This window comes from Vibrio sp. 9-16B-A1 (genome assembly GCF_056726165.1).
The window spans coordinates 1-56,877 of record NZ_JBSDZD010000015.1 but is presented as its reverse complement, the minus strand read 5'-3'; the positions used below and the strand labels follow the sequence as shown (position 1 = coordinate 56,877).

Annotated in this window: 54 protein-coding genes (1 of these 54 only partly in view); 25 read left to right on the top strand and 29 right to left on the bottom strand. The window is 51.9% G+C overall.

The features are described from left to right. Both mepM and ACVB80_RS20320 read right to left on the bottom strand, forming a co-directional pair. Window positions 1-1,139, bottom strand: partial view of a murein DD-endopeptidase MepM gene (mepM, locus tag ACVB80_RS20325; RefSeq protein ID WP_481083114.1) — the 5' portion only. Its footprint begins 193 nt before the window's first position; 1,139 of the gene's 1,332 nt are visible here — the first part of the coding sequence; the start codon lies at window positions 1,137-1,139; its stop codon lies off the left edge, out of view. Beyond that, window positions 1,136-2,152 carry a zinc ABC transporter substrate-binding protein gene (locus ACVB80_RS20320; RefSeq protein ID WP_481083113.1) on the bottom strand — a complete coding sequence of 339 codons (1,017 nt, stop codon included), beginning with the start codon at window positions 2,150-2,152 and terminating at the stop codon, window positions 1,136-1,138. Before ACVB80_RS20320 ends, mepM begins: the two co-directional genes overlap by 4 nt. A gap of 88 nt (window positions 2,153-2,240) precedes the next feature. Between ACVB80_RS20320 and znuC the strand changes: the two genes are divergently transcribed. After that, the gene (gene znuC, locus ACVB80_RS20315; RefSeq protein WP_481083112.1) at window positions 2,241-3,026 is read left to right on the top strand and encodes a zinc ABC transporter ATP-binding protein ZnuC; all 786 of its coding nucleotides are present in this window, start codon (window positions 2,241-2,243) and stop codon (window positions 3,024-3,026) included. Then, complete coding sequence (znuB, locus tag ACVB80_RS20310) at window positions 3,019-3,804, top strand: zinc ABC transporter permease subunit ZnuB (RefSeq protein ID WP_481083111.1); 786 nt, start codon at window positions 3,019-3,021, stop codon at window positions 3,802-3,804. Before znuC ends, znuB begins: the two co-directional genes overlap by 8 nt. A gap of 124 nt (window positions 3,805-3,928) precedes the next feature. Here the strand turns inward: znuB and sucD are convergent, their stop codons facing one another. The 8 genes from sucD to sdhC all read right to left on the bottom strand — a co-directional run bounded on the left by sucD (window position 3,929) and on the right by sdhC (window position 13,555). After that, window positions 3,929-4,801: a succinate--CoA ligase subunit alpha gene (gene sucD, locus ACVB80_RS20305; RefSeq protein ID WP_481083110.1), complete on the bottom strand. Its 873-nt coding sequence runs from the start codon at window positions 4,799-4,801 to the stop codon at window positions 3,929-3,931. After that, window positions 4,801-5,967 (bottom strand): ADP-forming succinate--CoA ligase subunit beta, encoded by a 1,167-nt coding sequence (sucC, locus tag ACVB80_RS20300; RefSeq protein WP_481083109.1) that lies wholly within the window; start codon window positions 5,965-5,967, stop codon window positions 4,801-4,803. The genes sucD and sucC overlap by 1 nt, the downstream gene beginning before the upstream one ends. A gap of 201 nt (window positions 5,968-6,168) precedes the next feature. After that, the gene (gene odhB, locus ACVB80_RS20295) at window positions 6,169-7,395 is read right to left on the bottom strand and encodes a 2-oxoglutarate dehydrogenase complex dihydrolipoyllysine-residue succinyltransferase (protein ID WP_481083108.1); all 1,227 of its coding nucleotides are present in this window, start codon (window positions 7,393-7,395) and stop codon (window positions 6,169-6,171) included. Window positions 7,396-7,423: 28 nt separating this feature from the next. Continuing rightward, the gene (gene sucA / locus ACVB80_RS20290; protein WP_481083107.1) at window positions 7,424-10,234 is read right to left on the bottom strand and encodes a 2-oxoglutarate dehydrogenase E1 component; all 2,811 of its coding nucleotides are present in this window, start codon (window positions 10,232-10,234) and stop codon (window positions 7,424-7,426) included. A 94-nt stretch (window positions 10,235-10,328) separates the two neighbouring features. After that, a complete protein-coding gene (locus ACVB80_RS20285) occupies window positions 10,329-11,042 on the bottom strand; it encodes a succinate dehydrogenase iron-sulfur subunit (RefSeq protein WP_481083106.1) in 714 nt (237 codons plus the stop codon). Window positions 11,043-11,057: 15 nt separating this feature from the next. After that, window positions 11,058-12,824: a succinate dehydrogenase flavoprotein subunit gene (gene sdhA, locus ACVB80_RS20280; RefSeq protein WP_481083105.1), complete on the bottom strand. Its 1,767-nt coding sequence runs from the start codon at window positions 12,822-12,824 to the stop codon at window positions 11,058-11,060. After that, window positions 12,825-13,169, bottom strand: coding sequence for a succinate dehydrogenase, hydrophobic membrane anchor protein (gene sdhD, locus ACVB80_RS20275; protein WP_481083104.1), 345 nt, complete (start codon window positions 13,167-13,169; stop codon window positions 12,825-12,827). Next, complete coding sequence (sdhC, locus tag ACVB80_RS20270; RefSeq protein ID WP_481083103.1) at window positions 13,163-13,555, bottom strand: succinate dehydrogenase cytochrome b556 subunit; 393 nt, start codon at window positions 13,553-13,555, stop codon at window positions 13,163-13,165. The genes sdhD and sdhC overlap by 7 nt, the downstream gene beginning before the upstream one ends. Before the next feature lie 395 nt (window positions 13,556-13,950). On the opposite strand from sdhC, the gene ACVB80_RS20265 reads away from it, so the two are divergent. After that, window positions 13,951-15,240 (top strand): citrate synthase, encoded by a 1,290-nt coding sequence (locus tag ACVB80_RS20265; protein ID WP_481083102.1) that lies wholly within the window; start codon window positions 13,951-13,953, stop codon window positions 15,238-15,240. A gap of 83 nt (window positions 15,241-15,323) precedes the next feature. Here the strand turns inward: ACVB80_RS20265 and ACVB80_RS20260 are convergent, their stop codons facing one another. Further along, window positions 15,324-16,079, bottom strand: a complete 756-nt coding sequence (locus ACVB80_RS20260; protein ID WP_481083101.1) for a Nif3-like dinuclear metal center hexameric protein — start codon at window positions 16,077-16,079, stop codon at window positions 15,324-15,326. Between the two features lie 47 nt (window positions 16,080-16,126). Between ACVB80_RS20260 and ACVB80_RS20255 the strand changes: the two genes are divergently transcribed. Further along, window positions 16,127-16,879: a DUF1853 family protein gene (locus ACVB80_RS20255; RefSeq protein ID WP_481083100.1), complete on the top strand. Its 753-nt coding sequence runs from the start codon at window positions 16,127-16,129 to the stop codon at window positions 16,877-16,879. A gap of 58 nt (window positions 16,880-16,937) precedes the next feature. On the opposite strand, the gene pgm is transcribed toward ACVB80_RS20255, so the two are convergent. Together pgm and seqA are read right to left on the bottom strand one after the other, a co-directional pair. Continuing rightward, on the bottom strand, window positions 16,938-18,584 hold the full coding sequence (gene pgm / locus ACVB80_RS20250) for a phosphoglucomutase (alpha-D-glucose-1,6-bisphosphate-dependent) (RefSeq protein WP_481083099.1): 1,647 nt from the start codon (window positions 18,582-18,584) through the stop codon (window positions 16,938-16,940). A gap of 89 nt (window positions 18,585-18,673) precedes the next feature. Further along, window positions 18,674-19,219, bottom strand: a complete 546-nt coding sequence (gene seqA / locus ACVB80_RS20245; protein WP_481083098.1) for a replication initiation negative regulator SeqA — start codon at window positions 19,217-19,219, stop codon at window positions 18,674-18,676. A 253-nt stretch (window positions 19,220-19,472) separates the two neighbouring features. Between seqA and ACVB80_RS20240 the strand changes: the two genes are divergently transcribed. From ACVB80_RS20240 to fldA, 3 genes are all read left to right on the top strand, one after another. Next, window positions 19,473-20,237 (top strand): alpha/beta fold hydrolase, encoded by a 765-nt coding sequence (locus ACVB80_RS20240; protein WP_481083097.1) that lies wholly within the window; start codon window positions 19,473-19,475, stop codon window positions 20,235-20,237. A 92-nt stretch (window positions 20,238-20,329) separates the two neighbouring features. Further along, entirely contained in the window at window positions 20,330-20,551 is a 222-nt protein-coding gene (locus ACVB80_RS20235) for a DUF2788 domain-containing protein (RefSeq protein WP_481083096.1), read from the top strand. A gap of 83 nt (window positions 20,552-20,634) precedes the next feature. Beyond that, window positions 20,635-21,168 carry a flavodoxin FldA gene (gene fldA / locus ACVB80_RS20230; protein WP_481083095.1) on the top strand — a complete coding sequence of 178 codons (534 nt, stop codon included), beginning with the start codon at window positions 20,635-20,637 and terminating at the stop codon, window positions 21,166-21,168. A gap of 203 nt (window positions 21,169-21,371) precedes the next feature. On the opposite strand, the gene ACVB80_RS20225 is transcribed toward fldA, so the two are convergent. Continuing rightward, complete coding sequence (locus ACVB80_RS20225; RefSeq protein WP_481083094.1) at window positions 21,372-21,872, bottom strand: DUF4442 domain-containing protein; 501 nt, start codon at window positions 21,870-21,872, stop codon at window positions 21,372-21,374. A 179-nt stretch (window positions 21,873-22,051) separates the two neighbouring features. Here ACVB80_RS20225 and fcrX point away from each other — a divergent pair, with 179 nt between their 5' ends. Further along, window positions 22,052-22,498, top strand: a complete 447-nt coding sequence (fcrX, locus tag ACVB80_RS20220) for a ferric iron uptake transcriptional regulator FcrX (RefSeq protein ID WP_481083093.1) — start codon at window positions 22,052-22,054, stop codon at window positions 22,496-22,498. 89 nt (window positions 22,499-22,587) lie between these two features. On the opposite strand, the gene glnS is transcribed toward fcrX, so the two are convergent. Next, complete coding sequence (glnS, locus tag ACVB80_RS20215) at window positions 22,588-24,252, bottom strand: glutamine--tRNA ligase (protein WP_481083092.1); 1,665 nt, start codon at window positions 24,250-24,252, stop codon at window positions 22,588-22,590. Window positions 24,253-24,425: 173 nt separating this feature from the next. Next, window positions 24,426-25,985, bottom strand: coding sequence for an N-acetylglucosamine-specific PTS transporter subunit IIBC (nagE, locus tag ACVB80_RS20210; protein ID WP_481083091.1), 1,560 nt, complete (start codon window positions 25,983-25,985; stop codon window positions 24,426-24,428). Between the two features lie 257 nt (window positions 25,986-26,242). On the opposite strand from nagE, the gene nagB reads away from it, so the two are divergent. The 5 genes from nagB to asnB all read left to right on the top strand — a co-directional run bounded on the left by nagB (window position 26,243) and on the right by asnB (window position 32,970). Further along, window positions 26,243-27,046, top strand: coding sequence for a glucosamine-6-phosphate deaminase (gene nagB / locus ACVB80_RS20205; protein ID WP_481083090.1), 804 nt, complete (start codon window positions 26,243-26,245; stop codon window positions 27,044-27,046). Between the two features lie 12 nt (window positions 27,047-27,058). Further along, window positions 27,059-28,195 (top strand): N-acetylglucosamine-6-phosphate deacetylase, encoded by a 1,137-nt coding sequence (nagA, locus tag ACVB80_RS20200; RefSeq protein WP_481083089.1) that lies wholly within the window; start codon window positions 27,059-27,061, stop codon window positions 28,193-28,195. 2 nt (window positions 28,196-28,197) lie between these two features. Then, window positions 28,198-29,412, top strand: a complete 1,215-nt coding sequence (gene nagC / locus ACVB80_RS20195) for a DNA-binding transcriptional regulator NagC (RefSeq protein ID WP_481083088.1) — start codon at window positions 28,198-28,200, stop codon at window positions 29,410-29,412. A gap of 69 nt (window positions 29,413-29,481) precedes the next feature. After that, window positions 29,482-31,071 carry a cation:proton antiporter domain-containing protein gene (locus ACVB80_RS20190; RefSeq protein WP_481083087.1) on the top strand — a complete coding sequence of 530 codons (1,590 nt, stop codon included), beginning with the start codon at window positions 29,482-29,484 and terminating at the stop codon, window positions 31,069-31,071. A gap of 228 nt (window positions 31,072-31,299) precedes the next feature. Further along, window positions 31,300-32,970: an asparagine synthase B gene (gene asnB / locus ACVB80_RS20185; RefSeq protein WP_481083086.1), complete on the top strand. Its 1,671-nt coding sequence runs from the start codon at window positions 31,300-31,302 to the stop codon at window positions 32,968-32,970. Window positions 32,971-33,029: 59 nt separating this feature from the next. Here asnB and rfaH read toward each other — a convergent pair whose 3' ends face one another. Beyond that, complete coding sequence (rfaH, locus tag ACVB80_RS20180) at window positions 33,030-33,530, bottom strand: transcription/translation regulatory transformer protein RfaH (RefSeq protein WP_481083085.1); 501 nt, start codon at window positions 33,528-33,530, stop codon at window positions 33,030-33,032. Between the two features lie 288 nt (window positions 33,531-33,818). Between rfaH and ACVB80_RS20175 the strand changes: the two genes are divergently transcribed. Continuing rightward, entirely contained in the window at window positions 33,819-35,201 is a 1,383-nt protein-coding gene (locus tag ACVB80_RS20175; protein WP_481083084.1) for a peptide MFS transporter, read from the top strand. A 67-nt stretch (window positions 35,202-35,268) separates the two neighbouring features. Here the strand turns inward: ACVB80_RS20175 and hemH are convergent, their stop codons facing one another. The 3 genes from hemH to htpG form a co-directional block, all read right to left on the bottom strand. Further along, a complete protein-coding gene (gene hemH / locus ACVB80_RS20170; RefSeq protein WP_481083083.1) occupies window positions 35,269-36,231 on the bottom strand; it encodes a ferrochelatase in 963 nt (320 codons plus the stop codon). A 73-nt stretch (window positions 36,232-36,304) separates the two neighbouring features. Then, window positions 36,305-36,949: an adenylate kinase gene (adk, locus tag ACVB80_RS20165; RefSeq protein ID WP_481083082.1), complete on the bottom strand. Its 645-nt coding sequence runs from the start codon at window positions 36,947-36,949 to the stop codon at window positions 36,305-36,307. A gap of 243 nt (window positions 36,950-37,192) precedes the next feature. After that, window positions 37,193-39,091: a molecular chaperone HtpG gene (htpG, locus tag ACVB80_RS20160; protein WP_481083081.1), complete on the bottom strand. Its 1,899-nt coding sequence runs from the start codon at window positions 39,089-39,091 to the stop codon at window positions 37,193-37,195. 274 nt (window positions 39,092-39,365) lie between these two features. Here htpG and ACVB80_RS20155 point away from each other — a divergent pair, with 274 nt between their 5' ends. The 4 genes from ACVB80_RS20155 to ACVB80_RS20140 all read left to right on the top strand — a co-directional run bounded on the left by ACVB80_RS20155 (window position 39,366) and on the right by ACVB80_RS20140 (window position 41,882). Further along, window positions 39,366-40,238: a winged helix-turn-helix domain-containing protein gene (locus tag ACVB80_RS20155; RefSeq protein ID WP_481083080.1), complete on the top strand. Its 873-nt coding sequence runs from the start codon at window positions 39,366-39,368 to the stop codon at window positions 40,236-40,238. A gap of 8 nt (window positions 40,239-40,246) precedes the next feature. Next, window positions 40,247-40,777, top strand: a complete 531-nt coding sequence (locus ACVB80_RS20150) for a regulatory protein ToxS (RefSeq protein ID WP_481083079.1) — start codon at window positions 40,247-40,249, stop codon at window positions 40,775-40,777. A gap of 62 nt (window positions 40,778-40,839) precedes the next feature. Beyond that, the gene (locus tag ACVB80_RS20145; protein WP_481083078.1) at window positions 40,840-41,604 is read left to right on the top strand and encodes a sulfite exporter TauE/SafE family protein; all 765 of its coding nucleotides are present in this window, start codon (window positions 40,840-40,842) and stop codon (window positions 41,602-41,604) included. After that, window positions 41,604-41,882 carry an Rdx family protein gene (locus tag ACVB80_RS20140; protein ID WP_481083077.1) on the top strand — a complete coding sequence of 93 codons (279 nt, stop codon included), beginning with the start codon at window positions 41,604-41,606 and terminating at the stop codon, window positions 41,880-41,882. The genes ACVB80_RS20145 and ACVB80_RS20140 overlap by 1 nt, the downstream gene beginning before the upstream one ends. A 62-nt stretch (window positions 41,883-41,944) precedes the next feature. Here ACVB80_RS20140 and yfcE read toward each other — a convergent pair whose 3' ends face one another. The 5 genes from yfcE to ACVB80_RS20115 form a co-directional block, all read right to left on the bottom strand. After that, window positions 41,945-42,499: a phosphodiesterase gene (yfcE, locus tag ACVB80_RS20135; protein ID WP_481083076.1), complete on the bottom strand. Its 555-nt coding sequence runs from the start codon at window positions 42,497-42,499 to the stop codon at window positions 41,945-41,947. A 90-nt stretch (window positions 42,500-42,589) separates the two neighbouring features. Beyond that, window positions 42,590-42,994 (bottom strand): CBS domain-containing protein, encoded by a 405-nt coding sequence (locus ACVB80_RS20130; protein ID WP_481083075.1) that lies wholly within the window; start codon window positions 42,992-42,994, stop codon window positions 42,590-42,592. Then, a complete protein-coding gene (locus ACVB80_RS20125) occupies window positions 42,991-43,341 on the bottom strand; it encodes a P-II family nitrogen regulator (RefSeq protein WP_481083074.1) in 351 nt (116 codons plus the stop codon). The genes ACVB80_RS20130 and ACVB80_RS20125 overlap by 4 nt, the downstream gene beginning before the upstream one ends. Beyond that, window positions 43,331-44,125, bottom strand: a complete 795-nt coding sequence (locus ACVB80_RS20120) for a DUF1538 domain-containing protein (RefSeq protein WP_481083073.1) — start codon at window positions 44,123-44,125, stop codon at window positions 43,331-43,333. The genes ACVB80_RS20125 and ACVB80_RS20120 overlap by 11 nt, the downstream gene beginning before the upstream one ends. Further along, the gene (locus ACVB80_RS20115) at window positions 44,122-44,856 is read right to left on the bottom strand and encodes a DUF1538 family protein (protein WP_481083072.1); all 735 of its coding nucleotides are present in this window, start codon (window positions 44,854-44,856) and stop codon (window positions 44,122-44,124) included. Before ACVB80_RS20115 ends, ACVB80_RS20120 begins: the two co-directional genes overlap by 4 nt. A 235-nt stretch (window positions 44,857-45,091) precedes the next feature. On the opposite strand from ACVB80_RS20115, the gene ACVB80_RS20110 reads away from it, so the two are divergent. The 5 genes from ACVB80_RS20110 (at window position 45,092) to ACVB80_RS20090 (ending at window position 49,549) form a co-directional block, all read left to right on the top strand. Next, complete coding sequence (locus ACVB80_RS20110; RefSeq protein ID WP_481083071.1) at window positions 45,092-46,000, top strand: TIGR01777 family oxidoreductase; 909 nt, start codon at window positions 45,092-45,094, stop codon at window positions 45,998-46,000. Between the two features lie 59 nt (window positions 46,001-46,059). After that, complete coding sequence (locus tag ACVB80_RS20105) at window positions 46,060-46,887, top strand: SDR family oxidoreductase (RefSeq protein WP_481083070.1); 828 nt, start codon at window positions 46,060-46,062, stop codon at window positions 46,885-46,887. Window positions 46,888-47,179: 292 nt separating this feature from the next. Further along, a complete protein-coding gene (locus ACVB80_RS20100) occupies window positions 47,180-48,034 on the top strand; it encodes a co-chaperone YbbN (protein ID WP_481083069.1) in 855 nt (284 codons plus the stop codon). A gap of 148 nt (window positions 48,035-48,182) precedes the next feature. Continuing rightward, on the top strand, window positions 48,183-49,100 hold the full coding sequence (locus ACVB80_RS20095) for an SPFH domain-containing protein (RefSeq protein WP_481083068.1): 918 nt from the start codon (window positions 48,183-48,185) through the stop codon (window positions 49,098-49,100). Further along, window positions 49,097-49,549: an NfeD family protein gene (locus ACVB80_RS20090; RefSeq protein ID WP_481083067.1), complete on the top strand. Its 453-nt coding sequence runs from the start codon at window positions 49,097-49,099 to the stop codon at window positions 49,547-49,549. The genes ACVB80_RS20095 and ACVB80_RS20090 overlap by 4 nt, the downstream gene beginning before the upstream one ends. Window positions 49,550-49,575: 26 nt before the next feature. Here the strand turns inward: ACVB80_RS20090 and cueR are convergent, their stop codons facing one another. Beyond that, entirely contained in the window at window positions 49,576-49,977 is a 402-nt protein-coding gene (gene cueR, locus ACVB80_RS20085) for a Cu(I)-responsive transcriptional regulator (RefSeq protein ID WP_481083066.1), read from the bottom strand. Window positions 49,978-50,142: 165 nt separating this feature from the next. Between cueR and ACVB80_RS20080 the strand changes: the two genes are divergently transcribed. Continuing rightward, window positions 50,143-50,799: a YccT family protein gene (locus ACVB80_RS20080; RefSeq protein ID WP_481083065.1), complete on the top strand. Its 657-nt coding sequence runs from the start codon at window positions 50,143-50,145 to the stop codon at window positions 50,797-50,799. Between the two features lie 168 nt (window positions 50,800-50,967). On the opposite strand, the gene ACVB80_RS20075 is transcribed toward ACVB80_RS20080, so the two are convergent. The 3 genes from ACVB80_RS20075 to zipA form a co-directional block, all read right to left on the bottom strand. After that, on the bottom strand, window positions 50,968-52,110 hold the full coding sequence (locus ACVB80_RS20075) for a porin (protein WP_481083064.1): 1,143 nt from the start codon (window positions 52,108-52,110) through the stop codon (window positions 50,968-50,970). Window positions 52,111-52,806: 696 nt separating this feature from the next. Beyond that, the gene (ligA, locus tag ACVB80_RS20070; protein WP_481083063.1) at window positions 52,807-54,819 is read right to left on the bottom strand and encodes an NAD-dependent DNA ligase LigA; all 2,013 of its coding nucleotides are present in this window, start codon (window positions 54,817-54,819) and stop codon (window positions 52,807-52,809) included. A 102-nt stretch (window positions 54,820-54,921) separates the two neighbouring features. Next, window positions 54,922-55,785 carry a cell division protein ZipA gene (gene zipA / locus ACVB80_RS20065; RefSeq protein ID WP_481083062.1) on the bottom strand — a complete coding sequence of 288 codons (864 nt, stop codon included), beginning with the start codon at window positions 55,783-55,785 and terminating at the stop codon, window positions 54,922-54,924. A gap of 197 nt (window positions 55,786-55,982) precedes the next feature. On the opposite strand from zipA, the gene cysZ reads away from it, so the two are divergent. Beyond that, on the top strand, window positions 55,983-56,741 hold the full coding sequence (gene cysZ / locus ACVB80_RS20060) for a sulfate transporter CysZ (protein WP_481083061.1): 759 nt from the start codon (window positions 55,983-55,985) through the stop codon (window positions 56,739-56,741). The last annotated feature ends 136 nt before the right edge of the window (window positions 56,742-56,877 follow it).

Sequence of the window (56,877 nt, the reverse complement as noted above, 5' to 3'; positions counted from 1 at the left end):
TGACCACGGGTAATACGCTGGCCTTTTTTCACCAGAATTTTATGCAGGTGAAGATAGCGGGTCATGTACTCCCGGCCGTGCTTAATGACGATGTAATTACCCGCCAGTGAGTGCTTTTGCGCTTTCACGACCACGCCATCACCGGTAGCAAAGATTGGCGTACCAATCGGGGTGGCAAAGTCGGTACCGTTGTGCGGCGCAATGCGACCAGTAACCGGATGGCGACGATGAGGATTAAACGGCGAGCTGATGCGGTAACGTTTCGACGTCGGCAGGCGATCAAACGCCCGGGCAAGGCTGCGCCCTTCTGCGTCATAAAAGCGATTATCGTCAAATTTTACTGCGGTGTATTCTGTACCACCACTGCGGTAAAGCATGGCGACCACATCACCACTGCCCACGGATTTCCCGTCAATAAATTCACGTTCCAGCTGAACTGCAAAGCGGTCGCCTTTGCGCGACTGGCGGCCAAAGTCAAACTTCCACTGCATCGCTCTGGTCAGGGTATGGATCTGACCCGGTGTCAGCCCGGCAGCGCGCGCTGAGTTATAGAAACTGTCTGAGATACGCCCGCTGATCATCACCGGACGGGTTACCCCTTCCGTCTCCACCTCTTCAAAGGTGTAAGCGCCGTTTTGCCAGCGGTAAACATCGGACTGTTTTACGTTGCGCTCAAGGCTCAGAACAATCACCTTTCCGCTCTTATCCACTTCCCATTCCAGCTTCATTCCCGGACGGATACGTTCAATAGAGCGGTCAGCAGAGATCATAGCGTACATATCGCCCTGACTCAGACCGTACTGGGAGAAAATGGTACTCAGCAGCTCGTCTTTCTCGATCACATGCGTGTGGGTGTTTTTCTCGCTCTCCAGCTCCTGATCGAGCTCATCCTGGGGGGCGGAAAACTCCGGGGCATCCGAGTCAATCTGTTCACCCAGCGGTTCGCTGTTGAGATCTGACAAAACAGTTTTCTGCTCTGTGCTTACGGGGATGGTTTTGCGGGAATCAGGTCTGATTTCGATAGCAGAAGGCCGCCACAAAAGGGCGACCAGAGTCAGCATCGTCAGACCAAGAATTGAAATGCGGTGTTTTTTGGGTAAACGCTGCCAGGCGATGGCAGCGTTCTGGAAATTTCTCATTCAGACAAACAGCTTGAAAATTGGGAACCGAGTGACTTCAAAAAGTCAAAATACGCCCCCCGCTGTACCTGAATATTCACGCCCAGTGGATCCAGCACGCCTTTATTCACGCTGGTGCCACGGGTAACCGAACTTACAACCGCAGGGGTAAACTGAGGCTCAGAGAATACGCAATGTGCCCCCTCCGATTCAAGTTTTTTGCGAATTTTGTTCAGCGTTTTGGCGCCGGGTTTGCGTTCCGGGTTAACCGTGAAGTGACCCAGGTTGTTCAGACCAAAGAATTTCTCGTAATAGCCATAGGCATCATGGAAAACAAAATAGCCCTTCTCTTTTACCGGTGCCAGCTGAGTTTTAATGTCACTGACAGTGGTATCCAGGCCCTTTTCAAAGCGTTGCAGGTTCGCCTGATACGCTGCGGCGTTAGCCGGGTCAATTTCTGCCAGTTTGGCAGCGATGATCTGCGCAACTTCGCCGGCCTGCTGAGGACCCAGCCAGATATGCGCGTCATAGACACCATGGCTGTGGCCGTGATCATCGGCTTCATGGTCATGGTCATGGTCATGGTCAGCATGATGATCATCGTGGCCGTGTTCATCATGCTTATGCCCGGCATGGCTATGCTCAGCGTGATCGTGGTCATGATGATCGTGTCCGTCATCATGCTTGTGCTGACCACAGCTGCAGCCACCGTACTTACGCAGGGTCAGGCCTTCCTGATCCATCAGCGCCAGCGACCCCGGATGGTCCGCCAGTACGCCCTGCATAAAGGTTTCCATGTCTTTGCCTGCCCAGATAACCAGATCGGCGTTGCGAACCTTTTTCACATCGGAAGGTTTTAAGGCATAATCATGCGGCGATGTATTGCTGCCTAACAACAAGTCAGACTCTGCAACACCATGCGTAATTTCATTGGTGATAAGCTGAATCGGCTTCACCGAACTCAGTACGGTTGTCGCGTGCGACAGCGCAGATACAGAGCTCAGCGCAACAAATAAAAGGCCTGGACGTAACATGTTTTCCTCTTCTTCCGGTACGGCTGTTTGGTAAACGATAGAATTAATGTTACTTTATAACATATCAACAATGCAACACGGGTTATCAATGCAACCTTTGGTTTCTTTACAATCAGTCGGGGTTCGTTTTAACGACAATCAGGTATTGTCGGACATCAGCCTCGATCTGTTCCGCGGTCAGATCACGACCCTGATTGGCCCTAACGGGGCCGGAAAATCCACCCTGGTCAAAGTGATCCTTGGTATCAACAAACAGTTCAGTGGCAAACGCGAAATCCACGGTAAGCCAGTGATTGGCTATGTGCCGCAAAAGCTGCGCCTCAACGATACTCTGCCGCTGTCAGTTAACCGCTTCCTCAAACTGGCGGGAAAATTCAGTGACCATGAGAGAGCGGAAGCCCTGCGCCTGGTTGGTGCCAGCCATCTCGCAGAGCGCAATATGCACAAGCTTTCCGGCGGGGAAAACCAGCGAATCCTGCTGGCCCGTGCCCTGCTGCGCCGCCCGGACCTGCTGGTACTTGACGAGCCAGCTCAGGGTGTCGATGTTCAGGGACAAATCGACCTGTATGAACTGATCGACCACCTGCGTCACCGTTTTGACTGCGCAGTACTTATGGTATCGCACGACCTGCACCTGGTGATGGCCAAAACCGACCATGTGGTCTGCCTGCAGCATCATATCTGCTGTTCTGGCTCACCTCAGACCGTTGCTCAGCACCCGAGCTATCTGGCGATGTTTGGCCATCAGGTCAACGGCGCACTGGCGATCTATCAGCACGATCACCATCACCACCATGACCTGGCCGGACAACCGGTAAAAGGCGAGGCAGGCTGCTGTCAGAACCATCAACACGGACACCATAAACATGATTGAGTTTCTTCTGCCTTCCATTCTGGCCGGTACGGCGATTGCCCTGCTGACCGGCCCGCTCGGCTCGTTTGTGGTTTGGCGCAAAATGGCCTACTTCGGTGATACCCTCGCCCACGCGTCACTGCTGGGTCTGTCACTCGGCTTTCTGCTCGACATTAATCTCTATCTGGCACTGGTGATCTGCTGCGCCGGACTGGCAGTGCTGCTGGTCACCATGCAAAAACAGCAACTGGTGGCGACCGATACCCTGCTGGGGATCCTGGCGCACAGCTCACTGTCGCTCGGGCTGGTGGCGATCAGCTTCTTTGACCACGTGCGCATCGACCTGATGGGCTACCTGTTTGGCGACCTGCTGGCCGTCTCTCCAGACGACCTGACCTTTATTTTTATTGGCTGTGTGTTTGTACTCGGCGCGTTGTTTCTTTTCTGGCAGCCACTTCTGTCGAGCAGCGTGAATGAAGAACTGGCCAACATTGAAGGCACCAACACCGACCTGATGCGTCTGGTACTGATGCTGCTGGTTGGCGTGGTGATTGCGGTAGGGATGAAGTTTGTCGGCGCCCTGCTGATCACCTCACTGATGCTTATCCCGGCTGCCGCCGCACGCCGCTTTGCCCGTTCACCGGAACAGATGGCGCTGCTGGCCGCCGTGATCGGTGTGCTGGCGGTATGGGGCGGCCTGTGGGCGTCCTGGACACTGGATACCCCGGCGGGCCCGTCTGTGGTACTGAGCGCCGCGATCATCTTTATGCTGGCTCAACTGAAACCTGCCCAAAGCTGAGCCACAGCAACACAGCAACACAGCAACACAGCAACACAGCAACACAGCAACACAGCAACACAGCCATAAAAAAACCGATGCCTGAATGCATCGGTTTTTATTATTTGTGGTTTGTTTCCAGACCTTACCAGCCGGTTATTTCACGCAAGCCAGCACCGATTTCCGCCAGGGATTTCACGGTTTTCACACCCGCCGCTTCAAGAGCAGCAAACTTGTCTTCTGCCGTGCCTTTACCACCGGAGATGATCGCACCGGCATGGCCCATGCGTTTACCCGGAGGCGCAGTAACCCCCGCAATGTAAGAAACAACCGGCTTGCTGACGTGCTCTTTGATGTAAGCCGCCGCTTCTTCTTCGGCGGTGCCGCCGATCTCACCGATCATTACAATCGCTTCGGTCTCAGGATCATTTTCAAACAGCTCCAGAATATCGATAAAGTTTGAGCCCGGGATAGGGTCACCACCGATACCGACACAACTTGACTGGCCAAAGCCTTCATCTGTGGTCTGTTTGACCGCTTCATAAGTCAGGGTACCGGAGCGCGAAACAATACCGACTTTACCTTTCTTGTGAATATGGCCTGGCATGATACCAATTTTGCACTCATCCGGAGTGATCACACCCGGACAGTTAGGACCGATCATGCGAACGCCGGTTTCTTCCAGCTTCACTTTCACGTCGATCATGTCCATGGTCGGAATGCCTTCGGTGATGGTCACGATAAGTTCGATACCCGCATCAATGGCTTCCAGAATCGCGTCTTTACAGAACGGTGCCGGAACGTAAATCACTGTCGCGGTCGCGCCGGTCACTTCAACAGCTTCGCGTACAGTGTTAAATACCGGCAGGCCTAGATGAGTCTGACCGCCTTTGCCCGGCGAAACACCACCGACCATCTGTGTGCCGTACGCAATCGCCTGCTCGGAGTGGAAAGTGCCCTGACCACCGGTGAAACCCTGGCAGATCACCTTAGTGTTTTTGTCGATTAATACTGACATTATTTGCCCTCCGCAGCCGCGACGACTTTCTGCGCTGCATCGCTCAGCGACTCGGCAGCAATGATATCCAGACCGGAACCAGCCAGAACCTGACGGCCCAGATCCGCGTTGGTACCTTCAAGACGAACCACAACAGGAACGGTCACACCCACTTCCTTCACCGCACCGATGATCCCTTCTGCGATCATGTCACAGCGCACGATACCGCCGAAGATATTCACCAGTACCGCTTTTACGTTGTCATCCGACAGGATGATCTTAAAGGCTTCTGCCACGCGTTCTTTGGTCGCGCCGCCGCCCACATCAAGGAAGTTAGCCGGTTTGCCGCCGTGGAGGTTAACGATATCCATGGTGCCCATCGCAAGGCCCGCACCATTAACCATACAGCCAACGTTACCATCGAGCGCCACGTAGTTCAGTTCCCACTGCGCCGCGTGCGCTTCACGCTCGTCTTCCTGAGACGGATCATGCATTTCACGCAGTTTTGGCTGACGATACAGGGCATTGGAATCGATGTTGATCTTACCGTCCAGACAGAGCAGATTTCCGTCGCCGGTAATAACCAGCGGGTTGATCTCCAGCAGCGCCAGATCGTACCGGATAAACATGGTGGCAAGGCCATGGAAGATCTTCACAAACTGTTTGATTTGATCACCTTCAAGACCCAGTTTGAACGCCAGCTCACGGCCCTGATAAGCCTGAGGGCCCGCCAGCGGATCAATCGCCGCTTTGTGGATCAGTTCCGGGGTCTCTTCAGCCACCTTTTCAATTTCCACACCGCCTTCGGTCGAGGCCATAAACACAACCCGGCGGGTTGCACGGTCGACCACCGCGCCCAGATAGAGCTCATTGGCGATGTCTGAAGCTTCTTCTACAAGAATTTTGGATACCGGCTGACCATTAGCATCCGTTTGATATGTCACAAGGTTTTTGCCCAGCCATTTCTGAGCGAAGGCTTTCACACCCTCTTTGGTATCGTGCAGCTCTACGCCACCGGCCTTACCACGGCCACCGGCATGTACCTGACACTTTACGACTTTCTTTTCGGTTGCAATCTGACCGGCGGCTTCAAACGCCTGCTGCGGGGTGTCGCAGGCATAGCCTTCCGGTACCGGCAAACCGAACTCAGCAAACAGCTGTTTGGCTTGATATTCATGCAAATTCATTGTGCGATTCCATTTGTTTATCCCTTGAGGGATTTATTATTTCCATTAAGCATACCAGTTATATAACAAACACTTCTGTAATTGAAGCAGATGTGAATTATTATCACTCCGGTTTACTCTGGTTTGTAAGGTTGTTGAGCGTAAGATGGGCCAGTGGCCCGGTTTAATTTCGGCGCCAAAAGGCGCCGAAATGAATGCACATTAAACGTCCAGAAGCAGACGAGCCGGATCTTCGAGCAACTCCTTGATGGTCACCAGGAAGCCGACCGATTCACGGCCGTCTATCAGACGGTGATCATAAGAGAGAGCCAGATACATCATCGGCAGGATTTCGACTTTACCGTCGACCGCCATAGGGCGTTCCTGAATTTTGTGCATACCCAGAATTGCTGCCTGCGGCGGGTTGATGATAGGGGTGGACATCAGCGAGCCAAAGACGCCGCCATTGGTAATGGTGAAGTTACCACCGGTCAGCTCTTCCACGGTCAGTTTGCCGTCACGGCCTTTGATCGCCAGCTCTTTGATGCCTTTTTCGATCTCAGCCAGGCTGAGGGTATCGCAGTCTTTCAGGACCGGAGTCACCAGACCACGCGGGGTAGAAACCGCCATGCTGATATCGAAGTAGTTGTGATACACGATGTCATCGCCATCGATGGAGGCGTTCACTTCCGGGTAACGCTTAAGCGCTTCGGTGACCGCTTTCACGTAGAAAGACATAAAGCCCAGACGGATACCGTGTTTCTCTTCAAACAGGTCTTTGTACTGCTTACGCAGATCCATGATTGGCTTCATGTTGACTTCGTTGAAGGTCGTCAGCATAGCGGTGCTGTTTTTCGCTTCCAGCAGACGTTCTGCAACACGCTTGCGCAGACGGGTCATAGGTACGCGCTTCTGACTGCGGCCGGCAACCGGGGCCTGTACTTCCGGCTCTGCAGCCGGGGCTGCTGCCGGGGCAGGAGCCGGAGCCTGCTTCGCTGACTCAAGGTAAGCCTGAACGTCTTCTTTGGTAATACGACCACCGACACCGGTGCCTTTCACCTGTGAAGGAGACAGGTCGTGCTCACCCAGCAGACGGCGAACCGCCGGGCTCAGCGCTTCATTGCTTTCTTCTTCCAGAGAAGCCTTATGGCGTTTATCAGGCGAGGCTTCGGTCGACTCGGTAGTATCAGTGGTTGGTTCACCGGCAACCGCGCCTGGCTTAAGCTTACCAATCAGCTGGCGGCCCAGTACGGTTGCGCCTTCTTCTTCAACGATGGCTTCCAGTACGCCGTCTTCCGGCGCCGGAACTTCCAGTACTACTTTGTCCGTTTCGATATCTACAATCACCTCATCGCGGGCAACTGCTTCGCCTGGCTGCTTGTGCCAGGTTGCCACCGTTGCATCGGCAACAGATTCAGGTAAATCCGGAACCAGAATTTCAATTGTCATATTCATTTCGTCCTTATTCTTCCAGTTCTTAATCCAGGTTCAGAGCGTCATTCACCAACGCTTTCTGTTGTTTCATGTGCACAGACATATAGCCAACCGCCGGGGAAGCAGAGGCCGGTCTTCCGGCATAACTCAGGCTGGCACCAGCAGGGATAGCCGCACGGAAATTGTGCTGGCTTGAATACCAGGCTCCCTGGTTCTGAGGCTCTTCCTGACACCAGACAAAGTCCTGTGCATTGGTAAATGGCGCAATCGCCGCTTTCACTTCTTCCAGCGGGAACGGATACAATTGCTCGATCCGCACGATAGCCACATCATTCTTTTCGCTGTTACGACGCTGCTCCAGCAGGTCGTAGTACACCTTGCCCGAACAGAATACCACGCGGGTAACTCCGGCCGGATCCAACTGGTCCACTTCAGGGATAGCCGGCTGGAACGTGCCGTCAGACAACTCTTCCAGGGTGGAAGTACACAGCGGGTGACGCAGCAGGGATTTTGGCGACATCACGATCAGAGGACGACGCATCGGACGTACCACCTGACGGCGCAGCATGTGATAAACCTGAGCCGGGGTGGAAGGCACCACCACCTGAATATTCTGCTCAGCGCACAGCTGAAGGTAACGCTCAAGACGGGCGGAGGAGTGCTCCGGCCCCTGACCTTCATAGCCGTGAGGCAACAGCATGGTGATGCCACACAAACGGGCCCACTTCTGCTCACCTGACGAGATGAACTGATCAATCACTACCTGGGCACCGTTGGCAAAATCACCAAACTGCGCTTCCCAGATAGTCAGGCCGCCAGGCTCTGCCGTCGCGTAACCGTATTCAAACGCCAGTACCGCCTCTTCTGACAGCACGGAGTCAAACACTTCAAACGGGCCCTGCTTGTCATGAATATTGGCAAGCGGCACATAAACGCTGGCATCGTCCTGATTGTGCAGGACCGAATGACGATGGAAGAAGGTACCGCGACCGGAGTCCTGGCCCGAAATCCGGATGCGTTTACCGTCATCAAGAAGGGTGGCGTACGCCAGGGTTTCTGCCATACCCCAGTCGATGGCTTTCTCACCGCTGATCATGGCGGTGCGGTCATTATAGAGCTTGTTCACCCGGCTCTGGAGCTTATGACTCTCCGGATACTGACAAACCTTATTACCGAGCTGGGTCAGGCGCTCTTTGTCATACTGAGCATTCCAGCCACAATCCCAGTCATGACCGAGGAACGGCGACCAGTCTACCGAATGCATCGCCATCGGACGCCACTCTTTAACCACCACTTCGCCGTGGTCAAGCGCATCACGGTACTCATTAACCAGCTGAGTGGCGGTCTCGATATCGAACTCGCCGCGGTCGATCAGCACATCAGCGTACAGCTTACGCGGTGTCGGATGTTTTTTGATCTTCTGATACATCAGCGGCTGAGTCGCGTTTGGTTCATCCGCTTCGTTGTGACCGTGGCGGCGGTAACACACCAGGTCAATCACCACATCACGCTTAAATTCGTTACGGTAATCGAGGGCGATACGGGTAACAAACGCGACCGCTTCCGGGTCATCAGCATTAACGTGGAAAATCGGTGCCTGTACCATCTTGGCGATGTCGGTACAGTACATAGTCGAACGGGTGTCACGCGGGTTAGAGGTAGTGAAACCAATCTGGTTGTTCACCACGATTCGCACGGTACCACCTACATGGAAGCCACGCGCCTGAGACATGTTAAAGGTCTCCTGCACCACGCCCTGACCTGCAATCGCCGAATCGCCGTGAATGGTAATTGGCAAGACCAGGCTGCCGTCATTATCTTCAAGACGATCCTGACGGGCACGAACCGAGCCCATCACCACAGGGTTAACGATTTCCAGGTGAGACGGGTTAAACGCCAGCACCAGATGAACATCACCACCCGGGGTAGCAAAGTCTGCCGAGAAGCCCTGGTGATATTTCACGTCACCGGTACCCCAGGTTTCGTCATGTTTGCCGGCAAACTCGTCAAACAGATCCTGAGGGCGTTTACCCAGCACGTTAACCAGCATGTTCAGACGGCCGCGGTGAGCCATACCGATCACCACCTCGCGCATACCGCTTCGGCCAGCGTGACGGACCAGCTCCTTGGTCATCGGGATCATGGCATCGCCACCTTCAAGGGAGAAGCGTTTGGCACCCGGGAACTTGGCTCCAAGGTAACGCTCCAGACCTTCTGCGGCGGTCAGTTCATCGAGGAAAGTGCGCTTTTCATCTGCATCGAAGTCCGGCTGGCCTACCACAGATTCCAGACGCTGCTGAATCCAGCGCTTCTGCTCTGTGTTGGTCATGTGCATGTACTCAGCACCAACAGAGCCGCAGTAGGTTTGCTTCAGCGCTTTGTGGAGGTCTCTCAGTACCATGGTCTCCTGACCAATAGCAAAAGAACCCACGTTGAAGGATTCGTCGAAATCATCTTCGGTAAGATTGTGGAAAGCCGGATCCAGCTCTTCCACAGGTTTGCGTTTCCATAAACCCAGCGGGTCCAGGTTCGCGGCCTGATGGCCACGGAATCGGTACGCATTTATAAGCTGCAGAACTTTTACTTGTTTTGCATCGACATCAGGGTCACTTACTTGGACATTGTAATGCTTCGTCTCTTTCGCGAGTCGACGGAAGTAATCACGAACACGGGAATGAGGCTGTTCCACCACCTGCTCCGGTTGGGCAGGCAAATCCTCAAATACCCGTTTCCACTCCTCACTTACCTGATCGGGGTCACTAAGATACAGTTCGTAGAGTTCTTCTACATACGTTGCATTGGCACCAGCCAAGTGTGAAGACTCGAGCCATGCCTTCATCACGCCGTTGTGCATATTTTCCCTTAACCAGTTGTTTTCATTCAATACCCGGTCTTTCGCCGGGCCTTTAAGTATGCTGACCGGGGGCGATCAGCAAATCGTTGAATATCTATACCGAACGATTTAACAGCATCGTCTTGATATGACCTATCGCTTTCGTTGGATTTAATCCTTTAGGACAAACACTTACACAATTCATGATGCCATGGCAACGAAAAACGCTAAATGCGTCGTCCAGATCAGATAATCGCTCATCTGTTGCGCTGTCACGGCTGTCAATCAGCCAGCGGTATGCAGCAAGCAATCCGGCGGGGCCGATAAACTTATCCGGATTCCACCAGAATGACGGACACGACGTGGTACAGCAGGCACACATGATGCACTCATATAAACCGTCGAGATGCGCCCTGTCATCCGGGGACTGCAGGTTCTCCCGCGACGGGGGCAAATTACCGTCACTGATAAGATACGGTTTAACTTTAGCGTAGTTATCATAGAACTGGGTCATGTCCACGATCAGGTCGCGTATTACCGGCAGGCCAGGCAGCGGACGGATCACAATCGTGTCCTGGCTGATCAGCGCCGACAGCGGCGTGATACACGCAAGACCGTTTTTACCGTTCATGTTCAGACCGTCAGAGCCACAGACCCCTTCCCGGCAAGAACGGCGGAACGAGATCGACGGATCCTGCTCTTTCAAAAGAATCAGCGCGTCGAGCACCATCATGTCCGATCCTTCATCCACTTCCAGCACGTACTCTTTCATATACGGCTTGTCGTCAGTGTCCGGATTGTAGCGGTAAAGAGAGAAATTAAGTTTCATCTGGTTGTCCTCCCTTTAGTAAGTACGCACTTTCGGCGGGAACGCTTCACGGTGCACCGGGGTCATATTGACCTCGCGTTTACTCATCAGCTCGTTCTCCGGGTTGTAGATTGAATGGCACAGCCAGTTCTCATCATCACGTTCAGGATAGTCAAAGCGGGCGTGAGCGCCACGGCTCTCGGTACGGTAGTTGGCCGCCACTGCCGTAGCAAATGCGGTTTCCATCAGGTTATCCAGCTCCAGACACTCAACACGCTGAGTGTTGAACTCAGAAGATTTGTCTGCCAGATGGGCGTCTTTAAGGCGCTCGCGGATAACTTTTAGCTCTTCCAGGCCGGTCGCCATCGCATCCCCTTCACGAAACACCGAGAAGCTGTTCTGCATGCAGGTCTGAAGGTCTTTACGGATCTGAACCGGGTCTTCGCCACCGGTGCTGTTTTCCCAGCGCATGGTACGGGCCAGCGACTCTTCAATGTCCGATTCGGTTGCCGGGCGCGCTTCCGCCTGAGCCGCCAGGGTTTCGCCCAGATGCAAACCGGTTGCACGGCCAAACACCACCAGGTCAAGCAGAGAGTTACCACCCAGACGGTTAGCACCGTGTACCGATACCGAAGCGATCTCACCGCAGGCAAACAGCCCCTGTACTTCCACATCCGCGCCAGAAGCCCTCTGTTTCAGCGCCTGGCCCGATACCTGAGTCGGCACGCCACCCATCATATAGTGGCAGGTCGGGATAACCGGGATCGGCTCTTTAACCGGATCTACGTGAGCAAAGGTACGTGACAGTTCACAGATACCCGGCAGACGCGATTCCAGCACCTCTTTGCCAAGGTGGTCGAGTTTGAGCTTGATATGCGGCCCCCACGGACCATCACAGCCACGGCCTTCGCGAATTTCAATCATCATAGAGCGGGCCACTACGTCTCGGCCGGCCAGGTCTTTGGCGTTTGGTGCGTAACGCTCCATAAAGCGCTCGCCATCTTTGTTGAGCAGGTAGCCACCTTCACCACGACAACCTTCGGTGACCAGTACCCCGGCACCGGCGATACCGGTTGGGTGGAACTGCCACATTTCCATATCCTGCATCGGTACGCCTGCGCGCAGCGCCATACCTACACCATCTCCGGTATTGATATGCGCGTTGGTGGTAGAAGCGTAAATACGCCCTGCCCCGCCGGTCGCTAAAATGGTTGCTTTGGATTTGAAGTAGCAGATCTCGCCGGTTTCCATACACAAAGCGGTACAGCCAAGAATCGCGCCGTCCTGGTTTTTCACCAGATCCAGAGCGTACCACTCCGAGAAGATGGTGGTTTTGTGTTTGATGTTTTGCTGGTACAGGGTGTGCAGGAGAGCATGGCCGGTCCGGTCAGCGGCCGCAGCCGTACGCGCCGCCTGCTCTCCGCCAAACTCTTTTGACTGGCCGCCAAACGGGCGCTGATAAATAGAGCCGTTATCGAAACGGGAAAACGGCAGGCCCATTTTCTCCAGCTCGATCACCGATTCCGGGCCGGTCTTACACATATACTCGATCGCATCCTGATCACCGATGTAGTCAGAACCTTTTACCGTGTCATACATGTGCCATTGCCAGTCGTCCTGATGGGAGTTCCCCAGCGCGACAGTAATACCGCCCTGCGCAGACACGGTATGTGAGCGGGTTGGAAACACTTTAGACAGCAGGGCGCAGCTCAGGCCCTGCTCAGAAATTTGAAGGGCAGCGCGCATACCCGCACCACCAGCGCCGATCACCACGGCATCGAATTCACGTACAGGAATAGTCACTTAAGCACCCCACAAAACAAACAGACCAGAGAAGAAATAGCCGAGCAGTATGGTCACCACCACCAGTTGCAGCGCCCCGCGCAGCATCGTGGGCTTAATGTAATCCGTCAGCACCTGCCACAGGCCAATCCAGCCGTGGATCAATACACAAACCAGCGCCAGCATGGTGAAGACTTTGGTAAAGGTGCTGTCGAAGAAGCCGGTCCAGGAGAGATAACTGATGTCATTCAGCGCGCAAAAACCAACCACATACAGGGTGTAAAGCGTCAGGATGACCGCGGTAGCGCGGATCAGGATGAAATCATGAACACCGTTACGGCCGAAAGAAGAGACATTTCTTACCATACCAGTACCCCCGCCAGCAGAGATAACACCGCAGTAATACCGAACGAGACTTTGGCGCTCATCGCGCCGCTTTCCAGCTCTTCAAAATAGCCCATGTCCATCGCAAGGTGTCTTAATCCACCAACGATGTGGTACGCAAGGGCGGTCAGTATTCCCCACAGAATAAAGGTCACAATGAAGCTGTCGGCAATATCAGCCGCTTCCTTAAAACCAACCGGGGATGAGAGGGACAGGGACAGCAGCCATAGCAGAATTCCCACCGCTACAAACGTGATCACACCGGCGACCCGGTGCAAAATCGACGCGATAGCTGTGACGGGAAAGCGAATGGTCTGCAAATCCAGATTTACTGGTCTTGACTTTCTTTCTTTCACGGGCTCGCTCACTCAGCTCCATTGAGCATTTATCGTTATTTACCAATTTTGCTGTCAACCGCTCAAAAATTAACACCATTTTAACCTTTGTGACGCTTTTTACGGGCCACAAGTGTAATCAGGCTGTTAACTTCAGGGCGTAATATTTTGTGCTAAACTTTCTTTTAAACCCTGAATTTACCGGGTCTTCAGCAAGATTTTCTGCGCCACTATACGGGCCGTAACATCTTAATACAATCAACGTAACAAATTATGATACATAGAACAGATTTTTAACTTTTCACTCGCAAAAAATTCAAACAAGTGCACACAAAACAGGAGAAAAATTGACTTTACTTACATAAGCCAGTACAAAAATGGCACACATATATCCTGGATGGATTAATAAAAAGACAAAGGAGAGTGTTATGGCAGATAAGAAAGCGACCCTTCATATAGAAGGACTAGCGCCTGTCGAACTTCCGATTCTGGGGGGCACTGCAGGCCCTGAAGTAATCGACGTTCGTAAGCTGGGAGCCAATGGATACTTCACATTTGACCCAGGTTTTCTTGCCACTGCATCTTGTGAATCTCAAATCACTTACATTGACGGCAATAAAGGTATCCTGCTTCACCGCGGCTACCCGATTGACCAGTTGGCCAACAATGCAGATTACCTGGAAGTCTGTTATATCCTGTTAAACGGAGAAGCTCCGAACCGCGAGCAATATCAGGAATTCAAACAAATCGTGACCCGCCATACCATGGTGCACGAGCAGATTGCGAGCTTTTTCCACGGCTTCCGTCGTGACGCCCACCCGATGGCGATCATGTGTGGTGTGGTCGGTGCCCTTGCGGCCTTCTACCACGATTCGCTGGACATCAACAATGACTCGCACCGCGAGATCGCGGCATACCGTCTGTTGTCCAAGATGCCAACCCTGGCCGCCATGTGTTACAAGTACTCTATTGGCCAGCCATTCATCTACCCGCGCAACGACCTCAGCTATGCAGAAAACTTCCTGCACATGATGTTTGCCAACCCGTGCGAAGAGTACGTGGTAAACCCTGTGGTTGCCCGTGCGATGGATAAGATCTTCACCCTGCACGCTGACCACGAGCAGAACGCTTCGACCTCTACCGTGCGTCTGGCGGGCTCCTCAGGTGCCAACCCATTCGCCTGTATTGCTGCAGGTATCGCTTCCCTGTGGGGACCGGCACACGGCGGTGCAAACGAAGCCTGTCTGCGTATGCTGGAAGAAATTGGCTCTGTGGACCACATCCCTGAGTACGTGACAAGAGCTAAAGACAAGGACGACCCGTTCCGTCTGATGGGCTTTGGTCACCGGGTATACAAGAACTACGACCCGCGTGCGACCGTTATGCGCGAAGCGTGTCATGAGGTGCTTAATGAACTGAACATCAAGGACCCACTGCTGGACGTGGCAATGGAGCTGGAGCGTATCGCCCTGTCTGATGAGTACTTTGTTGAGAAGAAACTCTACCCGAACGTGGACTTCTACTCAGGCATCATTCTGAAAGCGATCGGCATTCCGGTTTCCATGTTCACCGTAATCTTCGCCCTGTCCCGTACTGTGGGCTGGATTGCTCACTGGAACGAAATGCACCGCGACCCGGACAACCGTATCGGCCGTCCACGTCAGTTGTACACCGGCCAGACCATGCGCGACTTCCAGCCGCTGCATGAAAGGGATTAATTCCCGCACAGCAATACTGTAATGACAACTAAAAACGGCGCTGATTCAGCGCCGTTTTTTATACACCTGTCTGTATGCCTCACTTAAACAGGATTATGAATATCCACAAACTCCACGTCAAAGCCGTGCTCTTTCGCCAGCCATTCTCCCAGTGACTTCACCCCATCCCGCTCAGTCGCGTGGTGGCCGGCTGAGAAGTAGTGAATATCCAGCTCGCGGGCAGTGTAAGTAGTGCGCTCTGAGATCTCGCCGGAGATAAACGCATCCAGCCCGTGTGAAGCTGCCAGTTCGATAAAGTCCTGACCACCACCGGTACACCAGCCAATCGTCTTAATTTCTTTACCGCTCTCTGTCGCAATATGCAGAGGCTGACGCTGATAGGCATCCGCAATACGCTTCTCAAGCTCCTGAGCGCTCACAGGCGCGTCAAATGAACCGTACAGGGCCACAGACTGCTCGTGACCTTCCAGACCGCCTTCCAGGGTGATACCCAGCTTTTGTGCCAGCTTAACGTTATTGCCAAGTTCAGGATGAATATCCAGCGGCAGGTGATACGCGTACAGATTGATGTCGTTTTTGATCATGGTACGGATACGGCGGCCTTTCATCCCTTTAATCGGTTCAGGCTCCCCTTTCCAGAAGTAACCGTGGTGAACCAGGATGGCGTCTGCACCGCGCTCAACCGCCGCGTCAATCAGTGCCTGAGAGGCCGTCACGCCGGTAATGATTTTATTGACCTGCTCTGCGCCCTCAACCTGAAGGCCATTCGGACAGTAGTCTTTAATAAGGTGTGGCTGCAGGTATTGATTCAGTACCGCTTCCAGCTGTAAGTTATTCATTGTTTATTCCGTTTCACATCGCGATGGAGCCAAGTATATACCAGACTATGGAAACCGTTAATCCGCTCTGTGACTGGATTGTGCGCCGCCCGGCGCTGTTTACCGGCCAGGGAAACATTACCGCCAGAGCGCCGTTTTCATCTGCAACGGCGTGTGCCGGTGTGCCTGAAGCCACTCACCCCAGGCTCGGCTTTCTCTATCAGGAATGGTGTAAACAGCTGTTTATCGCCAGCCCGGACTATGAGCTGCTCGGTGATGAGATTCAGCTCTCCGAAAACGGCCGTACCCGGGGGGCGATCGATTTTATCGTGCGTAACCTTGCCACCGGCCAGATTGAGCACTGGGAAGTGGCGATCAAGTTCTATCTTCTTCATCACGGAAAATGGTATGGCCCCAACGCCAGAGACAGACTGGATATCAAGCTCGAAAGAATGCTCAGCCACCAGCTGGCTATGTCAGACTCAGCACCATTCCGGGCTCAGTATCCATGGAACGTGGACAAGCGCCGCCTGCTGATGCAGGGCAGGCTCTGTATCAATCCGTTTGAGAAGCAGGTGATTCCCACGGAGTGTCTCGGCTATAAACTCAATCCTGATTGCGTGGACGGATACTGGTGTTATTACTCCCAGTTGACTAAAGCACCTGCAGAGCTGTGGCCACTGGCCAAACCGGACTGGCCTGCCGGTCTCACGGCCTTTGATAACTGTATGCCGTTAAGCTGGCAGGATCGCCCGCTTCACTGCCAGGACAGGCTGGGCCGGTTCTGGTTTATCGTCCCGGATCGCTGGCCAGGGCAGTAATACCGGCACAAAAAAAACGGCGCCCGAATGGACGCCGCTTTTCATATCTTCCGGAGAATTACAGACCAGCGTCTGCAAATACCTGGTTTACGATCTGCTGAGCTTCCTGCTCGATTGCTTTCAGGTGCTCTTCACCTTTAAAGCTCTCACAGTAGATCTTGTAGATGTCTTCGGTTCCAGACGGACGGGCTGCAAACCAGCCGTTCTCTGTAGTCACTTTCAGGCCACCGATCGCCGCGCCGTTACCCGGAGCGTGCGTCAGGCGTGCTGTGATCTCATCACCTGCCAGAGTCTGAGCCGACACCATTTCAGGAGACAGCTTCTTCAGCACGTCTTTCTGCGCGCCATTCGCTACTGCCTGAATACGGTTGTAGCTTGAGTCGCCATGCTTCGCCGCCAGCTCATCGTAGTACTGCTGAGGGTTCTTACCGGTCACTGCGGTGATTTCTGCCGCCAGCAGACACAGAATGATACCGTCTTTATCGGTAGACCATGGCGTGCCGTCCAGACGCAGGAATGAAGCGCCCGCACTCTCTTCGCCACCAAAACCGAAACGGCCTTCGTACAGACCATCTACAAACCACTTAAAGCCAACCGGTACTTCACACAGCTCGCGGCCAAGGTCTGCTACCACGCGGTCGATCATCGCGCTTGATACCAGAGTCTTGCCTACTGCTACATCTTTGCCCCAGCCTTCACGGTGACGGTACAGGTAATCAATACATACCGCCAGGAAGTGGTTCGGGTTCATCAGACCTTTAGGGGTTACGATGCCGTGACGGTCATAGTCAGGGTCGTTACCAAACGCCAGGTCGTAGTCGTCTTTCAGTGCCAGCAGGCCAGCCATCGCGTAAGGCGATGAACAATCCATACGCACTACGCCGTCTTTATCCAGAGACATAAACTGGAAAGAAGGGTCTACCGCTTCGCTGACCAGGGTCAGGTCCAGGTTAAAGTGGTCACGGATCTGACGCCAGTAGTCGATACCACTGCCACCCAGTGGGTCAACACCCAGTTTAAGGCCCGCTTTCTGGATCGCTTCAATGTTAATAACGTTAGTCAGGTCTTCAACATATGGCTTAACAAGATCCATCTCAGTCAGCAGTGAAGAAGCTTTGGCTTCTGCCAGCGGCATACGCTTCACGCCCTGCAGGCCTTCAGCGATAAGCGCGTTGGCGCGGTCTTCAATTGCCTGGGTCAGCTCAGCTTCTGCCGGACCACCGTGAACCGGGTTGTACTTGATACCCCCGTCCTGCGGCGGGTTGTGAGACGGCGTGATAACAATGCCGTCCGCTTTCTTTTCGTTCGCCAGGTTGTAAGTCAGGATAGCGTGAGAGATACCCGGAGTCGGAGTAAAGCCGTTATCCTGCTGTACGATCACTTCAATGCCGTTAGCGATAAGTACCTCAACCACACTGGAGAAAGCCGGCTCCGAAAGTGCGTGAGTGTCTTTACCAACGAACAGCGGACCAGTGGTGCCTTTTTCTGCACGCACTTCTGCTACCGCCTGGGCAATTGCCAGAATGTGGTTTTCATTAAAAGTCGATTTGTCTGCCGTACCGCGGTGACCGGAAGTACCAAACTCAACTTTGTGAGCAGGGTTGCCGGCTTCAGGCTGAAGTAAGAAGTAGTTTGCTACCAACGCTGGAATATTATGTAGATCTTCTTGCTGAGCTTTCTGCCCGGCGCGAGGATGAATAGCCATTTTATATCCTTATTTGCTTTTTATAAGTCACATAAAACAAAACCTCATACTGACAATCGGGTCATTATGAGGTTTGGTTTGTGTGTAAGTTAAATCGAATTGCACACCTTTTCGATTAAGTCACCCTGGAATCCCATCCGGTTCATCAGTTGGTCCACCATCTGACGCTTGCGGTTGGTATTGTTATTGGTGATCACCCAAAACGGTGTATCCGGAATCTGTCTTGGTTTGGTGGTTTTGCCACTCGCCAGCAGGGTCTCTTTGTTATCGGCAAAGTAAACACGCGTGCGGCCTTTCACCAGAGTCGCTTCAGCGAAGCTGGCCTGATTGACCGAATGCAGAGTAGTCAGGACCAGCAGGAAACGGTCGATAGCTTTTTCTTTTGAAGCCATTTCATCAGAAATCAGCAGTGAACGCATCGCTTTCACGCTGTCGACAGGTTGATCGTTACCGGCATCTTTACTGACGACAATACCTGGTTTTGCAGGCTGCTTAGGCGCAGGCGCAACTGCCACTGGCTGGTTGCCATCCACGTTCAGCAGACGACGCAGTATGTCAGATGCACTTTCACCAATATGCTGGGTTTGACCGGCAATGTAGCGGTATAGATCCTCATCAACCTCAATTGTTTTCATTCGCTTTTCACAATCTCTGTTTTTAAACTTTAAGGAATTATACTGACTTTAAAACGGATGACCATTCCACTAGCCATTTTTCTTGCTGCTTTCCACCCGCTAATTGATCTTATGCGTTTAAATATCCGCCAGTATGGCGTTTTTTTATCCCCAAAGCCCGAAACGGACCACTCTGGGATCCGCAAAAAAGCCAGGATCCTGCGCTATGGTTTCGTGCTAAGCTGACGCACAAATCACAACAAACAATCAAACCATGTCTTCAATGCTCAACTACAAACTCGAAGGTCAGGGGCCATCTGTGGTACTGGTTCACGGCCTGTTCGGCAGCCTGGATAATCTTGGTCTGCTGGCGCGCGATCTGGCAAAAGATCATCAGGTGCTGAGCCTGGATCTTCGTAACCACGGCCGCTCATTCCACAGTGACGTGCACGACTACAACGTCATGGCAGATGATGTCTGTCAGCTGCTCACCAGCCTGAACCTGTCCCCGGTGATCCTTGTCGGTCACTCCATGGGCGGCAAAGTGGTGATGAAAATGGCAGAGCGTCTCGGCGCGGCTGTTTCTCATCTGGTGGTACTGGATATGGCGCCGGTCTCCTACCCTCACGCAAAACACGACAATGTGTTTGCCGGCCTTCAGGCCGTGATCGACCAGCCGCCGGCGAACCGGACTCAGGCGATGGATCTCCTCAGTGAGCATATTGAGATGGAGGGGGTACGCCAGTTTCTCGGAAAGTCGCTCCATCGCAGGGAAGCACACCTTGACTGGCGCTTTAATGTCGGCGCTATCCAAAAGAACTACTGGAACATCCTGGGCTGGGATGAAGTCAGCCCGGTCACCTGCCCTACCCTGTTTATCAAAGGGGCGGACTCTGACTATCTCACCGCAGAGCACCAGCCAGCCGTGCAGAGACAGTTCCCGGCAGCAAAAGCGCATGTAATCGCCAATACCGGCCACTGGCTGCACGCAGAAAAACCGGCTGATGTATTGCGGGTGATCCGGCGCTTTATTGATTAGCAATTTAGCATCGCGAACTGGCGCTCGGAATTTGGCGACACGCGGTTATCAATGGTATAGTGCGGCCAGCAAAATAGACAACAAGGAATGTCATGCTCTACGACTACATGAATCTGCTCGAGTCTGTCGGCCTGGATTTGCTGTTCGCTTCGGTCTTCTTTCTGATCGGCATGGCAATCAAAGACGTACTTAAGCAGGGCAATGTGCCTCCATTTGGTCGCAGAATTGTATGGCTGGTTCTGTTTTTGGGCTGTGCCGGCTTTGTAGCCAAAGGACTTATCCAGCTGAGCTGGGAAGGTTCAGGGCTGGGCTGAGCAGCAGACAGACACTTTTGTTTTAACTATCCCGTTTATCCGCCAATGGCTGGTAAACCGTCTCGAATATAGGTAACAACTCTATGGCAAGTGTAGGACTCTTCTTCGGCAGCGACACAGGTAACACCGAAGCCGTTGCTAAGATGATTCAAAAACAACTGGGTAAAAAACTGGTTCACGTTCAGGACATCGCAAAGAGCAGCAAAGAAGACATCGATAACTTCGACCTGCTGCTGCTGGGCATCCCTACCTGGTACTACGGCGAAGCTCAGTGTGACTGGGATGATTTCTTCCCTGAACTGGAAGCTGTTGATTTCTCAACCAAACTGGTTGCGATCTTTGGCTGTGGTGACCAGGAAGACTACGCTGAATACTTCTGTGACGCTATGGGCACCATTCGCGACATCGTTGAAGGTAAAGGTGGCACCATCATCGGTTATACCTCAACCGAAGGCTACGAGTTTGAAGCGTCTAAAGCGCTGGTTGAAGGCGATGAGAGCCAGTTCGTTGGCCTGTGTATTGACGAAGACCGTCAGCCAGAACTGACCGAAGAGCGTGTGAACAAGTGGGCTACCCAAATCTACGATGAGATGTGTCTGGCTGAGCTGGAAGACTAAGCGTCACGCATTTCGAAAAAACCTCCTGCGGGAGGTTTTTTTATACCAGTCGGAATAAGTAGCAGGTCAGCCATTTGCGCAGGAAAACCCGTTGTTTTCAAGGCGGAGATTGCCGTAACTAGTGGTGCTAATTACAAAATCTCCAACGCTGAAAACAGCGGGTTTAACCAGCAAGGGCGACCAGATAATTATGCAGACTGGTATTATGCCGCTTGATCCATATCCGGCTCCCGGTACTGTGGCTTCTTCCTCACGTACAGCTTGCGCTGCACTTCGGCAACCACGTTCCCCTCCCCGTCTTTGACGTGAATAATGAACTCCGGAAAGCACTTGTCTCCGGCCAGCGTCTGCTGATAAATGCTGTCCACCTGCCCCTCACTGACGTCAAAATCAGCGTACAGATCAGACTTGCCCGGCGCGATAAAGTTAATACTCGCTTCCTTATCCCACACATAATACTGCTCTCCCAGGATCCCCATCAGCATCAGGCTGTACACCGGATCGGTCAGGGAAAAGATGCTGCCGCCATACTGGGTCCGGTTAGCGTTTTTGTTCCACCAGCGCAATTTGAGTCGCATCCTGACCTGGCGAAAATCCTCGCTGATGGAGAGGATCTTAATTCCGGCTCCCCAGAACGGTGGCCAGATATTAAGAGCGAATTTAACAATTCCGGGCTTGTAGACCCTTGCAAGCTGCTTATTCATAACGTCCAATGTTAATCATTTGTTACTGGTCAGACTTCAATATCCGTGATTTGATACCGATTTACAAGCTTTGATTTATTAACCCTTTGAACTTCGTGGTTTAATGTTACCGGTGAGTCGCCTATAATGGACATCAACTACGACTTCTGTATTTGCTGCAGAACACGACAGGAAAGACTATGTCAGATAATAACCAGGCACTGAAAGATGCCGGACTTAAAGTCACTCTTCCGCGACTTAAAATTTTAGAAGTGCTGCAACAACCAAATTGCCAACATATCAGTGCAGAAGAGTTGTACAAGCTGCTGATTGATCTGGGCGAAGAGATCGGTCTGGCAACCGTATACCGGGTACTGAACCAATTTGATGATGCAGGTATCGTAACCCGCCACCACTTTGAAGGCGGAAAATCAGTATTTGAGCTGGCCAGCCAACACCACCATGACCATCTGGTGTGTCTGGACTGCGGCGAAGTGATCGAGTTCTCTGATGACGTAATTGAGCAACGTCAGAAAGAGATCGCAGCGAAATTCAATGTCGAGCTGACCAACCACAGCCTGTACCTTTACGGTAAATGTGGCGACGGCAGCTGCAAAGACAACCCTGACGCGCACAAACCAAAGTAAGCGCAGGTTACGGACAATAAAAAAGCCAGCAACTATGCTGGCTTTTTTTCGTCTTCTCTTATGAGCCACTCGCGCGGCTCATACAGAAATTATTTGGATTCAATTTTTGCCCAGGTGTCACGCAGACCCACTGTGCGGTTGAAGACCAGCTTCTCTGCAGACGACTCTTTCGAATCTGCACAGAAGTAACCGGTACGCTCGAACTGATAGCCCTGCTCTGCTTTCGCATCTGCAAGACCTGGTTCAACCACCGCCTGACAAACAGTCAGGGACTCAGGGTTCAGTACTGAGTGGAAGTCAGCTTCCGCAGCCGGGTTTGGTACGGTAAACAGACGGTCGTACAGACGCACTTCCGCAGGTACACCTTTCTCAGCCGATACCCAGTGGATAACGCCTTTCACTTTACGGCCGTCTGCCGGGTTTTTACCCAGGGTTTCCGGATCGTAAGTACAGTAAATGGTGGTTACGTTTCCGTCTTCGTCTTTCTCGATACGTTCTGCTTTGATCACGTATGAGCCGCGCAGACGTACTTCTTTACCCAGTACCAGACGCTTGTACTTCTTGTTCGCTTCTTCACGGAAGTCTTCCGCTTCGATGTACAGCTCACGGGTAAACGGCACTTCACGCTCGCCCATTTCTGGTTTGTTAGGGTGGTTAGAAACCGTCAGAGTCTCTTCACCTTCGAAGTTTTCGATAACCACTTTAACCGGATCCAGAACCGCCATCGCACGTGGTGCATTTTCGTTCAGGTCATCACGGATACAGGATTCCAGAGAACCGTATTCGATCATGTTCTCCTGCTTGGTCACACCGATACGCTTACAGAACTCACGGATAGAAGCCGGAGTGAAGCCGCGGCGACGCAGACCTGAAATAGTTGGCATACGCGGATCGTCCCAGCCGTTAACCAGTTTCTCGGTCACCAGCTGGTTCAGCTTACGTTTGGACATCACAGTGTATTCCAGGTTCAGGCGGCTGAACTCGTACTGACGTGGCTGGCAATCAATGGTGATGTTGTCCAGTACCCAATCGTACAGGCGACGGTTATCCTGGAACTCCAGCGTACAGATAGAGTGCGTAATGCCTTCCAGCGCATCCGAAATACAGTGAGTGAAGTCATACATCGGGTAGATGCACCACTTGTCACCGGTCTGGTGGTGAGAAGCGAAACGTACGCGGTACAGCACAGGATCGCGCATTACCATAAATGGTGACGCCATATCGATCTTGGCACGCAGACACGCCTTGCCTTCTTCAAAACCACCGTCGCGCATTTTTTCAAACAGCGCCAGGTTCTCTTCAACACTGCGCTCGCGGTACGGGCTGTGTTTACCAGGCTGGGTCAGGGTGCCACGGTACTCACGGATTTGCTCAGGACTCAGCTCTTCTACGTACGCCAGGCCTTTGTTAATCAGTTCCACCGCGTAGCCGTAAAGCTTGTCAAAGTAGTTTGATGAGTAACAGATCTCACCGCTCCACTCGAAGCCCAGCCAGTGCACGTCGTTCTTAATCGACTCAACGTATTCGATATCTTCTTTTTCAGGGTTAGTGTCGTCGAAACGCAGGTTACACTGGCCCTGGTAGTCCTGAGCAATACCAAAATTCAGACAGATGGATTTTGCGTGACCAATGTGCAGGTAGCCGTTTGGTTCCGGCGGAAAGCGGGTGTGCACGCTGGTATGTTTACCTTCGGCCAGATCTTTATCGATGATCTGGCGGATAAAGTTCGATGGACGAGCCTCAGCTTCACTCATCTAAACACCTCTAAGTTTTCAGTATTGTCAGAATATATAGGGGCTAATGATCCACAAATTTGACCAGAGACACAACTGAATATCGGCGGAAATTGCTATTTTTCTTTCCATTCGAACGAAAAATGCCTCCCGGACGGGAGGCATTTGAAGTGTTATCGCGTTAATCGCGTGGATTAAGGCAGTTTAACGTCTGTCAGGTCTTCTGATGGAGAGATACCTTTCATCTCGCCAGCAACGATCTCAGCCAGTGGGCCAAGGATAACCTGCAGGTTGTTTTCACCCAGTTTAACTACGCCTTTCGCACCCAGCTTCTTCAGTACAGCTTCATCAGCCAGAGAGCGGTCTTTCAGAGTCAGACGCAGACGGGTGATACATGCATCGATAGTAGTCAGGTTCTCGTGACCACCCAGAGCTTTCAGGTATTGGCGAGCCAGGTCACCTTTACCAGCTTCACCCTGGTCAGCTGCAACTTCTTCGTCATCGTCTTCACGACCAGGCGACTTCAGGTTGAATGCGCGGATTGCGAAGGTGAAAGTGAAGAAGTACAGAGCACCGAATGCCAGACCGATTACCAGAAGAGTTACCGGCTTGGTTGCCAGACCCCAGTTCAGTACGAAGTCAATCAGACCTGCAGAGAAGCCGAAGCCGTGCAGAGTACCGAACATGTTAGCCACTACCAGAGCCAGACCAGTGAATACTGCGTGCAGAGCGTACAGTGCTGGTGCCAGGAATACGAACATGAATTCCAGTGGCTCAGTGATACCGGTCAGGAATGAACAGAATGCTACTGAGAACAGTGCACCACCAACCTGATGACGTTTTTCAGCAGGAGCAGCGAAGTACATTGCCAGAGCCGCACCAGGCAGACCGAACATCATGATTGGGAAGAAGCCGTTCATGAATACGCCAGCGCCTTTGTCGCCGCCGAAGAAGCGGTGCAGGTCACCAGACTTAACAGTTTCTTTAACGCCTTCGAACACAGTAGTGATTTCAGGAGTTACAGAGTTAGCAAACTCGAAGGTGTACTCGTTACCAGCAACCAGAGTTTTCGCCAGTTCAGGGTCGATACACAGCTGAGTTGCACCGTTCAGGGCAGGAACTGCTGCTACAGCGATTTCCTGACAGGTACCCATGCCGAACCAGAAGTAAGAGTTCAGTACGTGGTGCAGACCAACAGGGATCAAAGCACGGTTCAGAGTACCGTAAACGAACTGACCAACAGCGCCTGAAGTAGATACAGCGTGCGCCAGTGCGTCAAGACCGCCCTGGATTGAAGGCCATACCACACCAGAAACCGCACCCGCTACCAGCGCAAACAGACCAGCCATGATTGGCACAAGACGTTTGCCTGAGAAGAATGCCAGCCACTCTGGAAGACGGGTTGCGTGGAACGCGTTGTATGCGTGACCCGCGATGATACCGGCGAAGATACCGCCGAAGAATGACATGTTGATGCTTGCATCAATTGTTGTCGCAGTTGCAGTCAGTACGAAGTACGCTACTGCACCTGCCAGGCCTGCTGCACCAGAGCCGTCTTTAGCAAGACCAACTGCGATACCCAGACCAAACAGCAGTGGAAGCTGACCGAAGATCGCACCACCCGCCTGTGCCATAAATGGAATGTCAAACAGGTCAGGCTGACCCAAACGTAGTAGAAGCGCCGCTACTGGTAGCGTTGCGATAGGAAGCATCAATGCTTTACCCAGCTTCTGCGCATATCCGAGAATGTTCACCTTAAGTTCCCCCTATAGGATTTTGTTTTGGACCTGAACAGACCACTTATTTTGGCCGTTCAATTTAGTCAGGGTCAGTTTATGCCATTAATTTTGCCCCGCAAATTAAAACCTTTTCATTTGTGATCATAGTCACCTGTTTGGGGTCGATGTAAACGATTTTGCTAGCGAGATCATAAAACTTATTTTATTATTCGAAAAAATTGCCAGGCGGCAATAAAATTTAACCCGTTGTTAAACAAAATTGAGGTGTCACTGTGAGACTTATTCCTTTAGATAGCGCGCAAGATGTTGGCCTGTGGTCTGCTCGTCACATTGTTAATCGTATCAATGCTTTCAAGCCTACTGCGGAGCGTCCGTTTGTGCTTGGTCTGCCTACCGGTGGCACTCCACTGAACACATACAAGCGTCTGATCGAGCTTTATAAAGCTGGCGAAGTAAGCTTCAAACACGTTGTAACTTTTAACATGGACGAGTACGTGGGCCTTCCGGCTGACCACCCTGAGTCATACCGTTCATTTATGTATAACAACTTCTTCAATCACATTGATATTCAGGAAGAAAACATCAATCTGCTGGATGGTAACGCACAGGACCACGAAGCAGAATGTAAACGCTACGAAGACAAGATCAAATCTTACGGCAAAATTAACCTGTTCATGGGTGGCGTAGGTAACGACGGTCACATTGCGTTTAATGAACCGGCTTCTTCTCTCTCTTCACGTACCCGTATCAAGACCCTGACTGAAGATACCCGTATCGCGAACTCACGCTTCTTCGACGGCGACATGAACCAGGTGCCAAAATACTCACTGACTATAGGTGTTGGTACTCTGCTGGACTCTGAAGAAGTGATGATCCTGATCACCGGCCACAACAAAGCACTGGCTCTGGAAGCCGCGGTTGAAGGCAGCGTGAACCACCTGTGGACCGTATCTGCCCTGCAGCTTCACCCTAAGTCGGTTATCGTGTGTGACGAACCGTCTACTCAGGAACTGAAAGTGAAGACCGTGAAATACTTCCGCGAGCTGGAAGCTGAAAACATGAAAGACCTGAAGTAAGGAAACTTTAAGATGTATGCGCTGACAAACTGTAAAATTTACACAGGTAGCGACGTACTGGAGAACCACGCCGTTGTGATCGACGGCGTGAACATCCACGCCGTTTGCCCTGTATCAGAACTTGCTTCGGATATTAAAACTGTTGACCTGGACGGCGCTAACGTCAGCCCGGGCTTTATCGACCTGCAGCTGAACGGCTGTGGCGGTGTGATGTTCAATGACGACATTACGCCCAACGCTATCGAAATCATGCATCAGGCGAACCTGAAGTCCGGTTGTACCAGCTTCCTGCCGACCCTGATCACCTCGTCTGACGAAAACATGCGCGATGCAATCAAAGCTGCGCGTGAGTATCAGGCAGAGAAACAGAACCAGTCACTGGGTCTGCACCTGGAAGGTCCTTACCTGAACGTGATGAAGAAAGGTATCCACAGCGTGGATTACATTCGCCGTTCAGATGAAGAGATGATCGACTTCATCTGCGAAAACGCCGATGTGGTAACCAAAGTGACTTTGGCTCCGGAACAAAATAACCCGGCTCACATTGAGAAGCTGCGCAATGCAGGCATCATCGTTGCGATTGGCCACACCAACGCGACTTATGCCGAAGCGCGTCAGGGCTTTGAAGCTGGTATTACGTTCGCCACTCACCTGTTCAATGCGATGACGCCAATGGCCGGCCGCGAACCAGGTGTGGTAGGTGCAATCTACGATACTCCGGACGTATATGCCGGTGTGATCGCCGATGGTTTCCACGTCGACTACGCGAACATCCGTATCGCCCATAAAATTAAGGGTGAAAAGCTGGTATTAGTGACCGATGCCACAGCTCCGGCAGGCGCTGACATGGATTACTTTATTTTTGTTGGTAAGAAAGTATATTACCGTGATGGCAAGTGTGTAGATGAAAACGGCACACTTGGCGGCTCAGCTCTGACCATGATCGAAGCGGTTCAGAATACAGTTGAGCACGTTGGTATCGCTTTGGACGAAGCTCTGCGAATGGCCACTCTTTATCCTGCCCGAGCAATTGGTTTTGATAATAAACTTGGCCGAGTTAAAAAAGGCATGGTTGCAAACCTGGCTGTATTTGACCGTAACTTCAGCGTCAAAGCGACTGTTGTAAACGGACAATACGAGCAAAACTAAGTATGAATGGCGGACAAATAGGTAACGTTGACTTAGTCAAACAACTAAATAGCGCAGCGGTTTACCGCTTGATCGACCAGCAGGGCCCGATTTCCCGGATCCAGGTGGCCGATGTCAGTCAGCTTGCCCCTGCAAGTGTTACTAAAATCACCCGCCAGCTTCTTGAACGCGGCCTCATTAAAGAGGTCGCGCAACAAGCTTCTACCGGTGGCCGGAGAGCCATCTCGTTAACCACTGAAGTCGACCCTTTCCATTCTGTTGCTGTCCGGATCGGTCGAGATTACCTTCATTTCAGTCTGTACAACCTGGGTGGCCAGGAGCTGTGCAGCGAACATGTTGACTTCAGTTACTCCAACCAAAATGACCTCATCGATGGTCTTATCCCACATACCCGTCGCTTTATTGAAGAGAATCAGGCAGACATCAACGAGCTTATCGCTATCGGTGTCTCACTGCCTGGTCTGGTCAATCCTGAAACGGGTGTAGTGGAATACATGCCAAACACTGACATCGACAACCTCCCTCTGGTTGAACTGATGCACGACGCATTCGGGGTGGAATGCTTTGTCGGCAACGATGTCCGGGGTATGGCACTGGCGGAGCACTACTTTGGTGCCAGTCAGGACTGTCAGGATTCCATTTTGGTCAGCGTTCACCGGGGTACCGGTGCCGGTATTATCGTTAATGGTCAGGTCTTCCTTGGCTTTAACCGTAACGTAGGTGAAATCGGGCATATCCAGATTGACCCGCTGGGCGACAAGTGCCAGTGCGGCAACTTTGGCTGTCTGGAAACCGTGGCTTCTAACCCGGCAATTCTTGAGCGGGTGCGTTCAAGACTGAGCCAGGGTCACAACTCCAGCCTGGCCGGCGTTGAGCCACTGACCATTGATGCGGTGTGTCAGCACGCGCTGGATGGTGACGAACTGGCAAGACAAAGCCTGGTCAAGGTGGGCGATCAGCTGGGTAAAGCCATCGCTATTACGATCAACCTGTTTAACCCGCAGAAGATCGTGATTGCCGGTGATATTACCCACGCAGAAGAGCTGGTATTCCCGGCGATTCGCCGCAATGTGGAGAGCCAGTCACTGACTACCTTCCACACCGGCCTGCCGATCGTCGCTTCCCAGCTGGACTCACAACCAGCCATGGGGGCATTTGCAATGATCAAGCGCGCGATGCTAAATGGTGTTCTTCTGCAAAAACTGCTTGAAGAATAACTAATTAGTCGCTTCAATTAATGGGTCGCCACAGCGCGGCCCTTTTTTATAACTCAAGAAATGCTCAACATGGAATTGATCTTACTCACCACCGCTTTTCTGGCCGGATTTATCGCCCTGAAAAGTAACCTGCCGCCTCTGGTGGGCTTTCTGCTCGCGGGATTTGGCCTGCATGCGGCCGGATTTCAGTCCAGCGACACCATTGTCACTCTCGCCGACCTGGGTGTGACCCTGCTGCTGTTTACCATTGGCCTGAAACTCGACATCCGGGTGCTGCTCTCCAAAGAGATCTGGCTCGGCGCGACGATTCACAACATACTTTCGACCGCCTTTTTTGCCTTTGCCCTGTTTGGTCTTAAGCTGCTTGGCACCAGTATGCTGGCCGATCTGGCCCTCTCCCAGCTGGTACTGCTCGGTTTCGCGCTCTCTTTCTCCAGTACCGTTTTTGCCGTCAAAAGTCTGCAGGAAAAAGGTGACATGAACGCCACCTACGGCACCCTGGCGATTGGTATTCTGGTTATGCAGGATATTTTCGCCGTGGTCTTCCTGACCGCTTCCACCGGTAAACTGCCCGAATGGTACGCGATCGCCCTGTTTGCCCTGCCCCTGCTCCGCCCGCTGTTTTACAAACTGCTCGACTCGGTGGGTCACGGCGAGATGCTGGTTTTGTTCGGCATTTTCTTTGCCCTTGTCGTCGGCGCAGGTCTGTTCGAACTGGTGGGCATGAAACCGGATCTTGGTGCCCTGATTCTGGGCATGCTGCTGGCCGGTCACAAGAAAGCTTCCGAGCTGTCCAAATCGCTCTTTAATCTCAAAGAGCTGTTCCTGGTGTGCTTTTTCCTCAATATCGGCCTGTCTGAGCAGCCCTCCCTTTCCGGCTTTGCGATGGCGGTAGTACTGATGGCACTGCTGCCGGTCAAAGGTCTGCTCTATTTCTGGATTATTCACCGCTTTAAGTTTCGCGTCCGTACCTCGCTGCTGGCCTCGCTCTCGCTGTTTAACTACAGTGAATTTGGCCTGATCGTTGGTGGTCTGGCGTATGCCAAAGGCTGGCTGGGCGGTGAGATTCTGGTTTCTGTCGCGATTGCGGTTTCACTCTCTTTCCTTGTCGCCGCTCCGCTTAACCGGGCCGGCCACGCCATCTACCGCCGCAGTTCAAAATGGCTCAAAGAAGTCGCCGCAGAAAAACTTCATGCCCGTGACCAGTTAATTGACCCGGGCTGCGCTCAGGTTCTGATCCTGGGTATGGGCCGCATCGGCACCGGTGCTTACGATGAACTGGTATCCCGTCACGGCAATATCTGCCTTGGCGTTGAAGTCCGCCCGGATGCCGCCAAAGAACAACAACAGGAAGGCCGTAACGTAATCGAAGGGGATGCCACCGACTCCGACTTCTGGGAACGGATCCTGGATACCGCCAACGTTAAACTGGTATTGCTGGCTATGCCTCACCACAAAGGTAATCAGGTTGCACTGGAGCAGCTTCAGCGCAAAAACTTTGCCGGACAGGTGGCGGCGATTGCGGAATACCCGGACCAGCTGGATGAAATGCTGGAGCAGGGAGTCGATGCCGCATTTAACATCTACAGCGAAGCCGGCAGTGGTTTTGCCCGCCACGTTTGCGACCGTCTGCAACCCGTTTTTGCCCGCAACGACTGAGTCCACTCCCTGTAAAAGCTGTCCTGAACCGGGCAGCTTTTTTGTTCAAATCGTTCAATTCCTAGCTCAAATTAAATGCCATTTAATAATTTCGCAGATTTGATAAATAATTTCTAATCATGTCGCGTTTGTACCATTCATTTGCTATTTCGGTGTTGCTTTTTTTAACTGAACTGGCAAATTGAACCCATAGCAACGAAAACGGATTTTAAGTTAAGAGGTATTGGTATGTGTTCCATCTTTGGCATTCTGGACATTAAGAGCGATGCTGCGGCCCTGCGCCCGGTAGCACTGGAGATGTCTAAAAAACTTCGCCACCGCGGCCCTGACTGGTCGGGTATTTATGCGTCAGATAAAGCGATTCTGGCCCACGAACGTCTTGCGATTGTAGGCCTGAACAGTGGCGCCCAGCCTCTTTACAGCCCGGATCGCAAACTGATCCTGGCGGTGAACGGTGAGATCTATAACCACAAAGAGATCCGTGCCCGCTACGAAGGCAAATACCACTTCCAGACCGACTCTGACTGTGAAGTGATCCTGGCGCTGTACCAGGACATGGGCGCAGACCTTCTTGAAGAGCTGAACGGCATCTTCGCATTCGTGCTCTACGATGAAGAGAAGGACGAATACCTGGTAGGCCGTGACCATATCGGCATCATCCCTATGTACCAGGGCTTTGATGAGCACGGTAACTACTACGTGGCTTCTGAAATGAAAGCCCTGGTTCCGGTTTGCCGCACCGTCAGCGAGTTCCCTCCTGGCTGTCACTACGCCAGCGGTGACAGTGAACCACAACGCTACTACATCCGTGACTGGAACGAGTATGCTGCCGTACAGGGCAACAGCACCAGCAAGGAAGAGCTGACCCAGGCGCTGGAAGATGCGGTAAAACGTCAGTTGATGACCGACGTACCATACGGCGTACTGCTGTCAGGCGGTCTGGATTCTTCCATCACCTCGGCGGTTGCAAAACGTTTTGCAGCGATGCGTATCGAAGACGATGAGAAGACCGAAGCCTGGTGGCCTCAGCTGCACTCCTTTGCAGTTGGCCTTGAAGGTGCGCCGGATCTGAAAGCCGCGCGTGAAGTGGCGGATCAGATCGGTACCGTACACCATGAGATGACTTACACCATTCAGGAAGGCCTGGATGCGATCCGCGATGTTATCTACCACATCGAGACTTACGACGTGACCACCATCCGTGCGTCCACGCCAATGTTCCTGATGGGCCGTAAGATCAAGGCGATGGGCATCAAGATGGTACTGTCCGGTGAAGGCGCCGATGAGATCTTCGGTGGTTACCTTTACTTCCATAAAGCGCCAAACGCTCAGGAGTTCCACGAAGAGACCGTGCGTAAGCTGCTGGCACTGAACATGTTTGACTGTGCACGTGCCAACAAGTCTCTGGCAGCATGGGGCGTGGAAGGCCGCGTACCATTCCTGGACAAAGAGTTTATCGACGTGGCCATGCGCCTGAACCCGCAGGACAAGATGTGTGGCAACGGCAAGATGGAAAAACACATCCTGCGTGAGTGTTTCGAGCACTACCTGCCGGAAGCCATCGCATGGCGTCAGAAAGAGCAGTTCTCTGATGGTGTAGGTTACAGCTGGATCGATACCCTGAAAGAGGTAGCGGAAGAGAAAGTGACCGATCAGCAAATGGAAACGGCCGCATTCCGCTTCCCGTACAACACGCCTGCAACCAAAGAGGGCTATGTGTACCGTGAGATCTTTGAAGAGCTGTTCCCGCTGGAATCCGCGGCCAAATGCGTACCTGGTGGCCCGTCAGTTGCCTGTTCTTCTGCCAAAGCAGTAGAGTGGGATGAGACGTTCAAAAACTGTATCGACCCGTCAGGCCGCGCAGTGCAGGCGGTTCATAACGACGCCTACTCAGAATAATTTCTCAGATAAAGCAAAGGGCACCCCGCGGGGTGCCCTTTTTAATAACTGCCGGAGAACTACTCCAGATCGAGGTCTGCGTTATCAATGCTGACTTTCACCGGGCGGCTGATCATTTCCACCAGCATGAATGAACGTTTGTCGCCATCCGGCTCCTGATAGATCGCATCAAAACCGGCAAACTGGCCTTCAAGAACGCGAACTTTCTGGCCGTGCTCCGGCAGCGCCTGCTGTGTGGCTTCCGGCGGATCAGCCTTCTCCAGCTCCTTCAGGGCATACACCAGATCGCCTTCCACTTCCTGGGGATAGGCCCCCTGGCGAACAAAATCAACCACACCACGGGTGGAACGGACCGTGGTAAACGACGGTCCCTGTTCATAATCGAAACGGATAAACACGTAGCAGGGAAACAGCGGTTCTTTGGCCTGCTGCTTTTTGTTCCTGACCGTTTTTTCCACTTCAATCTGAGGATAAAAACACTCAATCCCCTGGTTTTCCAAATGCATTTTTGCCCGGGACTGCTCGCCCCGCTTGCAGTAAAGCAAGTACCAACGTTTCATATTTATAACTGCCGATCTTTTTTGTCATCCTAGCATTTTCGTCAATAAGTGAAAATGCAATAATGGAAACATTGTTTCCACATACTCGCCCTTTTGTTGCAGGAGTATAGTGTTTCCCTGCAAACACAGCATGCAATTCACATTGCCCACTCTCGTCGCCATGGAATGAAGCCGTATCCGGCCAGACGAGCGCGCAAGGTTAACATCAAACCTTACAAAACAACATGAAGTTGTTTTGTCTGTAATGTCATGACATGCCTTATTATTTTAAAAGAAGATAAATAAGTTATGACACAAGCTAAAACCGACTTTTTAGGACATCCTAAAGGGCTCTTTCTGCTGTTCAGCACAGAGCTTTGGGAGCGTTTCTCATATTATGCAATGCGTGCCATTCTGGTACTGTTTCTGACTGACACCACCATTAACGGTGGCCTGGGCTGGACAACCCAGGACGCACTGCAGCTTTACGGTGTATATACCGGCCTGGTTTACATCACCCCGCTGATCGGTGGCTGGATCGCTGATAACCACTGGGGTCAGCGCCGTACACTGCTGGCCGGTGGTTTCCTGATGGCGATTGGCCAGTTCACCCTGGCACTGCCAGACGGCATGCTGCCGCTGGATAACGTATCCAGCCTCTACCTGGGTCTGGCGTTCCTCATCGCCGGTAACGGTCTGTTTAAGCCAAATATCTCAACCATGGTAGGTGACCTGTACCCGAACGGCGACAACCGTCGTGACGGTGCATTCACCATCTTCTACATGGGTATCAACATCGGTGCTCTGCTCTCTGGTGTGGTAGCCGGCAGTGCCACCAGCGCATACGGCTGGAAAGCCGGCTTCCTGGTTGCGGGTATCGGTATGGTTATCAGCCTTATCCTGCAAATGACCATGGCCAAATCCCTGCTGGGCGATATCGGCATGGAAGCGGCAGCAAAACGCGCTCAAAACAGCAAAGGCAAGAACAACCCGCTGACCAAACAAGAAAAAGACCGCCTGAAAGTGATCCTGGTTATGGGTCTGTTCGTGGTCGTGTTCTGGGCTGGCTTTGAGCAGGCTGGTGGCCTGATGAACATCTACTCTCAGGAGTACACCAACCGCATGATCGGCAGCTTTGAAGTGCCGGCAGCCTGGTTCCAGTCACTGAACCCGTTCTTCATCATCACCCTGGCACCAGTGCTGGCTGCTCTTTGGGTGAAACTGGGTAAACGCGAGCCAAACTCTCCGGTGAAATTTGCCCTGGCGCTGTTCTTCCTGGCACTTGGCTTCCTGTGCATGGTGGGTGCGGTACTGGAGCAGGGTGGCGACATGACGGTTAAGACTTCAATGATCTGGCTGGTTGGCGCTTACTTCTTCCATACCCTGGGCGAGCTTTGCCTGTCTCCGATCGGCCTTTCTATGATCACCAAGCTGGCTCCGCTTCGTCTGGCTTCCCTGATGATGGGCGCCTGGTTCGGCTTTAACGCGATTGCCAACTATGTTGCGGGCTACATCGGCTCACACGTGGGCGATTACGGCGCAATGGCTATCTTTGGTGGTATCGCGATCACCGCGACCGTTTCCGGCGTGATCCTGCTGATGTGTTCAAACAAGCTGATCGACTGGATGCACGGCGCAGAGGACAAACACGTTATCGCTGACGACGCTGAACCTGAACTGCAAACCGCATAATCAATATGCTCACTATTAACTGAAAGAGGCTGCCAACCGGCAGCCTCTTCTGTATCCATAGAGTCTCTTACAAATAGCGATTCACTATCTCCACCATCATATCGATATGCTCTTTGTCATCGTTAAGGCAGGGAATATAACGGTACTCCTCCCCTCCCGCTCCAAGAAACAGCGCTTTGTTTTCCTCAGCGATCTCTTCGAGCGTCTCCAGACAATCTGCCGAGAAGGCCGGAGTGATGACATCAATGCGTTTCTTACCCCTGCCTGGCAGCGACTGCATGGTCTCATCCGTGTATGGCTGAAGCCACTCTTCCCGGCCAAAGCGGGACTGATAGGCCATACCAATCTGACTGCTGTCCAGCTCAAGCGCCTGAGCCAGCAATGCGGTCGTGCGTTCGCAGTGCTGAGGATAGATATCCCCCTCATCGGCATAACGCTTTGGAATACCATGATAAGAACAGAGCAGATAATCCGCCTGGCCGTGCTCCTGCCAGTGACGACGTACACTTTGGGCCAGCGCTTCAATATAGGCCGGTTCATCGTGATAATCGCGGACAAACTGGTAATTCGGGATCACTTTGGAAGCTTTAAACGCTTTGCCCAGCCCGTCTGTCACCGCGCCGGTAGTGGTGCCTGAATGCTGGGGAAACAGCGGCAGGACAATGATCTGCTCACAACCCTGGTTCATCAGCTTGTCCAGTCCCTGCTTAAGGGACGGAGAGCCATAGGTCATACCGATTTCAACCGGCAAACCCAGCTCACTCTGCAATGCCGCAGCCTGGCGCTTTGAATAGACCATCAGCGGTGAGCCTTCATCCATCCACACACTCTGGTAGAGCTTAGCCACTTTAGGCGAGCGCAGCGGCAAAATGATCCCGTGCAGGATCGGACACCAAATCCAGCGGCTGGTATCCACCACCCGCTTATCATGAAGAAACTGACTCAGGAAGGCTTTTACTGCAGTTGCGGTCGGCGCATCCGGCGTACCCAGATTGACCAGCAGCACGCCTTTTTTATTGTTGTTGTCCATAGCAATCCATCTTTTGGCGGTACAAAAAAACGGCCCGCAGGCCGTTTTTCAATATATCAGAGATTTGCGCTGATTAAGACAGAGCTTTCTCGATATCTGCGCTTACTTCTGCAACCTGCTTGGTACCGTCAAATTTCAGGTACTTAGTGTTGCCAGCTTCAGCTTCTTTACCGTAGAACTCGATCAGAGGAGCAGTCTGGTCATGGTATACGCCCAGACGCGCGCGTACGGTTTCTTCTTTGTCATCATCACGTACAACCAGGTCTTCGCCGGTTACGTCGTCTTTACCTTCCACTTTAGGCGGGTTGTAAACAACGTGGTAAGTACGGCCTGATGGCAGGTGAGCACGACGGCCAGCCATACGGTCAACGATTACGTCATCAGCAACGTCGAACTCAACAACATAGTCTACATCAACGTTCATCTCTTTCAGACCTTCAGCCTGAGGGATGGTACGTGGGAAGCCGTCCAGCAGGAAGCCTTTCTCACAGTCGTCCTGAGCAATACGCTCTTTGATCAGACCCAGAATAATGTCGTCAGATACCAGCTGACCTGCATCGATTACTGCTTTCGCTTGCTTACCAAGCTCAGTGCCCGCTTTGATAGCAGCACGCAGCATATCACCAGTAGAAATCTGTGGAATACCGTACTTCTCCATGATGAATTGTGCTTGTGTGCCTTTACCCGCACCTGGTGCACCCAGAAGAATGATGCGCATGTTTAATCCTCTTAAAATTTTTTATTTATACCGAAAGTCACTCTCGTTTGGTGTACGGTAAGTTTCGGTATAATTTTTACAGTAAGTGGCTGACTATACCACAGTCAGCAAAAAATGGAGGGCTTTGATGGAACAATTCCCTGCCATCGCCTCCATTTTGGCAGCAACAGATGTAATAAAGCCAGCCTTCACCACAAAGAGAAAGGCTGGCTTTGTCATCTTATCCGGCGTAAAGACGCACGGTTACTTGCTCAGCAACTGGTTCATCGCACTCAGGAACTGGCTTGGATCTTCCATCGAGCCACGCTCTGCCAGCATCGCCTGACCCAGCAGAAGCTCGACCCAGCGGCCAAAGGCTTCTTCGTCAGCTTCGTCGGCCATCTGCTTCACCAAATGATGCTCAGGATTCAGCTCAAAGATGTACTTCACTTCAGGTACTGCCTGACCTGCTGCTTCCAGCAGTTTCGCCATCTGGGTGCCCATTTCAAAATCATCCGTCACCACTACCGCCGGAGTAGAAGCGAGTTTGAAGGTAGTACGCACGTCTTTCACGCGCTCACCAAGGTAGCCTTTGGTACGCTCAACCACAGATTTGAATTCTTCCTCGGCCTCTTTGTGCTTCTCTTTTTCCGCTTCGTCTTCGAACTGACTCAGGTCCAGACCCGCTTTGGTGATCGACTGGAACTGCTTACCGTCAAACTCGGTCAGGTAGTTCATCAGCCACTCATCGATACGGTCGTACATCAGCACCACTTCGATACCCTTGGCTTTGAACTGCTCCAGGTGCGGGCTGTTCTTCGCCGCTGCCAGGCTGTCTGCTGTCAGGAAGTAGATTTTATCCTGCCCCTCTTTCATGCGTGACACGTAATCAGCCAGAGACACAGTCTGCTCGCTGCCTTCCACTTCAGATGAAGCAAAACGCATCAGACCAGCGATCTTTTCTTTGTTTCCGAAGTCTTCAGCCGGGCCTTCTTTCAGCACCAGACCGAACTCTTTCCAGAACTCCAGGTACTTGTCGTGGTCGTTTTTGGCCATTTTCTCAAGCATACCCAGCACGCGTTTAGTACAGGCGCTGCGCAGTGACTGAGTCACTTTATTGTCCTGCAGGATCTCACGCGATACGTTCAGCGGCAGATCGTTGGAATCAATCAGGCCACGCACAAAACGCAGGTATGACGGCATAAACTGCTCTGCGTCATCCATGATGAACACGCGCTGCACGTACAGCTTCAGGCCACTGCGGTGGTCACGGTTCATCATATCCCACGGCGCTTTGGCCGGAATGTACAGCAGGCTGGTGTAGTCGTTCTTGCCTTCTACGCGGTTGTGACTCCAGACCATAGGATCGGCAAAATCGTGTGATACATGTTTGTAGAACTCTTTGTACTCGTCTTCAGAAATATCAGACTTATTACGGGTCCACAGGGCCTGAGCTTTGTTGATCTGCTCCCACTTGCCCTCTTTGTCATTGCCTTCTTCGTCTTTCTCAATGCTCCAGACAGAAACAGGAATACCGATATGGTCAGAGTATTTACCAATCACATCACGCAGACGATACTCAGACAGGAACTCTTTACCTTCATCGCGCATGTGCAGAATGATGTCGGTGCCGCGTCCCTCTTTGGTGATGTTTTCAATGGTGTACTCACCCTCGCCCTGAGAGTGCCACTGCACCGCTTCATCAGCAGCCAGACCAGCCGCACGGGTACGCACGGTTACCGCATCCGCCACGATAAACGCTGAGTAGAACCCCACACCAAACTGACCGATCAGCTGAGAGTCTTTGCTCTGCTCATCGCTGAGTTTAGAGAAAAACTCTGCCGTACCGGATTTGGCGATAGTGCCAAGGTGCTCGATCACGTCATCGCGGCTCATGCCGATGCCGTTATCTGATACAGTCAGGGTGTTGTTTTCACTGTTAAATGACAGTTTCACACCCAGCTCTGCATCGCCCTGGTACAGGTCCGGGTTCGACAGAGCCTGAAATCTCAGTTTGTCTGCGGCGTCCGATGCGTTGGAAATTAACTCCCGCAGGAAGATCTCTTTGTTTGAGTACAAAGAATGGATCATGAGATGAAGAAGCTGCTTCACTTCTGACTGAAAGCCGCGAGTTTCTTTGTTAGTGGTCACTGTATCGCTCATTTTGACTCCAATAGCAAAACAAAAAGGTTTTACATAAAAATTCTCTCCGGGAGCAACGTGTACTCCGGGAGCGGGGCATTTTTTTGCCTGAATGGTGTCTAGATAAGGCCAGCGTTTGTAAATTCAAGGTCAAAAATCATAAAAACGCTGTTTTTTGGTTCTTTTTTCATTATCCTAGTGACTTCAAAATTATCAAAGAACCTAAATGAGCCAGCTGTGACGGGCTCTTTTTGATACGACTTTCTCCCATTTAACATTGCGAAAATTTTCTACAATGAATAACTTTGGAACAAAATTCATTCTGGCACAGAGATTTATCTTTGATCCCAACAGTAACTCTCTGCTTGACCAACAAAATGAGAATGAAGTCATTCGTCTGGGAAGTAATGAAAGCCGCATCCTGTTAATGCTGTCTGAACGCCCGAATGAGGTGATCACCAGACAGGAATTGCATGAATTTGTATGGCGCGACCAGGGATTTCAGGTCGATGACTCAAGTCTTACCCAGGCAATTTCCACCCTGCGTAAGATGCTGAAAGACTCCACCAAGTCTCCTCAGTTTGTAAAAACCGTGCCCAAGCGTGGCTACCAGTTGATCGCAGTGGTCGAGCAGCTGCAACCAAACAGCCTGAGCGACGAACAGGCAGAAGATAAAGAGCTGCCGGAACTGCCACAAACCGAAGCCGGTACACCAGCCCCGGAGCTGACGGCTGCCGTAAAGGTAAGCCAGCCAGAGCCAGAAGCGAAAACTGCCCCGGTAACACCAGCTCATGTACCAGCTGGTATTAAACGGCCTGCGCTGTTTGTCCTGCTGCTTATTGCCCTGCTGCTGCCGGTACTGACTTATTACACCACTGCGCCTGCCGTCTCTGAGTTCAACACCATTGCCACGGTTGAAAATACCCAGGTGAGAACACCGCGCAGCCATCCGGATATGTCCAAGTGGCTTCCGACTATTACCCAGTGCGTTGAAGCTTACCTTGGCCGTCACACAGGTGAAAAAGCCCCTGTTGAGGTGATCGCCACCGGTGGTCAAAATGGCCAAATCGTCCTTAACTACGTGCACTCACCAGAGTTTGCATCTGAGAACGTAACCCTGAAACTACTCGCTATCCAACCAGATTTTAACCAGGTGTGTAACCAATGAGCCCTACTATGAATCAACGTCTGCCACTGATCATTATCGTAATGTCTGTGTTGTTCAGCGCCTGGCTCTACTGGGGAAGCGATGCAAAGATGGAACGTATCCTGACATCCCGCGAATGGCAGAGCCGCACCGTAACCCGTATCTACACCGAACCACACGCAGAAATGTCTCCGGATGTGGAAGTGGGCCCGCTGCGCAAAGCGACTATCGACTCTAACGTCAAGTATTTGCCTAACGGGACCTACCTGCGGGTATCACGTATCAGCCTGTACACTGAAAGCTCGGAAGTATCGTCAATCATCAACGTATCAGAAAACGGCTCGTGGGAGCTGAGTGATAACTACCTGCTGATCGAGCCGTCTGAATTTAAAGACATTTCGGCCAGTCAGCGTCAGGACTTCACCGAGAAGCAACTGAAAGTCATTACCCAGCTGTTCAAAATGGACGCCCAGCAAAGCCGCCGGGTGGATATTGTGAATGACAAAGCGCTGCTGATGACCAGCCTGGATCACGGCTCTGCGGTTTTCTACTCGCACTGATGCCGGTATGAAGGGGAAAGGAGTCCCCCCTTTAACTCATGAAATGACTCATGGAATAGCCCATGGAATGGATTGACACACTTCTTCTTTTTCTCGGCTCGCTGACCGCGAGTACCCTATCCTCTGTCGCCGGTGGCGGCGCTGGCCTGCTGCAGTTTCCCCTGCTGATTTTCCTTGGTCTGCCGTTCGCGCTGGCGCTTTCCACCCACAAAATTGCTACCGTTGCCATGGGGCTTGGCGCAGCCTGTTCTCACGTCAAAGCCGGAAAGATGCCACTAAAAATGGCCGGCTATCTGGTGATTTGCGGCTCGCTGGGCGTCATCGCCGGCGCGAACCTGGTTGTACTTCTTCCTGGAAAAACCGGTGAGCTGTTGCTGGGCCTGCTGATCATCGCTCTGGGGGTATACTCGCGAAAGAAAAAAGACATGGGGCATGATGAGCAGCCACGTAACCGGGATACCAAAGGCCTGCTGACCGGAGGTGCCGTACTGTGTCTGTGCGGGCTGTTCAATGGTTCGCTTACTGCGGGGTCCGGCCTGGTCGTAACCCTGTTTCTGGTGCGCTGGTTTGGCTTCAGTTACAAACAGACGGTCGCGCTGACTCTGGTCTGTGTGGGCCTGTTCTGGAACGGTATTGGCTCACTGGCGATTATACAGGCAGGGGTGGAGCCACACTGGGCCTGGGTACCTGTCTTGCTGCTGGCGTCATTCAGTGGTGGCTGGCTGGGTGCATGGCTGACTCATAAACTACCGAATCACTGGATCAAACTCGCTTTCGAACTTCTGACATTTGCGTCAGGATTAAAACTGATCACAGGAGCACTTTAATGACAACCAAAGCAACAATCGATATTTATTACTGCCGTCAGTGCAACTGGATGCTTCGGGCCACCTGGCTGAGCCAGGAACTGCTGCACACCTTTAGTGAAGATCTGGAGAGTGTCGCCCTCCACCCTGACAGCGGCGGACGGTTTGAGATTTTCTGTAACGGAGAGTCAGTGTGGGAGAGAAAGCTTGATAATGGTTTTCCTGAGGCCAAAGTACTCAAGCAAAGAGTCCGAGACAAACTGTTTCCGGAGCGGGATCTGGGGCATAACGACAGATAGAGGCGAGACTACCTGGAAGCAGTAATCTCGCTATCTGGTTATCTGGTTATCTGGTTATCTGGTTATCTGGACTCCAGCGTCACCCGGCGAAGGATTTCACCTTCAAAACTCATCACTTTCAGTTCACCGTCTTCAAACAGGCCATAACTGGCTGCGAAACCATCACGCGGGAAAGTAACTGAACCCGGGTTAAAGATATACTGCTCACCATCACGCTCTGCCACAGGAATATGGGTATGGCCATGAGCAATGACGTCCCCTTCATTCAGAACCGGACGTTTGGCTGCGTTATACAGATGACCATGAGTTAAAAACAGACGCTGACCGCTTTCCAGCAGTACCCAGGCGTAATCCATCATCATTGGGAACTTAAGCAGCATCTGATCCACTTCGCTGTCACAGTTACCGCGTACGGCGATGATTTTATCCGCCACTTCATTAAGTGCATCCGCTACCGCCGGCGGATTGTAATGCTCTGGTACCGGGTTACGCGGACCATGGTTAAGAATGTCCCCCAGCAGAACCAGGTGCTGCGCACCGGAGGCCTGAAACGCCCACAACACTTTCTCTGTCGCCTGAATACAACCGTGCAGATCGGAGGCAAAAAATAGCTTCATCGTGAAACACCAACTTAATTCGAACAGGTGGCGCCGATTCTACGCGCTTTACCCCTGTTTACCAAGTTCAGCCTCCGGACATTGAAACGCTCAACCTTCGTTTGCCATCCCATTGATCACAATGTTGTTATAACTCACCATACCAACTACTTTGCCATCTTCGACCACAGGCGCACGGCTGATACCAAAGTGCTCAAACAGACGGGCGCAGTACTTCACATTCATGTCGGGACTGACCGACAGCGCCGGCTTGGTCATGATTTCATAGATATTAGTACGCTCAGCAGAGCGGTTTTTTGCCAGTACTTTCTTGGCAATATCGTTCATCAGCACAATGCCATACTCATCGGCGTCGTAACGCTTGTCGACAATCAGCGCCTTGACCTGATGCTTTTTCGCCAGGTGTATCGCTTCCTGCACCGTTGTCAGGCCATCAATAATCACATAAGTGTTGGCCATCACATCACGCACCCGGTTAATCATCTGCATACTCATAGTTTTTCCTCAACCACACTGGCCAGTGTTTCTACCTGATGGGCAACGCCCACCGCATCTTCCACGTCAATCTGTACTGCGATCCCCTGCCCTGACTCAGAGTCAAACTCCCCCACTTCGCTAATCCTTTCCAGGATATGCCGGGCGAGATGTTCCTCCACCACAAAGAGCAACACGTCTTTCTGTACCTCAAGGGTCAGACCCAGGAAGGTTCTTTTCTGGGTAAGGCCTTCTCCCCGGGCGTTATTGATCACCGTGGCGCCGGTCGCCCCGGCTTTACGTGCCGCATCCATCACGATGTCGGTCTTAGCGTCTTCGACAAAAGCAATTATCAGTTTAAAGCGCATTTTCATTCTCCTTTGCTTCAGAGCGGCGGTTGAGCCATTGGGTGATCTGGGCGTACCCCATTACTGAGATCATTGGAAACAGGCTGGCGAATGCGATCAGGCCAAAGCCATCGATCACCGGGTTTCGTCCCGGCACCGTAGAAGCCAGACCCAGGCCCAGTGCGGTCACCAGCGGCACCGTCACTGTTGAAGTCGTCACACCACCGGAATCATACGCCAGCGGCACAATAAGTTTTGGGGCAAAAAAGGTTTGGATCACCACTATGACGTAGCCCACGATAATGTAGTAATGAATGGGGTCTCCGACCACAATCCGGTAACTGCCAAGGGAAATGCCGATCGCTACGCCAAGTGCCACGGCGACCCGCAGCCCGGTAATCCCGATCGCGCCACCGGACACCTGATTGGCTTTGATCGCCACGGCAATCAGTGAGGGCTCAGCAATCGTGGTACTGAAGCCGATAAAAAAAGCGAACACATACACCCAGTAATAATCTATCCAGCTGAGTTTGTCTGACAGGGAAACTTTAAAGTCACGCAAAAAATCCGGTGCGGTCAGCTGGGTTGCCATGGTTTCCCCAAGCGGGAACAGCGCCAGCTCCAGCCCCATCAGAAACAGGGATAACCCGACGATCACATAGAAAAAACCGGTCAGAACCCGCGCAAGGTTGACCACGGGCTTTCTCAACACAGCAAACTGAAAACCGAAAATGATACAGGCGATCGGAAAGACATCCCGCACCGTGCCAAGGAAGGTTTCGGCAATCATGCCAAAACTGATCATGACACCACCATCCCATACACCATGACGAACATCATGGGTAACAGTGAGGCAAATGCGATGAGACCAAACCCGTCCAGCATGGGATTGCGCCCTTTAATAGCCGATGCCAGCCCCACGCCGAGCGCAGTAACCAGAGGAACCGTAATAGTAGAGGTGGTAACACCACCGGAGTCATAGGCAATACCGATAATGGTATCCGGGGCAAAACCAGTCAGGATCACGACACCGATATAGCCACCGATGATCATGATATGGATGGGCCAGCCTTTGATAATTCGTATTACGCCCAGCACAATCGCCACACCAACCGACAAGGCCACAGTAAGTCTGAGACCATCGGCGTAATCTTCCATTACCTCCTGCTGGTGAGCAATCACTCCGCCTTCCGCTGCGACTTCTGCAGCCTCCTGAGCCACAGCGGTTAACGCAGGCTCAGCAATGGTGGTACCAAATCCAAGACAAAAAGCAAACACCACCAGCCAGAAAAAGCTGCCTTTACGGGCAAAGTCCTGCGCCATGGATTCGCCAATCGGGAACAACCCCATTTCAAGGCCAAAGATAAAGAAGGTCAGCCCCAGCACCACCAGCAGCAGGCCAACAAGAATGGAAAACAGATTAGGCAGCGGCTCCTGAAGAACCGCCAGCTGGAAAAAGCTGATCACTGCGATGATAGGCAAAAGATCGCGCAGGCTGCTGAGCATGGCCTGCAACAATGCTGTCAATGTCCGCATTTCACCTCCTTTTGCTGTGGCGGCCTTTCCCTGACCGCTTCTAAATGGGCCATTTGGCCCAATTGTTTGTTTTTACTATGGCACAGCTGTTTTAGTGTGTACGTGACTGGTCACGCTTTTTTAACAACAACTTAAACCCACCTTCTTAATCAAAGAATAGGCTATGATATGAAAATCGGTCAGATGACTGACTATACTCTTGATAGTTTGCTGAATATTTTTAAGGAGCGTGGGGATGCGGATACTGCTGACCGGTGGAACAGGATTTATCGGGAAAATGCTGATCAAGCACCTGGCCGGTAATCAGATCGTGCTGCTGACCCGGGATCCGGAACGGGCAAAACAGACCCTTTGCCACGCCGACTGTGGCAACATCCGTTATATCGATGATCTGTCCTCTCTCTCTGATCTCAACGATGTGGATGCTGTAATCAATCTCGCCGGTGAACCCATCGCAGACAAACGCTGGAGCAAAGACCAGAAGCAGCGTATCTGTAACAGCCGCTGGCAGGTCACAGAAGCCCTGGTCAGCCTGATCCACGCCAGCACCTCTCCACCTGAAGTGTTCATCAGCGGGTCGGCCGTTGGTTATTACGGCGACCAGCAGGAACACCCGTTCGACGAGAGCCTTCATGTCCATCACGAAGAGTTTCCCCATCATGTTTGTGCGAGGTGGGAGGCCGTTGCCAAAAGGGCACAATCTCAGACGAGAGTGTGTATTCTCCGAACCGGACTGGTACTTGGCAGGCAGGGCGGTGCACTGCAAAAAATGCTTCCGCCCTACCGGATGGGGCTCGGCGGTCCGATAGGTTCCGGAAAACAATATATGCCCTGGATACACATTCAGGATATGGTACGCGGGATCCTGTTTCTGCTCAGTACTCATCATGCGCATGGTGAGTTTAACTTCAGCGCCCCACATCCTGTAACGAACCTGGATTTCAGCAAAATCCTGGCCAGGACTCTCAAACGCCCGCACTTTCTGTTTACCCCTAAATGGGCCATCTCGCTCATCCTTGGCGAAGCCGCCTGCCTGCTGCTTGACAGTATCCGGGCCAAGCCCAAGCATCTGACCGAGCTGGGGTTTGTGTTCAACTACTCCCGGCTGGAACCCGCACTGAAAAACCTGCTCTCCCGCGAATAATGGCTGCAGACTCCCCGGCAGATCGTATATGCTGTCTGCTCAGTTACAGGGAGAACAGAATGAAAAAGACAGTCCTGATCACGGGTTGTTCCAGCGGGATCGGCTACACATGTGCAAGTGAACTTAAACAACTTGGCTATCAGGTTATCGCTACCTGCCGTCACCAGGCAGACGTTGAACGTCTCCGGCAGGAAGGCTTTCTTTCTGTTCAGCTCGACCTCACGAGTAACGAAAGCATTCAAAGTGGCCTTGAGCAGGCTCTTAAACTGGCCGGCGGGCAAATCGACGTACTGTTTAACAATGGTGCCTACGGGCAGCCCGGAGCGCTCGAAGACTTGCCCACTCAGGCACTTCGCGAACAGTTTGAGACCAATCTGTTTGGCTGGCATGAACTGGTCAGGCAAATTCTTCCCCACCTTCACCAACTCGATGACGCCCGCATCATTCAAAACAGCTCGGTACTCGGCTTTGCGGCTATGAAGTATCGCGGGGCCTACAACGCATCAAAATTTGCCCTGGAAGGCTGGACAGACACCCTGAGACTGGAACTGACCGGGAGCAGTGTCAAAATTGCCCTGATCCAGCCAGGCCCGATTGAATCCCAGTTTCGTGCCAACGCTCTGGCCAAGTTCCATCAATGGATTGACATGTCATCCGGCCGCCATGCCAACGCGTACCGCCAGCAGGAAGAGAGGCTGGAAAAGGAGCGCTCAGGTAATCAGTTTACCCTGCCAGCCAGCGCCATCGTGCCGGTATTGTTACACGCCATCGAATCTCCCCGGCCGAAACTGCGCTACCGGGTCACCACCCCGACCAAAGTATTTGCGGTATTAAAGCGCTTATTGCCGGGGCGCTGGCTCGATGCGATCCTGATCAAAGCAGCATAAAAAGATCCCACTGTCATGAAAGGATCATATTAAGGCGTTAAATTAGGCACTGTACCACCCGGATCCCCCCCCTGAGCCGTAAATTAGAGGGCATCATGACACTAAACCAACTTAACTGGATTAGCCTGGGTGTCACACTGACCGTGCTGATACTTGTCTGATCCAGTCCTTCGCCTGCTGTGCAATACGCTCCCCCTGTGGGAGCGTTTTTGCAACTATTTCCTCCGCTAAGCTTGATTTTGAGCCTGCAAGCTCATATCTAACAAACAGATATGAACAACAAGGATTGACCATGCAATCTGAACTCATCGTCGAGATCAACGAACAAAACTTCCGTCAGGTACTGGAAAGCTCCATGCAGCAACCGGTACTGATTCACTTTTGGGCACCGATGAGCCCGGAAAGCGGCGCAATCATTCCTCAGCTAAAAGAACTGGCGGGCCGCTACCAGGGGGCATTTCAGCTTGCCCTGCTTAACTGTGAAGAGCAGCAGAACATCGCTATGCAGTTTGGCGTCCAGGCTCTGCCAACCATCGCGCTGTTTATCAACGGTCAGGCCACCGACGGTCTGGGCGGCCCACAAACGATAGAAGCCATTGAGGCCATGCTGGCAAAACATCTGCCAAGCCAGGACGAACTGAACCTGAAAAAAGCGGCCGAATTAATCGAGCAGCAACAGCACAGCGAGGCTCTTCCCCTGCTTCTGTCCCTCCCGGAAGAGCTGAAAAACCGCGGCGATATTAAACTGGCACTGGCGGACTGCATGCTGGAAACCAGCCAGTTTGAAGCGGCCAAAGCGCAACTGAGCGCGATCCCGCTTGAATACCAGGACAACTACTACAAAGGCCTGATTGCCAAACTCGAACTGCACGAGCAGGCTGCCGACAGCCCGGAAATCCAGGCACTGGAAGCCAGGCTGGGTCAGCAACCTGACAACCTGGAACTGATCCAGGAGCTGGCACTTCAATACCACCAGGTTAACCGTGATGAAGAGGCGCTGGAGCTGCTGTGGAGACCACTGGCAACCAACCTTGGTGCACATGATGGTGAGCTGAAGAAAACCTTTATGGATATTCTGGCCGCACTGGGACAAGGCAATGCGCTCGCTGGCCAGTACCGCCGCAGGCTCTACTCCCTTCTCTACTGATCTTTCCTGTTTGCGACGCTTTTGCGTCGCATTTTTTGTACCTGACCGATAAAACCATTCTATAAGTACTCCGTAATTCATGGCTGTGCTAAACTGAAATTTCAGATTTATTATATTTACACTTCAGTCAGTTACAGGATTATTTCTTATGGATTTAGACATCTTAATTACGATTGCCGTTCTGCTGGTGGTCGTTTTCATCTTCATAATTGCCGCGGTAAAAACCGTCCCTCAGGGCAATAACTGGACTGTTGAGCGTTTTGGCCGTTATACCCTGACCCTTAAACCGGGCCTGAACCTGATCATTCCGTTTATCGACAGCGTTGGCCATAAAATCAACATGATGGAGCGGGTACTGGATATCCCGGCTCAGGAAGTCATTTCGAAAGACAACGCTAACGTCACCATCGATGCTGTGTGTTTTGTTCAGGTTATAGACGCCGCCAAAGCCGCTTACGAGGTTAACCAGCTTGAGCACGCGATCCGCAACCTCACCCTGACCAACATCCGTACAGTGTTAGGTGCAATGGAACTCGATGAAATGCTCAGCCAGCGTGATCTGATCAACACCCGGCTGCTGACCATTGTCGATGAAGCAACGAATCCCTGGGGCGTAAAAGTTACCCGTATCGAAATCAAAGACGTTCAGCCGCCTGCAGATCTGACCGCTGCGATGAACGCTCAGATGAAAGCCGAGCGTAACAAGCGTGCTGAAGTACTGGAAGCCGAAGGCGTACGTCAGGCAGAAATCCTGCGCGCAGAAGGTCAGAAGCAATCTGAGATCCTCAAAGCTGAGGGGGACAAGCAGGCTGCAATTCTCCAGGCGGAAGCCCGCGAACGTGCAGCAGAAGCGGAAGCGAAAGCAACCCAGATGGTATCGGATGCTATCGCCAAGGGTGATATGCAGGCGGTGAACTACTTTATTGCTCAGGGCTATACCGAAGCACTGAAAACCATTGGTCAGGCAGAAAACGGCAAAATCATTATGCTTCCACTGGAAGCCAGCGGCCTGATGGGCTCGGTTGCCGGTATTGCCGAGATGTTTAAACACCAGGGTGAAAAATGATCGAACTTCTGGAACAAATGAACTACTGGCACTGGATAGCTCTGGGCCTTCTGCTGCTTTGTGGTGAACTGTTAGGAGCTGCAGGTTACCTGCTGTGGGCCGGGATTTCCGCCATCATCATTGGCCTGCTGAACCTTGCCCTTCCTCTTGGCTGGGAAATGCAATGGGTCAGTTTTGCCGCGCTGACTCTGTTCACCACCTGGCTTTGGTGGCGCTATCAGCACCAGCGCGACCGCCAGTCTGACCAGCAGCGTGACCTGAATGAACGAAACAAACAGCTGATCGGCCAGCTGACCCGGCTGGAAGAAAACGTCGACGCCGGCCGCTGCCGCATTCGCCTTGGAGACACTACCTGGTCTGCCCACTCTGAAGCCCCGCTTCAGGCCGGCACCCTGGTGAAGGTGACCAGTGTCGATGGTATTGTTCTCACCATAGAGAAAGCGGAATAAAACAAAGGGGCCGAAAATGGCCCTTGCTATTCTTCTTTTTTCCCGGAACAAAGCTCATCGATAATCGGGCACTCTTTTCCCCCGTCCCCGGGGCAGATACTGATCCAGCTTTCCAGCTGGGCCCTCATCGCTTCAAGCTCGCGGATCTTATTTTCGATCTCTGCCAGCTTCTCACTCGCACGCTGCTTCACTTCTGCACTGGTACGCTCAGGATCCTCAGCCAGCTTTAACAGCGCCCGGCATTCATCCAGACTAAATCCGGCATGACGGGCACGGGCAATCAACTGAAGCTGCTGAATGTGTTTCTCTGAATAGAGGCGATAACCATTAGCCCCCCGGGACGGAGGGCTGATAAGTTGTTTGTCTTCGTAGAAACGAATCGACTTGGCGCTGAGGCCGGTTTGTTTGGCTGCCTGGGAGATGTTCATACGATACTCCGAAAGTCTCGCTGTTTTATCGTTATCTTAAACTGAAGAAGACTAGCTAAACAATATCACGTTCAAGATCGCAAAGCGGGACTTATTCTATACTTTATTTTCATCGCAAATAATATCATATCTAAAATACTCGCAGTAAGTGATCATGGAGATGATATGAAGCTACATACTGGTTTAACAATGCTTGCGCTCGCGATGCCGTGCGCTGCAATGGCACAGGTAACTGTTGATATTCCAAAAGGAATACAGGTACTGGTTATCAACGGTGAAGACGCTGGTTACTCCAGCTTGGGATTTGACTATAAAGACAGCCTGGTCCTGCCCGATGGACAGAATCAGTTAGTTTTCAGGCTCTCAAAAATAGTCCGTGAATCAGGTAGCCTGAAGACTAAATTCAAATCCACCCCACAAGTGGCTCTGTTCGATACCAGCAATAAGACTTTAAAGCTGCAGGTACCAAACATAGAAACCCATAACCAGGGGCTAGATTATAACAAGAAGCCAACATTTGAGTTTCTGTATCAGGGCAAACCATTACAGGGCGTAAAAAAAGACGTGCTTAATATTGGACTGGATCTGATGCCGGACTATGTTCTTGAAACTGAAAAATACAACCGAAGCAACCAGGTCGCCAGCCTGAAGCACAACGGTAAGTCACTCACAGAATCAATAGCCGAAAAGTCAGTCACTCAGGCAACCGCTGAAAGCGTATCAACAACAGCTGATTTAAATCAGCTTAAAACGCAGTTTATGAGCGCTTCCAAAGAAGATCGTAAAGCCTTCCTTCAGTGGGCTATATCAAATATGAACTGATTTTTGTCACTAGTTAGTAATAACCAAGCCCGCATATGAAGCGGGCTTTTCTTTATCATAAAACCACCTGCCATTCTCTAGCGTCCACATCTGGTCTTCACCAGTTTTTCAGACACAAAAAAGCCGGGCATTTGCCCGGCTATGAAAAAGCAGTCTGTTCTTCTGAAATTAGAAGTAGTATTCCAGACCCAGCTGGTAACCGAACTCCGCATCTGAATCATTCTTCGAGATTGCGTATGGACGGAAGTAAGTCAGAGCTGCATCGTCGATAAAGTACATGGCCTGACCAGAAACGATGTAATCGTTGGTTCCGCCCAGAGTCTCAGTTGAACCACCTTCAAACTCTGCATCCATGTTTACTGCATAGTTTACAGTAAACTTCCAGTTTTCTACCGCAGTAAGGTATGCACCTACAGAGTAGCTGTTCTGGCTGAGTTTAACATCACTGAATTCAACCTTGTCTGTGCCCTTAGTGATCGTAATGTTTTCGTAGTCAGCGCGCTCATTCTTGTATGCGCCCAGGAAACCAAACCCATCGAAGTTCAGCTCAAAACCCAGAACAGATGCCATAGTGTCAGACTGACCTTTGTAATCAACACCATCTGCTGCCGGATCAATAGACTGGCCTGGATTCTGTTTCAGCCACGTAGTGTACAGATCTTTCAGAGCGCTCAGCTGACGGTCTTTACCAACTTCAACACCACCGTGAACAGCAAAAATACCCTGGGTAAAGTGCATACCTAAACTTGCAAAATCAGAGCCTTTTGTAGCTTCATCATTGCGACCAACTGCCAGAGCAAAGTTGAAACCACCCATGTTTGCTGAGTCGTAGCGAATGATATTGGACTGACGGTCATTGCGTGCACCACCTACGATATCACCGCCCCAGTCAAATACTGCGCCTGCACGCTGTGCCGAGTATGGCCAGTCGATGATGTCATAAGTTGGAGTTGTCATACGACCAATACGAATCTTGCCCGCATCTTCAAACTGGAAGCCCGCATAAGTATCACGTACACCTAGACCTGAGCCTGAGCCATCATCACCTACGTTACCACCTTCCATCTGCCAGATGAACTGAGGTGCACGTGCAAGGTCAACAGAACCACGAAGACCGAAACGGGACTCGTTTTCGAACTTAATCGGAGCGTCACCACCACCGATGCGGTCTTCACCATACTGAGCAACAGAAACCGCTACCTGACCGTACAGGTCAACAGTATCAGTTGCTGGCTTAGCAAGAGCTGAGCCTGAGAATGCGATTGACGCCACTGCTGCGCCGATTAGCGTACGTTTAAACATTTTGTCCATGGAAAAACTCCTAAAAATGGATATAGCTGTTATTTTTCTGCTCACCGCTTTAAGTTGGCCGCCGAAAGCGATGAACAAGTCTCCTGTTTTCGTTTAACTCACCAAAAACTATTGGTGGCAAACGTTTTCTTTCCTGCAGTACACAGTGTGTATCCACAACCCAAAGACTAACTTCGCGGCAAAAAACATCAACAGGAACTTAATTTTTAGATAAAAAAATATGAGGCGGTGCAAACTTTTCTCAAGTAAGTGACTGATTTCAAATTTCAGAAAACGTGATTAACCAGAAACAAAATAACGAACAAATACAACAAGTTAGGCTGCAAGCCATAAACAAAAACGTGAAGCCCGCCGAATGAGAAGGATAAAAAACACGCGAATGCACAAAAAAAAGACCTGGATCACTGTAAATCACCCAACTTAATTTTTGAGCAAAAATTACAACCAGGAAGAGGACACCACAAGGAAGCATTTACTGTCTTTAAAAACTGAAGACATAAATAAAGTGGCTTGCTGTTTATGACCATCAGGCAGTTACCGGGTTCCACAAGGAAACTAATTAAACTCTCTTTTCATCTGAGTTTCTGGCTCAATGCGAGCCATGTCACTGTTTTAGTTTCTTTTAGAGTGGCCGATATTTGTTTTAGGCAAAAATAAAGCCGCTTATCCAGCGGCTTTAATCAGGTGAGATTAAAATCAGGACAGAAAAACTTTGAGCTCCTGCTCTCCCTGAACTTCAATACCAAGCTCCTGGGCTTTGGCCAGTTTGGAGCCAGCCGCTTCACCGGCAAACAGAATATCGGTTTTCTTCGATACGCTGCCGGTCACCTTGGCTCCCAATGCCTGCAGGACGGCCTTGGCTTCATTACGGTTCAGCTCACTGAAGCTGCCGGTGATCACTACGACTTTACCAGCCAGAGGCTGAGGCGCGTCTTCTGACAGTGCTTCAATCGCTGGCCAGTGGACACCAAACTCAATCAGCTCTTCAATCACTTTCAGATTTCTTGACTGCTCAAAGAAAGCAATAATGTGGCTTGCCACCACTTCACCAACATCATTCACCTCCAGAAGCTGTTCTTTACCAGCAGCTTCAACAGCTTCCAGGGTTTTAAAGTGGTTAGCCAGGTTTGCCGCCGTTGCTTCACCCACTTCACGAATACCAAGGGAATAGATAAAGCGCGCAAGAGTGGTCGATTTCGACTTGTTCAGCGCATCCACTACGTTCTGAGCAGATTTTGGTCCCATACGATCCAGCACAGTAAGAATACCGGCAGAGAGTTTAAACAAATCGGCTGGTGTTTCCACCATTTCACGTTCTACCAGCTGCTCGATGACTTTAACACCAAGACCATCGACATCCAGTGCTTTTCTGGACACGAAGTGCTTCAGTGCTTCTGTACGCTGCGCCTGACAAACCAGACCACCGGTACAACGGGTAACCGCTTCGCCTTCTGTACGCTCAGCATCGGAGCCACAAACAGGGCATTTTGTTGGGTAGACGATCTCCTGCGCATCCTCCGGACGACGCTCAAGCACGACACCGGTGACCTGAGGAATCACATCTCCTGCACGACGAATGATCACGCTGTCACCAACACGGACGCCAAGGCGCTCAATCTCATCGGCATTGTGCAGCGTCGCATTGCTGACTGTTACACCCCCTACATACACAGGCTTAAGCCTTGCAACCGGCGTAATTGCGCCGGTACGGCCTACCTGATAGTCAACCCCTTCCAGCACCGTGATCTCTTCCTGGGCCGGGAACTTATACGCAATCGCCCAGCGCGGCGCTCTGGCAACAAAACCCAGCGCTTCCTGCTGTGCGATGGAGTCAAACTTGATCACCACGCCGTCAATCTCATACGGCAGGCTGTCACGCTTTTCCAGAATCGAATGGTAGTAGGCTTTAACTTCGTCCAGGTTTTCAATTTGTCTGGTTTCCGGACACATAGGCAGGCCCCAGCCTTTAAGCTCGATAAAGCGCTGGTAGTGGCTGCCAGACAGCTCCGCACCTTCCACCACCCCCACGCTGTAGGCATAAAAAGCAAGCGGACGGGTTGCGGTGATCTTTGAGTCCAGCTGACGAAGGCTGCCGGCCGCTGCATTGCGCGGGTTGGCAAATGGCTTCAGGCCTTTTTTCAGTGCGGTTTCATTCAGCCGGTCAAAACCCGCTTTAGGCATAAACACTTCACCGCGAACTTCAAGGCGCTGTGGCCAGCCCTCTCCCTGCAGTTTCAGGGGAATGGAGCGGATAGTTCGCACGTTCTCAGTAATATTCTCACCGGTAGCGCCATCACCACGGGTGGCTGCCTGAACCAATATGCCGTTCTCATACAGCAGGCTCACCGCCAAACCATCAAGCTTTGGTTCACAACTAAACATGGCAGAGAAATGTTGCGGCGCACGCTCCTGAGCGCGGCGGTAGAATCCTTCCAGCTCAGAATCATCAAAAGCATTGTCCAGTGACAGCATCGCAATCTCGTGCTGTACCTGCTCAAATCCATCCAGTGGCGCGCCACCAACCCGCTGACTTGGTGAGTCAACGCTGACCCACTCCGGGTGCTGCTGTTCAATCGCTTCCAGTTCACGCATCAGACGATCATATTCCGCATCCGGGATCTCCGGGCTGTCTTCAACGTAATAGCGAACGGCATGATAGTGGAGCGACTCTTTCAGCTCCTGGTAACGTTTTTGTATCTCTTGTGTCATGGTTATTTGATTCTTTCAGGCAAAACGGCTGATAAGCAAAAGGGCTCCGAAACGGAGCCCTCAAACCAGCTGGTGGTCAGAACAGGTTTACTATAGACGAAATCAGGCCTCTGATTCACGCTCTTTTTGACGGCGACAGAAATCGCGGATCTGTTCGCGATAAGCGTCAATACGATCCGGGGTCAGCATCGCCCGCTTCTCATCGAGCACCTGCGCACCAAGATCGTCGGCGATCTGCTGCGCAGTCTTCAGCATCAGCTTAAAGTTTTGATCCGCTTCACCGTAGCACGGCAGGGTCATAAAGAAGGAAATCCCTTTAGTGGTAAAGGTTTCTGCGTCATCGTGTTTCAGTGTTCCAGGCTGCATCATGTTCGCCACGCTGAACAACACTTTTCCTGTACCAGACAGGTCTGAGTGACGATGGAAGATATCCATTTCACCATAAAGCAGTCCGTTTTGCTGCATGCTGTCAAACAGCTGAGTGCCAACAAACGGCTTATCGCCTGAACAATGAACGTTAAGCACAATAACTTCCATTTCCTGCTCAGGCTCTTCTTCCTGAACTTCCTCTGCTACAGGCTCTGCAACAGACTCACTTTCAGGTTCTGCTTCAGGTGCAGCCTCCTGAAGTGACACTTCCGGTTCCTCGTCTTTCGCACTGAACGCAGGCACATCGTCAGATTGCTCCGGCAAATCGCCGGTCAGCGGATCGAACTTCGGTTCGTCATCGATACCAAACTGAGGTTCCTTTCGCTCCTTACGGATGATCTCAAAATCATCCTCGGGTGCAAAAGCCCGGCTGGCGGTGTAATCCTCTTCACCGCTCTCCCCTTCATCGAGCTTGCCGAGTGGCTTATTACCAAACTTGGCTTTGCCCTCCTTTTTACTGGTCCAAAGACCATGAAAAAGCAGCGCACCAATGGCCAGCAGACCAACGATGATGAGTACTAGTCGCAATTCCTGCATTGTTCACTCTCAAAGCGGGTTAACAGAGCGTAAACCCGGAAACATAAATTAATGCCTTTTACTGTACCAAAAGTCGCTGACTTTTTTGAATATTTAAATGCAATCAAAATGTCAGAAGACGTGATTTTCTGCACGCTTTCTTTCTTTTTTGCTCCCGCTACAATAGAAGCAGATTTTCTCAGCACAAAGAACGGATTATGCAACAAGGAAACATACACCCTCCACGCCGCAGTGGTTTTGGTTACTTTGCTTATGGTATTGAGCTGGCATTTGCGCCAGGACTGAGACGGTTTGTCGCCCTGCCCCTGCTGGCCAACATCCTGCTGGTCGGCGGTGCGCTCTACTATCTGTTTTCTCACCTTGGCGGCTGGATTGACGCCTGGATGGCGCAACTGCCTGAATTTCTTTCCTGGCTCTCCTGGCTGCTGTGGCCAATTCTGGTGATCACCATACTGGCGACTTTTACCTATTTCTTCAGTACCCTGGCGAACTTTATCGCCGCGCCGCTTAACGGTATTCTCGCCGAACAGGTCGAAGCAAGGCTAACCGGAAAGAAAATCAGCGACCAGTCGGCACTGAGTCTGCTTAAAGACACCCCAAGGATCATGGCAAGGGAGTGGCGCAAACTGATGTACTACCTTCCAAAAGCCCTTGGCCTTGTGATCCTGCTGTTTATCCCGGCCATCGGCCAGACCGCCGGCCCGGTACTGTGGTTTATCTTCACTGCCTGGATGATGGCCATCCAGTACTGTGACTACCCGTTCGATAACCATAAAGTCTCATTCCAGGAGATGCGCCTCGATCTGAAAAGCACCCAGTCAAAAAGCTACGGCTTTGGCCTTATGGTCGCGCTGTTTACCACAGTGCCGCTGCTGAATCTGGTTATCATGCCGGTCGCAGTATGCGGCGCAACGGCGATGTGGGTTGGGGAGTATCGGGGGAAGTACGTGGAATAAAGGCTCTGGGCTCTGGGCTCTGGGCTCTGGGCTCTGGGCTCTGGGCTCTGGGCTCTGGGCTCTGGGCTCTGGGCTCTGGGCTCTGGGCTCTGGGCTCTGGGCTCTGGGCTCTGGGCTCTGGGCTCTGGGCTCTGCA

What these genes read in the sequence shown, in the direction of transcription:
- ACVB80_RS20320 (WP_481083113.1), bottom strand. Translation starts at nt 2,152, where the DNA reads ATGTTACGTCCAGGCCTTTTATTTGTTGCGCTGAGCTCTGTATCTGCG.
- znuC (WP_481083112.1), top strand. Translation starts at nt 2,241, where the DNA reads ATGCAACCTTTGGTTTCTTTACAATCAGTCGGGGTTCGTTTTAACGAC.
- znuB (WP_481083111.1), top strand. Translation starts at nt 3,019, where the DNA reads ATGATTGAGTTTCTTCTGCCTTCCATTCTGGCCGGTACGGCGATTGCC.
- sucD (WP_481083110.1), bottom strand. Translation starts at nt 4,801, where the DNA reads ATGTCAGTATTAATCGACAAAAACACTAAGGTGATCTGCCAGGGTTTC.
- sucC (WP_481083109.1), bottom strand. Translation starts at nt 5,967, where the DNA reads ATGAATTTGCATGAATATCAAGCCAAACAGCTGTTTGCTGAGTTCGGT.
- odhB (WP_481083108.1), bottom strand. Translation starts at nt 7,395, where the DNA reads ATGACAATTGAAATTCTGGTTCCGGATTTACCTGAATCTGTTGCCGAT.
- sucA (WP_481083107.1), bottom strand. Translation starts at nt 10,234, where the DNA reads ATGCACAACGGCGTGATGAAGGCATGGCTCGAGTCTTCACACTTGGCT.
- ACVB80_RS20285 (WP_481083106.1), bottom strand. Translation starts at nt 11,042, where the DNA reads ATGAAACTTAATTTCTCTCTTTACCGCTACAATCCGGACACTGACGAC.
- sdhD (WP_481083104.1), bottom strand. Translation starts at nt 13,169, where the DNA reads ATGGTAAGAAATGTCTCTTCTTTCGGCCGTAACGGTGTTCATGATTTC.
- ACVB80_RS20265 (WP_481083102.1), top strand. Translation starts at nt 13,951, where the DNA reads ATGGCAGATAAGAAAGCGACCCTTCATATAGAAGGACTAGCGCCTGTC.
- ACVB80_RS20260 (WP_481083101.1), bottom strand. Translation starts at nt 16,079, where the DNA reads ATGAATAACTTACAGCTGGAAGCGGTACTGAATCAATACCTGCAGCCA.
- ACVB80_RS20255 (WP_481083100.1), top strand. Translation starts at nt 16,127, where the DNA reads ATGGAAACCGTTAATCCGCTCTGTGACTGGATTGTGCGCCGCCCGGCG.
- pgm (WP_481083099.1), bottom strand. Translation starts at nt 18,584, where the DNA reads ATGGCTATTCATCCTCGCGCCGGGCAGAAAGCTCAGCAAGAAGATCTA.
- seqA (WP_481083098.1), bottom strand. Translation starts at nt 19,219, where the DNA reads ATGAAAACAATTGAGGTTGATGAGGATCTATACCGCTACATTGCCGGT.
- ACVB80_RS20240 (WP_481083097.1), top strand. Translation starts at nt 19,473, where the DNA reads ATGTCTTCAATGCTCAACTACAAACTCGAAGGTCAGGGGCCATCTGTG.
- ACVB80_RS20235 (WP_481083096.1), top strand. Translation starts at nt 20,330, where the DNA reads ATGCTCTACGACTACATGAATCTGCTCGAGTCTGTCGGCCTGGATTTG.
- fldA (WP_481083095.1), top strand. Translation starts at nt 20,635, where the DNA reads ATGGCAAGTGTAGGACTCTTCTTCGGCAGCGACACAGGTAACACCGAA.
- ACVB80_RS20225 (WP_481083094.1), bottom strand. Translation starts at nt 21,872, where the DNA reads ATGAATAAGCAGCTTGCAAGGGTCTACAAGCCCGGAATTGTTAAATTC.
- fcrX (WP_481083093.1), top strand. Translation starts at nt 22,052, where the DNA reads ATGTCAGATAATAACCAGGCACTGAAAGATGCCGGACTTAAAGTCACT.
- glnS (WP_481083092.1), bottom strand. Translation starts at nt 24,252, where the DNA reads ATGAGTGAAGCTGAGGCTCGTCCATCGAACTTTATCCGCCAGATCATC.
- nagA (WP_481083089.1), top strand. Translation starts at nt 27,059, where the DNA reads ATGTATGCGCTGACAAACTGTAAAATTTACACAGGTAGCGACGTACTG.
- nagC (WP_481083088.1), top strand. Translation starts at nt 28,198, where the DNA reads ATGAATGGCGGACAAATAGGTAACGTTGACTTAGTCAAACAACTAAAT.
- ACVB80_RS20190 (WP_481083087.1), top strand. Translation starts at nt 29,482, where the DNA reads ATGGAATTGATCTTACTCACCACCGCTTTTCTGGCCGGATTTATCGCC.
- asnB (WP_481083086.1), top strand. Translation starts at nt 31,300, where the DNA reads ATGTGTTCCATCTTTGGCATTCTGGACATTAAGAGCGATGCTGCGGCC.
- rfaH (WP_481083085.1), bottom strand. Translation starts at nt 33,530, where the DNA reads ATGAAACGTTGGTACTTGCTTTACTGCAAGCGGGGCGAGCAGTCCCGG.
- ACVB80_RS20175 (WP_481083084.1), top strand. Translation starts at nt 33,819, where the DNA reads ATGACACAAGCTAAAACCGACTTTTTAGGACATCCTAAAGGGCTCTTT.
- hemH (WP_481083083.1), bottom strand. Translation starts at nt 36,231, where the DNA reads ATGGACAACAACAATAAAAAAGGCGTGCTGCTGGTCAATCTGGGTACG.
- adk (WP_481083082.1), bottom strand. Translation starts at nt 36,949, where the DNA reads ATGCGCATCATTCTTCTGGGTGCACCAGGTGCGGGTAAAGGCACACAA.
- htpG (WP_481083081.1), bottom strand. Translation starts at nt 39,091, where the DNA reads ATGAGCGATACAGTGACCACTAACAAAGAAACTCGCGGCTTTCAGTCA.
- ACVB80_RS20155 (WP_481083080.1), top strand. Translation starts at nt 39,366, where the DNA reads ATGAATAACTTTGGAACAAAATTCATTCTGGCACAGAGATTTATCTTT.
- ACVB80_RS20150 (WP_481083079.1), top strand. Translation starts at nt 40,247, where the DNA reads ATGAATCAACGTCTGCCACTGATCATTATCGTAATGTCTGTGTTGTTC.
- ACVB80_RS20145 (WP_481083078.1), top strand. Translation starts at nt 40,840, where the DNA reads ATGGAATGGATTGACACACTTCTTCTTTTTCTCGGCTCGCTGACCGCG.
- ACVB80_RS20140 (WP_481083077.1), top strand. Translation starts at nt 41,604, where the DNA reads ATGACAACCAAAGCAACAATCGATATTTATTACTGCCGTCAGTGCAAC.
- yfcE (WP_481083076.1), bottom strand. Translation starts at nt 42,499, where the DNA reads ATGAAGCTATTTTTTGCCTCCGATCTGCACGGTTGTATTCAGGCGACA.
- ACVB80_RS20130 (WP_481083075.1), bottom strand. Translation starts at nt 42,994, where the DNA reads ATGAGTATGCAGATGATTAACCGGGTGCGTGATGTGATGGCCAACACT.
- ACVB80_RS20125 (WP_481083074.1), bottom strand. Translation starts at nt 43,341, where the DNA reads ATGCGCTTTAAACTGATAATTGCTTTTGTCGAAGACGCTAAGACCGAC.
- ACVB80_RS20120 (WP_481083073.1), bottom strand. Translation starts at nt 44,125, where the DNA reads ATGATCAGTTTTGGCATGATTGCCGAAACCTTCCTTGGCACGGTGCGG.
- ACVB80_RS20115 (WP_481083072.1), bottom strand. Translation starts at nt 44,856, where the DNA reads ATGCGGACATTGACAGCATTGTTGCAGGCCATGCTCAGCAGCCTGCGC.
- ACVB80_RS20110 (WP_481083071.1), top strand. Translation starts at nt 45,092, where the DNA reads ATGCGGATACTGCTGACCGGTGGAACAGGATTTATCGGGAAAATGCTG.
- ACVB80_RS20105 (WP_481083070.1), top strand. Translation starts at nt 46,060, where the DNA reads ATGAAAAAGACAGTCCTGATCACGGGTTGTTCCAGCGGGATCGGCTAC.
- ACVB80_RS20100 (WP_481083069.1), top strand. Translation starts at nt 47,180, where the DNA reads ATGCAATCTGAACTCATCGTCGAGATCAACGAACAAAACTTCCGTCAG.
- ACVB80_RS20095 (WP_481083068.1), top strand. Translation starts at nt 48,183, where the DNA reads ATGGATTTAGACATCTTAATTACGATTGCCGTTCTGCTGGTGGTCGTT.
- ACVB80_RS20090 (WP_481083067.1), top strand. Translation starts at nt 49,097, where the DNA reads ATGATCGAACTTCTGGAACAAATGAACTACTGGCACTGGATAGCTCTG.
- cueR (WP_481083066.1), bottom strand. Translation starts at nt 49,977, where the DNA reads ATGAACATCTCCCAGGCAGCCAAACAAACCGGCCTCAGCGCCAAGTCG.
- ACVB80_RS20080 (WP_481083065.1), top strand. Translation starts at nt 50,143, where the DNA reads ATGAAGCTACATACTGGTTTAACAATGCTTGCGCTCGCGATGCCGTGC.
- ACVB80_RS20075 (WP_481083064.1), bottom strand. Translation starts at nt 52,110, where the DNA reads ATGGACAAAATGTTTAAACGTACGCTAATCGGCGCAGCAGTGGCGTCA.
- ligA (WP_481083063.1), bottom strand. Translation starts at nt 54,819, where the DNA reads ATGACACAAGAGATACAAAAACGTTACCAGGAGCTGAAAGAGTCGCTC.
- zipA (WP_481083062.1), bottom strand. Translation starts at nt 55,785, where the DNA reads ATGCAGGAATTGCGACTAGTACTCATCATCGTTGGTCTGCTGGCCATT.
- cysZ (WP_481083061.1), top strand. Translation starts at nt 55,983, where the DNA reads ATGCAACAAGGAAACATACACCCTCCACGCCGCAGTGGTTTTGGTTAC.